This window comes from Brevibacillus laterosporus (assembly GCF_030489605.1).
In the GTDB taxonomy this organism is placed as follows: Bacteria; Bacillota; Bacilli; order Brevibacillales; family Brevibacillaceae; genus Brevibacillus_B; species Brevibacillus_B laterosporus_E.
In genome coordinates, this window is the sequence record NZ_JAUKFY010000006.1 from 1 (window position 1) to 57,671 (window position 57,671).

The window sequence follows — 57,671 nt, forward strand, 5'->3', positions numbered from 1 at the left end:
ACGCTTTATCCTTTGGAGTAAAAGCATACTCGTCACTTCTCCATTGCAGGCAGTTCACAATGGAACGATGTTCGATCATGACCCCTTTTGGCTTTCCAGTTGTACCTGAGGTATAGATTACGTAAGCCAAGTCAGTTGGTTTGTTTATAGCTTTTAAATTCGTAGTCCCGTCAGATACATAATTCTTCTGCTCGTCTAAATCCAGCCTTATCATATTAGCTGAAGTGCTATAGCTCAAATGGGACTGTGTCAGCAAAAGAATAGCACCGCTATCCTGTAAGACATATTCAATCCGGTCAATAGGATAAGCTGGATCGATCGGAACATAGGCTGCCCCAGCTTTCAAAATTCCCAATACACCAATAATCATTTCGACGGAACGCTCTGCCATGATCGCTACTAGCTGATTAGGAACGACTCCTTTATTACGTAGTGTACGGGCTAATTGATTGGCTCTTTCATTTAGCTCTTGATAGGTTACATTCTGCTTGTTCCAGATAAGTGCTGCTTGATCCGGAGTTTTTCTTACCTGTTCTTCAAAAAGCTGATGAATCGTTGTATCCCGCTGATTTCTTTCTGTGTTATTAAACTCTCGTAAAAGCCGGTTTTTCTCTTCATTCGTCAGCATTTCAATAGCAGCTAATTTTACATCAGGATTATCTATGATAGCTTTCATGATCTGTAGAAAATTAGTCAGTAATCGTTCAATCGTTTCAGACCGGTACAATTTCGTGCAATATTCCACACTAATCAGGATTTGGTCACTTTCTTCAGAAGCAATTAAGGTTAGATCGAATTTAGAGTGCTTCGATTTATTGTCTCCTTCATAGCCAACAAATCGTAGATCGTCTAATTCTATTGCCTTTTCGCCTCTGTTTTGGAGAGTAAACATGGTATCAAACATTGGATTTCTACTTACATCACGTTGTATTTTCAGTTTTTCCACCAGCTCTTCAAACGGATAATCCTGATTCTCGTAGGCTCGCAATGCATTTTGTTTTACTTCTAATAAAAACTCCCTAAAGGATTTTGATAGAACTGGTTTGTTTCGCATGGCCAATGTATTGACAAACATACCAACAGTGTTCTGCAAATCAACATGCGATCGACCTGTAACCGGAGTACCCACAATCATATCCTCTTGACCGGAATATTTGGAAAGGAGCACATTATATGCCGCTAACAAGACCATGTAGAGAGTGGTACCTGTATCGGTAGCTATGTTAACTAAACCTGCCATGAGCTCTTTGCCTGTTTCCATTGTGATTAAATCGCCTTCAAAGCTTTGTGTATTAGGCCTTGGAAAATCTGTCGGTAGATTTAACACAGGGATTTCATCTGCAAATGTTTGAACCCAATACTCTTCCTGTTTTTTATACATAGCAGTCTGAGACTGTTCATGCTGCCATACAGAAAAGTCCTTGTATTGGATAGCAAGCTCTGGTAATGCACTTCCCTGATACAATTCCACCAATTCATTGATTATGATCCCAGATGACACTCCATCAGAAATGATGTGATGCGTATCTATCAGTAACAAATAACGGTCCAATCGGGTTTGAACAAGCAAAACGCGAAGCAACGGTGCCATATTTAACTGGAATGGTTTAATAAACTCGTCAATGATCTCTTCCAGTTCTTCGTCAACTGCTAGCTGATGGTCAATAGCAAAATCAACTGCTGGATGAATTTTCTGTACAGGGGAACCATTTACTAACTCGAAGGAGGTGCGCAGGCTCTCATGACGGTTGAGTAAACCTTTAAACGCCGTTTCTAGTTTTGCTAAGTCGAGTTTTCCTTCCAGCAATATGATAGAAGGCATGTTATAGCTGATATCTACCCCATCAAACTGATTAAGAATAAACATTCTTCGTTGTGCTGCTGAGACCGGATAGTAATCTTGCTTTGTAGCAGGTCGGATCGAAATGATCTGCTTCGTGCGCTCCCTTTCCAAGTATTGAGCTATTTCTTCAATCGTTGGTTTTTCAAATAGCACACGTAAAGGAATATCGAGTTGATACTCTTTATGCATGTGAGAAATAACCATCATAGCACGTAAGGAATGACCGCCTAATGCGAAGAAATCGTCCTTACTTCCAACTCGATCAATACCTAAAACTTGTTGCCAGACAGTAGCAAGTTGTACTTCCAATTGTGTTCGAGGAGCCACATATTCTGTGTTAGCAAGCAAAGAATTGTCTGGATCTGGTAACGATCGCTTGTCAATTTTTCCATTTGCGGTTAATGGCATCGCCTCAAGTGAAATAAACGCAGTAGGAATCATCGCGATCGGTAGCTGAGTTGTTAAATGGGCACGTATTTCTGCTGTGCTTACCTCTCTATCCGTAACCATATATGCGCAGAGGAATTTTTCCTTTGCTTGATCTTCCTTTGCTATAACTACTACTTCTCTGAGGCCATCAAGCTTCCGCATTTGTGACTCAATCTCACCAAGCTCGATCCTAACTCCCCTGATCTTTACTTGATGATCCATTCGGCCAAGGAACTCTATATTTCCATCAGGTAACCACTTTGCTACATCTCCTGATCGATATAACTTTTCTCCAGGTACAAACGGATTCTCTACAAATTTCTCAGCAGTAAGCTCTGGTCGATTCAGATATTCTCGGGCAATCCCCGCTCCGCCAATGCATAATTCTCCCACTACTCCGATTGGTACCAGCTCTCCATGTTGATCCATGATATACATCGTAGTGTTAGGAAGCGGTTTACCAATTGGTGCGGTTCCAATTGAAGGCAGAAGTTCAAACGGTTGTTCATAATAACTGGAATCGATGCAAGCCTCTGTAACGCCATAGCTGTTAATGATTCGAATGGAGTTTCCAAATTTACCAAGTAGCGATCTGTAATCCTCCAATGAGCAGCTATCTGCTCCAATTATTAGGAGTTTCATATGACTAATATCAAGCTTATGTTCGTAAATATATTCCATCAAAGGTACAACGAGTGCTGGTGTTGATTCAAAAATGGTTATTTGGTATCTGCTTAACATGTCATACAGGGAAGCTGGATCAAGTTTTACCTCATTTGGGCAAATCACTAGTTGTCCGCCATGAAGTAAAGCTCTAGCAAAATCGCCAGCCGATACGTCGAAAGAGAAGCTGGCCATCTGAAGCAACCGAACAGGGAATGTCTCTAGGTGATACTTCTCTCTCCATGCAAATGCTATGTTGATATAACTCTGATGCTCAATTACAACTCCTTTTGGTTTTCCCGTTGTCCCTGAAGTATAAATAATGTAAGCCATATGATGTTTTTCAGTGACATTCAGTAAATTAGCACCATCGCCTTGGTAATTGTCAGCTTGGTCCAAATACAAGATCTCATGTGAAAATGCAAGCTGCTCTGCTAGATTTTGCAGGGTAAGCAATAGGACCGCACCGCTATCCTTGAGCATAAATTCCTTACGATCTTGAGGATAATCGATATCTATCGGCACATAGGCTCCACCTGCTTTTAATACGGCTAACATACCAACGACCATATGCATCGATCGATCTACCATAATGCCTACAGTTCGCTCAGGCTTAACTCCCTTCTGTCGCAATACGTGTGCCAGTTGGTTCGCTTTCGTATTTAACTCCTGATAGGTTAGCTGTTCATTTTCACAAATAACAGCAAGATTGTTAGGAGTTTTCTCAACCTGTTCCTCAAATAACTGGTGGAACATTTTATTCATTGGATAAGACACTTTCGTTGCATTGAAGTCATAAACGATTTGATTTTTTTCAGCCTCTGACAATATGCTGATTTCCGAAAGCTTTTTATCTGGATTTGTAACGATAGACTGTAAAATTTGCGTATAATGGATCGCCCAACGCTCGATGGTATCTTTTCTGAATAATTTGGTGGAATAGCTAAATTGAAGTTGAATGTTATCCTGCATTTCAAAGGCATCCAATGAGATATCAAATTTAGCTATTTCTCCTTTCATTTTATAAGGGATAAAGTGGAGGCCATCGAGATCAAATCCAGTTGAATCCGTTTTACCCAAGCTAAACATAGTATCAAACAATGGATTTCTGCTTAAATCACGTCGGATTTGCAGCTGATCTACAAGGCTTTCAAAGGGGTAATCTTGATTTTGGAAAGCCTTTAGTGCATTTTCTTTCACTTGGGCTACAAATTCACGGAATGTTAGCTCGCTGAATGGTTTGTTTTTCAGGGCTAATGTGTTGACAAACATACCAACAATATTTTCGACATCTGCGTGTGATCTACCAGCAATCGGCGTACCAATGACAATCTCTTCCTGACCCGTGTATTTGGACAAAAGCACATTGTAAGCTGCCAACAAAAGCATATATAAGGTTGCTCCAGTCGCATTAGACAGATTCTGCAATTCAGTCATTAGCTGTTTTCCAGTGCCAAAAAGGATATGATCACCTTCAAAGCTTTGCACAGAAGGTCTCTGGAAATCAGTTTCAAGATTTAGAATTGGCAATTCGCCTGCGAATGTATCGAGCCAAAACGCTTCTTGCTTTTGAATTACTTCAGTTTGGAACAGCTCATTTTGCCACACAGCGAAGTCTTTATACTGAATGTTAGAGTCAGGCAGATTTAACCCATTATACAACTGGGCGAATTCCTTGATGATAATCTGCATAGATACGCCGTCAGAAATGATATGATGCATATCCATTAAAAAGAGATGGCGTTTTTCTGATAGGCTAACAAGACTTGTTCTGATTAATGGAGCTATTTCCAAATCAAATGGTTGAATAAATTCATCCACGATTTGTTCGACTTGATCCTCCGACGCCTCTTGATGAACAACCGCAAAATCCACATGGTCATGGATAATCTGAACAGGATCGCCATTGATTGTTTTAAAGGATGTCCGCAGTGCCTCATGTCGGTCGATCAAAGTTCTCATTGCATAGTCAAAGCGCTTGTAATCCAAGCTACCCTCAATGAACATCACACCTGGAACGTTATAGCTGATACCGGAGCCTTCAAATTGATGAAGGATATACATCCGTTTTTGTGCAGAGGAAACAGGATAAAAATCGGCTTTGGCAGCTTTCGGAATGGCTACGTACTCTCCCTTTTCCGCGCCAGCAATATAGGCGGCTAGTGCATAAATTGTCGGCGATTCAAAAAGAATTTTTAAAGGTAATTCAGCATGAAACACCTTATGCACGGAGGAAATTACGGTCATTGCTTTTAGGGAATGTCCTCCCAATTCAAAGAAATTGTCCCTAACACCAATCTTGGAGACACCTAATACATTTTTCCAAATCTCAACTAATTTTTCCTCGATCTGATTGCTTGGAGCTACATAGTCTACACCTGTACTTAGGTCACCATCTGGTATCGGTAATGCTCTACGATCCACCTTTCCATTTCCTGTAAGCGGCATTTTCTCCAGATGGACATAGAAAGTAGGAACCATGTAGGATGGCAGCTCTTGAGCTAGCTGTTCACGCAATTGTGGTATAACAGCAGCATTCTCTGAAACGTAATATGCACATAATGCTTTTTGACCAACCTTGTCCTCTACTACAGTTATGACAGACTCCCCTACCCTATCTTGTCTAGCAAGAACAGATTCAATCTCGCCAGTTTCAATTCGGAATCCTCTAATTTTTACCTGTTGATCAATTCGTCCTAAATATTCAATTGTTCCATTAGGCAACCATCTAGCCAAATCGCCTGTCCGATACATTCGCTCTCCTGGAACAAATGGATTAGCCACGAATTTTTCGGCTGTTAACTCAGGCTTGTTCATGTATCCCCTAGCAACGCCTTCTCCACCTACACATAGCTCTCCTGGAACTCCGATTGGTTGCAGGTGATTATATTTATCAAGGATATAGGCAGTCGAGTTGCTAATTGGTTTACCAATCGGTATGTTATCGAGAAATTCCTCATCAATTCTAAAGCAGGTTGAGAAGGTGGTGTTCTCCGTTGGCCCATAGCCATTCCAAATTACAAGATGAGGATTGATTTGTTTGACCTTGTTAATGTGTTTAGGCGATAGGACATCTCCACCGACAATTAAATCAGTAAGACTGGCAAACATATTCTCATTGTCTTGTGATAATTGATTAAATAACGGCGATGTAAGCCACATCGTTGTAATTTGATTAGCAAGCAGGAAGTCAGCTAATAGCTCCGAATCCAACAAGATATCCTTATGAACAAGGTATAAGCGCCCACCATTCAGCAATGCTCCAAAAATTTCGAAAGTCATAGCATCAAATCCGATAGCACCTGTTTGAATCATTCGATCTTCTGGTTTCACCTGAACATAATTCGTATTGATTACAAGGCGAATTACATTTTTATGTTCGACCATTACACCTTTAGGCTTACCTGTCGAACCAGACGTGTACATGATATAAGCTAAATCGCTTGGACGAGTAACATTCAGAAGATTGGTCACATCCCCTTGATACATGCTCTCATCGTCTAGTAAAATCAAGTCCACTTCTTCCTGAAGCTGGAAAGCAAGATGAGGCAGGGTAAGAACAATGTTAACTTGGCAATCTTTCATCATGTAAGAAATTCGTTCGGATGGATACTCAGGATCAATGCCGAGATAAGCCCCTCCCGCTTTAAGGATTCCCAATATTCCTACAATCATTTCATGTGAGCGATCAGCTAAAAGGCCGACAACGTGATTTGACGCGACACCCTTTTGGCGAAGTATACGTGCAACTTGATTTGCTTTATTATTTAACTCTCGATACGTTAATGTATGCCCTTCTGATACAACAGCTATATGATCTGGTTGTTTTTCTGCTTGCTCCTCGAACCATTGATGAATGGCCAGCATTCTTGGGTAGTCTGTTGATGTTTCGTTAAACGCAACAAGAATTTGTTGCTTTTCTTGTTCAGATAATAAACTGACCTCTAACAAGGCTAATTCTGGTTGTTTTGTAATAGTATCGAGGATTTGTAGGAAATGACCTGCCATTCTTTCGATGCTTTCCTTTTTGAACAAACTTGTACTAAATACGAGCGAGAACTGTATGCCAGATGACTCTTCGTTTGCTTCTAATGTTAAATCGAATTTCGAATAGCCCCTTTGTGTAACATGAGGTGTTATTTGTAGATCTTCTAATACAAACGATTTTTTCTCCATATTTTGCAAAATAAACATAATATCAAATAAAGGATTTCGACCTAAGTCTCTTTGTATTTCTAATTTTTCGACGAGGGATTCAAATGGATAATCCTGATTTTCATAAGCTTCCAACGTATTTTGTTTTACTTCCGCTAAAAATGCTTTGAAAGACTTCTGAGCACTTGGATTGTTTTTCAACGCCAATGTATTTACGAACATACCCATTACTTTTTCCGTATCAGGATGGACTCTACCAGCAATAGGCGATCCGATCACGATTTCTTCTTGACCAGAGTACTTCGATAATAAGACATTAAATGCAGCCAATAGTACCATATACAATGTTGTTGAAGTTTCATTCGCAAGCTTGTATAAATCCTCCATAACTTGCTTTCCGGTATGAAAAATAACTTGGTCCCCATCAAATCTTTGTACAGTAGGTCTAGAATAATCGGTTGGTAAATTGAGAACAGGGATTTCACCTGCAAATGTGTTTGTCCAGTAGAATTCCTGTTTTATGATGGCATCCGATGCGAAAAATTCATTTTGCCAGACAGCGAAGTCCTTATAGTGAATCCGAAGTTCTGGCAAACTCTCCCCACGATATAGCGCCGCAAATTCCTCAAATAAGATCCCTGCTGATACTCCATCTGAGATAATATGGTGCATATCCATTAAGAAAAGATGTTTTTCTTCCTCTAATTTGATAAGCCCGATCCGTAATAAAGGAGCTGCTTCAAGATCAAACATTTGAATGAATTCATCTACAAACTGATCCACTTGATCTACCGAGGCTTCCCTATAGAAAATAGAAAGTTCAACTGACTGATGTACACGTTGCATCGGTTCACCGTTTACAGAATGGAAAGAGGTTCGCAATGTCTCATGTCGGTTTATTAATTGCTGTAGTGTCTCTTCAAAGCGTGAATAGTCTAGCTTTCCATCCATGTAAAGCGCATTTGGCATGTTGTAAATGGTTCCTGCTCCATCAAACTGACGTAGGATATACATCCGTTTTTGAGCAGATGAAACCGGGTAATACGCTTTAGGCGAAACAGCTTGAATAGGAACATACTTACTTTTCGCAGCCTTATCAATAAATGCAGCTAATTGGGCAATTGTAGATTTTTCAAATAGCACCTTTAAAGGCAATTCTACGCCACATTCCTTATGCACAAGAGACATCACTGTCATAGCTCTTAATGAATGACCGCCTAGATCAAAAAAGCTATCATTTACACCAATTCGCGAAATTCCCAGCACATTCTGCCAAATCTCAACTAATCTGGATTCAGTTGCATTTCGAGCAGCTACATAAATTGTCCCTAGTATTGGATCACCCTTTGGCTTGGGTAATCCCCTACGATCAATTTTTCCATTTGGTGTTGTAGGGAAAGCCTCTAGCTGCACAAAATAGGTTGGATTCATGTAATCAGGCAATGCCTTTGCTAAATGCGCTCTCAGATCAGCTAATGTGATCTCCTCTTCAGCTGTAAAGTAGGCTATTAATAACTGCTCTTCATTTGAATCCTCTGAAACGACAACAACTGCCTCATTGATCCGATTAAATGTCAGAATGGCATTTTCAATCTCGCCAATCTCAATTCGATAGCCCCTAATTTTAACCTGTTCATCCATCCTGCCAATATATTCAATCGTGCCATTTGGTAACCATTTAGCATAATCACCCGTTTTATACATGTGTTCACCTGGCACGAAGGGATTAGGCACAAATTTTTCTTCTGTAAGGTCTGGGCGCTGTATATAACCTCTTGCTAACCCTCGGCCACCGATGCACAATTCACCGATTACTCCAACAGGCTGTAACAGATGATTGCTATCAAGGATATACACCGCTACATTGGCGATAGGGCGGCCGATTGTAATTGTTTCCCCTGCCTCAATGGAACGCATGATTGTTGTGGCAACACTATTCTCTGTTGGACCGTATTCATTATTAATTTCAATTGCAGGATTTATTTGCTTCACTTTTTGTACGAGCTGAGGAGTTATTTTTTCTCCCCCTAGCGTCACGTTACCCAACGACTCTAAATCTTCGGCTGTTGAGCAATCCAGAATGGCATGTAACAAACTAGGGACGCCATGGTAATGCGTTATATTTTCACCTGCAATTAAATTTCTAAGCGCAAAGGGGTCTTTCGCATCATCCTCTCCAGGCAAAACGGAAATCGCTCCTCCCATCATTGGAGAGAACAGACTAGCGACGAATCCGTCAAAGGCAAACGAGAAAATCTGCAAAATCTTGTCATTAGGGCTAAAACCGTATTCCTCTTTTCGATACAGCAAGCAATTGATAATAGACTGGTGTTCTATCATGACTCCTTTTGGTTTGCCTGTCGTACCGGATGTATAAATGATATAAGCCAGATCGGATGCTTGATTTACGTTGCATAGATTTTCGCCACTTCCTACATAAATTTGCTCATCCTCAAGGTCTATCCATTCGATATCAGTTGTGAGTTGTTTACTCAGATGCGATTGGATCAAAAGCATGGTAACCCCGCTATCTTCAAGCAAATATTGAATACGATCTTGTGGATAAGCTGGATCAATAGGCAAATAAGCCGCACCTGATTTTAACACCCCATAAATCGCGATAATCATTTCAAAGGATCGTTCTGCCATTATCCCCACTATTTGCCCTGGCTGTACTCCCTTATTTCGCAAGAACATTGCCAGTTGGTTAGCTCTCTCATTTAACTGGCGATACGTCAATGTTTGTCCTGCATAACGAAGTGCGATATGGTCTGGTGTTCTTTCCACCTGTTCTTCAAAGAAGCTCTGAATTGTTCCTGTAGGATATGGCACGTGATTATCATTAAAATCAATAAGCACCTGTTGTTGTTCTTCTAATGTAAGCATATTGATTTCAGATAAAGTGACCTCTGGATTCTCGGTTACTGCTCGAATAATTTGTACGAAATGAGACGCCATACGTTCAATGGTTTCCCTTTTAAAGAGCTTCGTGCAGTATTCGAGACAGAATACGATCTCCATACTCTCTTCTGTTGCTTCTAAAGTGAGATCGAATTTTGCTTGTGTAACCCCTGTAATATATGGATCGAAAGTTAAATGATCGATCTCAAAGGTCTTTTTGTCCGTATTTTGTAAAATGAAAAGAGTGTCAAATAATGGGTTTCGACTCATTTCACGATGTACATCCAATTTTTCGGCTAGAACCTCAAATGGGTAGTCCTGATTTTCATAGGCCTGTAAGGTATTTCGTTTTACTTCCTCGATAAATTCTCTAAACGTCTTTGTTCCAACCGGATTATTTCGTAAAGCCAACGTATTAACAAACATTCCTACTATTTGATCTACATCTGCATGAGTTCTGCCAGCAATAGGTGAACCAACAATAATATCTTCTTGCCCAGAATACTTAGAGAGGAAGATATTATAGGCTGCTAATAAGACCATGTACAGAGTTGCCCCTGCCTCATTTGCAACCCGATATAAATCCTGCATCAGGTTCGTTCCTGTACCAAAAATAAATCGATCCCCCTCAAAGCTCTTACTAAGCGGACGCGGAAAATCAGTCGACAAATTCAAAAGAGGGATTTCTCCTGCAAAAGTAGTAAGCCAATACGTCTCCTGCTTATTTAATACACCTGTTTCAAACCAATCATTCTGCCATGCAGCAAAATCTTTATACTGCAAGCGAAGCTCAGCCAATTCCTTTCCTTCGTATAGGTGAACAAATTCCTTGATAAAAATTCCTAATGAAACACCGTCTGCTATAATATGATGCATATCTACTAAGAAAAGATGCCGTTCTTCTGTTAATTTGACCACTCCAACGCGTAATAGCGGTGCAAGTGAAAGGTCGAACGGTTGAATAAAGTTTGTAATCAGGGTATCTAGTTGATCTTCAGTTGACGACGAATAAGAAATGGAAAAGTCGATCTCTTCATGTATACGTTGAACAATTTCGCCATTAATGGAGTGGAAGGAAGTTCGCAACGATTCATGACGTTGAACCAGTGCCTTCATTGCTAGCTCAAGACGTTGTACATCCAGCTTCCCATCAATATACATAACACCTGGCATATTATAGCCAAGATCAGCTCCGGCTAACTGACGAAGGATATACATTCTCTTTTGAGCTGAAGATACAGGATAATATTCTTGCAGCGGAGCCGGTTGAATATTCACATAGTCTCTTTTCTCAGCTTGGGAAATGTATTTGGCCAATGTAGCAATTGTCGGATTTTCAAAAATGGTTTTAAACGGTACTTCTATCTGAAATACCTTGTTTAATTTGGAGATCATGCTCATTGCTTTTAACGAATGTCCGCCTAATGCAAAAAAGTTATCTTCCACCCCGAATTTGTTAGCAGAAAGAACTTCACTCCATATGTCGCTTATTTGCATTTCCAAATGATTTCTCGGAGCCACGTATTCTGAGCCTGTAACAATGGTTCCCGCAGGCTTTGGAAGAGCTTTGCGGTCTACCTTGCCATTCGGTGTAAGTGGAATTTTATCCATGCGAACAAAATAAGAAGGGATCATATAAATAGGTAACATGCTCCCCACATGCTCCCGCAAATCAGATACTGTAATTTCTTGTTCAGAAATAAAGTAAGCATATAGCAAGTGAGACTCATCTTCCTGCGCAGCAATAACAACTGCCTCTTTGATGAATGGATGCTGTAATAATTGCTTTTCAATTTCACCTAATTCAATGCGGTAGCCGGAAATTTTTACCTGCTGATCTGCTCTTCCTACATATTCTATATTTCCATTTGAGAAATATCTCGCCAAATCACCTGTACGATACATACTCGTGCCTGGGTTAAATGGATTTGAGACAAATTTTTCATCTGTTAAGCTAGGCTGGTTTAAATATCCTTTAGATACACCTTCACCACTAATACATAACTCTCCAACAATGCCAGGCGGGACTAACTGACCTCTTTCGTCAAGAATGTATGCCTGTGTATTAGCAATCGGTCTACCTATAAACGGCCGGTTTGCAAATTCCTCACAATTATCTGCATGCAATATATGTGTGATGCACCCAATGGTCGTCTCTGTAGGACCATAGTGATTCATGATCTGTGCTGAAGGATATTGATCAAGGTATGTCATCACATCAGTCACTCGAATCGGCTCTCCCCCCATTACAATTAAACGTAGGGAATCGCAATAATTTGTCTTCATGAATGACTCACTTTTAACTACTACACTGAATAGAGAAGGAGTCAATTTAACATAAGTGATCTGATTTTCACTGATATACGATAGTAAACGCTCCGCATTGATATATTCATCTTTTGTCAATAAATGCAATTCACTGCCTGACAAAATAGCAGAGAAAATTCCTGTATAGCCTAGGTCAAATGCGTAGGAAGATACGAGCACTGTTTTATCTTCCCATGTTACATTAGCCTGACGTGTAAATGCGAAAACATAGTTTATTGCATTACGATGAGCAATTTGCACTCCTTTTGGCATTCCGGTCGTACCGGATGTGTATATGACATAAGCCAAATCCTCTGAACTCACCTTTGTTGCAGCAGGTATTTGCAGCTCGTGGTAAAGCATTGCTTTATCCAGCGCAAGCGTGCTTACTGATGCTGGAAGAGCATTTGACAAATCGTTCAACGTTACAACAACGTCTACCTTGCTGTCTTCAAGCATATAAGTAATTCTCTCCATTGGGGCATCCGGATCAATCGGCAGGTAAGCTCCACCTGCCCTCCAAATCCCCATGATCCCAACCATCATTTCTAACGATGGAGGAGTCATAATTCCTACGATCTTATTGGCATGTACCCCTTTTGCCTGTAATAGAGCTGCAACATGGTTAGCTTTTTCATGTAGTTCCTGATAAGTCAATTTATCTTTTCCGAGCACGACTGCATTTTGTACAGGGTATTCCTTTACGCATGCTTCAAACAAATCATACATCGTCATATCACGTGGAGGATCTACTTTTATCCCAGATGTTCTTGTCAGGAGATCAGCTTGCTCTTCTTTTGTTAATAAAGGAATTTCGGCTAGCTTTATCCCTATATTTTCAGTAAAGACACCCATGATCATTGTGAAATGTTTGATGAACTGCTCAATGGTCTCACGTTTAAATAGCGCTGTGCTGTATTGTAATTTACAATGAATTTCTCCGTCCGCCTCGGAAGCAAAGAGTGTCATATCTACCTTTGAAACAGAGTGGACAAAGTCATATGGTGTTATTCTTAATTGATCTAGCTCCAATGCGGTTTGATCCATGTTTTGTAGCACAAGCATCGTATCAAATAACGGATTTCGACTAAAATCACGGGGTACATCTAATTTATCTACCAAGGCTTCAAATGGATAATCTTGATGCTCGAATGCTCCTAATGTCATTTGCTTCACTTCAACAATGAACTCGTCTACTGTCTTACCCGCCTCAGGATAGGTTCGCATCGCTAGCGTATTAATGAAGCTTCCCATAATTCGTTCAACATCAGCATGTCTTCGTCCAGCTATGGGTGAACCAATAAGGATTTCCTCCTGGCCCGCATACTTGGATAAAAGAACACTATAAGCTGATAACAACACCATGTACAGGGTAGCTCCTGATTTTGCTGCTATTTCATAGAGCCCTGAAGTCAACTGTTTTGAAATGACAAAGTCAACCCCATCCCCTTCAAAGCTTTGAGTAGCTGGTCTGGGTGAATCCGTAGGCAGCTGAAGTACCGGTATTTCACCTTTTAATGTGTTGATCCAGTAGTTTTCTTGCTTTTCAAATATCTCGGATCGGAACAGCTCGTTTTGCCATACTGTAAAATCCTTATACTGGATACGCAGCTCAGGTAAGCTCTCACCATCATAGAGCTTCATAAACTCCTCGATAAATACAGAAATAGATACTCCATCTGATATGATATGGTGGATATCTAACAGGAAGAGATGCTTTTGTTCTTCTAATGTAAGCAAGCTGACTCGAAGCAATGGTGCCATAGATAAATCAAATGGTTGTATAAAATCGCTAATAATCTGCTCTATTTGATCTTCCTTAGCATGCATTCGCATGATTTCTACTTGCACAGATGAATGTACCTTTTGTGTTGGTTCACCTTCTATCGTATGGAAGGAAGTACGTAGTGCTTCATGTCGTGTAATTATGCTTTTCATTGCATATTCAAAGCGTTGTATATCTAAATTCCCTTCCATGATGAGAGCACCTGGCATGTTATAGCTAACGCTGTCCTTATTAAGCTGATGAAGAATATACATTCTCTTTTGAGCAGAGGAGACTGGATAATACTCCTGCAATACTGCTGGTTCAATTGCCGAGTACATTCCGCTTTCTGTGTTAGCTATATAATGAGAAAGGGCAGCAATGGTAGGTGTGTCAAATAATACCTTTAAGGGTAAATCAACATTGAATGCTTTCGAGATTTGAGAAATAACCGTCATTGCCTTCAGAGAATGTCCACCTAATTCAAAAAAGTTATCTAAAACACTAACTTTATCTATGTTTAAAATACCCTTCCAGATCGTTACCAATTGGTCTTCGATAAGAGTGCGCGGTGCTACAAATTCAACTCCTGTACGAATGAAGCCATCAGGTTTTGGCAATTTTTTTCTCTCAACTTTACCATTGGCTGTTAAAGGAATTTCTTCCAGTCTGATAAAGTAAGAGGGAATCATATAAGGTGGCAAAGTACTTCCTATATGTTCGCGCAGTTCAGATACAGGCAGTTCAGCATCAGAGACAATGTAAGCATAGAGAACATTTTGCGCTGATTCATCTTTTTCGACAATGACGACAGCTTCTTTGATCATTTCATGTTGTACTAATTTTGCTTCAATTTCTCCCATCTCTATGCGATGACCCCGTATTTTTACCTGATGATCCGTTCTTCCCATATATTCCATATTGCCATCTGGCAACCATCTCGCAAGGTCCCCGGTTCGATACATTCTCTCCTGGGGTTTAAAGGGATTTTCTATAAATTTTTCTGCAGTCAATTCAGGACGATTTAAATAGCCTCTAGCAACACCATCGCCAGCAATGTACATTTCTCCAATCGAACCAATTGGGACTGGCTGTAAGGCTGTGTCTAATAAGTAGATCTCTACATTGTCGGCTGGTGCTCCGATTGGTACAGAATCTTGAGAGGTATGATTCGGATCAAATGTATAGAGCATGCAACCTACTACTGTTTCCGTAGGACCATATTCATTCATGATTTGTACAGTTCCACCAAAGTTACGGACTATTTTGCCAGCAAGCTGTGTTTGTAAATTCTCGCCACCCACTATAAATCTCCTGATGTTACTGTTCGTACCATCGAATTCCTCTATTAGTTTTAGATGTGTAGGGGTTAATTTTATGATTCCAACTTTATTATCTCTGAGTATGTCTTGAATAACCTGTACCTTATCTTCTCCTCCATAAATATAGATCGTATTGCCGGAAACTAGTGGAGTAAAGATAGATGTGACGGTCAAATCAAACGAAATGGACGAGTAAAGCGGAAAATGAATAATCTCATTTTGTACATACACTTTTTTAGCCCACCAAATATAATTGACAAGCCCTTGATGAGTGATCATTGCTCCCTTTGGATTTCCAGTCGATCCTGAGGTATAGATGATATAGGCCAAATCGTCCACACTGCTTTTATTAATCAGATTAACAGTACTCCCCTGATATAGGTCTTGATCGTCTAGATAGAGGCTCTCTATCTTATGGCCATCAATTTTATTGGAAAACTTTTGCTGGGTTAGCAAAAGAGTGCTTTGACTATCCTCTAGCAAATACCGAATTCGATCTTCTGGATAATCTGGATCAATCGGCAAATAAGCAGCTCCAGATTTTAAAATAGCGAGTATCCCGACAACTAATTCCAAGGAGTGCTCTGCCATGATGGAAACAACGCTACTACCAGTAACCCCACTCTCTCTTAGAACATGCGCGAGTTGATTGGAAGATTCGTTTAATTCCTGATAAGTCAGCTGTTTTTCTCGACATACGGCTGCTACTTGATGCGGCGTTTTAACAACCTGCTCCTCAAATAGCTCATAGATTGTTTTTGTTTTTGGATAGTCAGAGGCTGTGTTATTATACTCTACTACTAGCTGTTGTTTTTCCTGCTCTGTCAGAATTGATATATCCTTGAGGAGTATATCAGGGGTGTTAATGACCTGTGCCACAATGCTTTGAAGATGATCTTGCATTCTAGTAATAAAAGCTGAATCATAAACATTCGCATTATAGCTGAATTTAATCATCATCTCGTTCCAAGGTGCTACCGCTACAACTACATTTAAGTCATAGGTGGTTTGCTCTTCTCCATTTTCAATACGGATACGAAATCCCAAGGCTTCCTCCAAAGAATCCATGTTGTTGTCTGGGTAATTTTCGAACGTAACAAGATGGTCGATTAGCTCTTGTTTTACCAATGACTGACTTTGTATCTCATATAAAGGGGCATAGTCATACTTCGTAGATTGGATTGCATTTTCGCGTGCATTTTTTATCACTTCCTGAAAAGACAGCAAGGGGTTGACGTGTAAGCGAGTCGGAATAGTATTGATGAACAGACCTACCATATGTTCAATGCCTTGTATTCCTGGAGGCCTGCCTGAAACAACTGAACCAAATACAACATCTTCCGTATTTTTATATTTACTGACCAAAATGCTCCAAATGGCATGGAATACATTGCTTAACGTTGCCTGATTACGGTTTGCGATCTGTTGGAGATTTTTGGTTGTTTCCTGATTTAATGTAAAAAGTGCCTCCTTCAGATCATAGCTTTCCTTGCCAGTCTGCGGCTTGTTTTTAGGAAATTCCGTATGCAGTTCATAACCCTCCAAATGCTTATTCCAATATTTCAATGCCTCTTCTTTATTTTGCTTCTCTAGCCATTTTATATATTCACTGTATGGCTTAGACACTTCTCGTGGAATTGATTTATTTGCCTTCAAGGTAGCATAATAGCTAAGAAGCTTATGAATAAGAATCCCTAATCCCCAACCATCTATGATGATATGATGAAAAGCCCAAAAAAATTGATAGATGTTATCACCGGTTTTAAAAATGGAGGCCCTCATAAGCACGTCCTTCGTTACATGAAAGCCTTGTTCTTTTCCTCTGTTTTTATAAGTTTCAATATATTCTTTTTGCTCATCATCTGCAAAACGCGTGATATCCTCAAAATATACCTGCATTTTTCTCTCTTTAAACACAACCTGTCTAGCACGTTGTAAATTTTGATACACAAATGCTGTCCGGAGAACCTCATAGTTTTCGATTAGCTTATTCATGCTTTGTTGAAACAATGGAAGATCGAATTCACCCTGAATCGTGGCAGTCATCTGGAGATAGTAGGCACTTGTTTGCTCATCCAAAATAGAATGAAATAGCATGCCCTCTTGGAGCGGAGTTAACGGATACACTTTTGCAATATTATCTTGTTTTTTCATTTTGGCACCTCAGCTATGTGATATGAAAAAAGAAAAAGGTTGTTCCTCCAGCGAAACCATAGCCCGTGATCCTCTATTGGAGGAACAATCGCATGAATCATGTGTTTAAATAAGCTCAAGTATGTTTTCTAAATCTTCAAACGAAAGATCATCATCACCCAAATCGCTTGGGGTTAATTCTCCTCCTTCCTTGGACATGCAATGCTCAATGATTATTAGCAAATACTTTTTGTAGGTTTCTGCTAATGTCGCAATTGTCTCTTCTTTGTATTGGAGCTGATTGTAGCCGATACTAATTTGTAACTTTCGTCCTTCAACAACAGATGAAATATCTAATAAAAATGGTCTTTCGGATTCCGGACTAAACAAATTTCCTGTATTGGCTTGCGAAAGTGCAAATACACCTTCTTTTACATCAGAATCAAATTGGCCTAAATAATTAAAGCTGACCTCTGGTTGTAAACCAAACGATAGGGAAGGTCGCAATTCCTTAATCGTGAGATAACGCAGGATGTCATATCCGATCCCTTTATTTGGTACATGCCGCAGGTTTTCCTTTACACGCTTAATGTGAAGGGAAATGTCCTCTGACTCGTCCAGGTCTAATACAACTGGATATTGGGAGGTAAACCAGCCTACTGTTCTAGAAATATTCATATCATTTCCAATATCCTCGCGTCCGTGGCCCTCTAGGTTAAGAATCATCTGATTGGTATCAGCCCAGTCCTTAAAGGCTAATCCTACTGCTGTCAGTAAAATATCATTAACCTCAGTGTGATACGCGTGATTTACATTCCTTAATAGATTCTCTGTTTGTTCGCTCGTAAGCTCAGTTTTTAGAAGCTGGGTGTTCTTTTGAGTATTTTCTACTTCGTTAAAGTCTCTTGGGAGCATCGTCATCTTTGCTGTTTTCTCTAGCTTCTCCCAGTACTCCATTTCTTTGACAATTGCTTCACTATTCGCATATTTTTGCATTTGAATCGCCCAGTCTTTCACTGAATCTGTTTTATCTGGCAATGTAATTTCCTGATGCAAAAGTGCCTGCGAATAGGCGGTAGAGAAGTCTTCGAACAAAATTCTCCAGGATACACCGTCAATCACCAAATGATGGATAACAATTAGCAAATAATCTCCTGTGCTTGTATGAAAAATTGCTGCTTTCACCAATGGACCTTCTGCAAGATCAATGCTGCTTTGAATCTCGTTGGATAACTCCAAGATTTTACTGTCTACATTGATCTCTTCTGCCAAGTCAAACCTGTAAAGATCAAATAAACGATCCTCAATGCCCCGATTCCATTGAATAATTTTGTTATTCTTGCGTTTATAAACCATACGTAAGGCATCGTGATGTTCTACCATTTTTTGGAATGCGAGTGTTACTGCCTCTTGATCAAAGCCGTTTTCCCTGTGAAGCATAACAGCTTGATTCCATTGATGCATATCCGTAAATTGATTTGTAAAGAACCAACTCTGGATCGGCGTCAGCTCTATTTCTCCTTCTACTACACCCTGATCGCTTTTTTTACGATTAGGTGTTACATAAGAAATGACATGCTCGATGGCTGGATTTTGGAACAAATCTTTCATTTCTAATTTCCAACCAGCAGTAGTCAGACGAGTCAGCACTTGAATGGCCTTAATTGAGTCTCCGCCTAATTCAAAGAAATTGTCTCGAATTCCAATTTTCTCAATACCTAAAACGTCTTGCCAAATCTCTGTTACCAATTGCTCTAATTCGTTTCGGGGAGCGTCGTATGCTTTTCCTGTATCAGAATTTTCATTTGGTTTTGGCAATGCTCTGCGGTCAATCTTATCGTTTGGTGTCAGCGGTATTTTATCAAGCTGTATAAAATAGGATGGAATCATATAACTGGGCAAATCATCCGCTAGGTATCCTCTGATCTCGGCTACTGACACTGCTTCGTCAGAAACTAAATAGGCACATAAATAAGATTGTCCTTGCTCATCCTCAAGCGCCAATACTGCTGCTTCTTTGATCTGATGATGCAATAACAGAAGACTTTCGATCTCACCGATCTCTACTCGATGGCCACGTATCTTCACCTGATGATCGATTCTGCCAAGATACTCGATGGTGCCATCGGGAAGCCATCGTGCTAAATCCCCTGTTTTGTACATTTTTTGACTTGGGTTAAAAGGGTTCATAACAAATTTCTCAGCAGTTAGTTCTGGTCGGTTCCAATATCCTCTGGCTAGACCTACACCTGCTACACACATTTCTCCTGCTATACCAATGCCCTGTAGTTGATGGCGCTGATTTAGAATATAGACTTGCGCATTTTGAACAGGGGCACCTATCGGAACAGACTGGGTAATGCTTGATCCCTCAGATGCTTTCCAGTACGTAGCACAAATAGATGTTTCAGTAGGGCCATACGCATTGATATAAGTTGCCTTGGATTTCCATTTATTTACAAGACTAAACGATGTGGCAGAACCTGCCGTGATCAGTATTCGTAATGTAGAAAGATGTTCTGGATTAAGATGGATAGCATACGTTGGAGGTAAGGTAAGAACTGAAATCCTTTGTTGGTTCAGATATTCCTCGAATTTAACAAAATCGTTAATAGTATCTCTTGAAATGATAACGAGCCTTGCCCCGGTTAATAAAGCCATGAACATTTCCCAAACAGAGGCATCAAATGACTGGCTGGCAAACTGACCGATATGATCTTTTGGATTTACGCCCAAGTTATCTTCAAAGAACGTTTTTAAGTTTGTTATTCCAGTGTGCTCTAACATAACCCCTTTAGGTTTTCCTGTTGTACCAGAGGTATAAATCACATAGGCTAGATCGGTTGGTTGACTGATAGAAACTAGGTTTGTTGAAGCAATGGTAGCTGGAAGCTGTGAGGTTACATTGATAAATTCTGCATCTGAATCCACACAGTTCATCAAATGAGGCTGCGCAAGCACCCATCTAGTCCGGCTATCTTCTATCATGTACCGTATCCGATCCTTTGGATAATCTGGGTCTATTGGTAAGAAGGCCGCGCCTGATTTTAAAATCGCTAAGGTACCTATCGCCATGTCTAGAGATCGTTCAACCATGATTCCCACTAATTGATTGGGTTGTACGCCCCTTTCTCGGAGTAGCCTTGCAAGCTGATTCGCTTTAGCGTTTAATTCCTGATACGTTAATTGGGTCTGTTCATAAACAACAGCTATTTCAAGCGGATGCTTTTCTGCTTGTTCTTCAAACAATTGATGAATCGTTTGATCAGATGCGAACTCGGTTGAATTGTTATTAAATTGAACTAACAAAAGTTGTTTTTCCTCTTCAGATAGCATGTCAATTTCAGACAAGATAATCTCTGTGTTAGCAATAATTGTCCGTATAATTTGAAGAAAATGGCCTGCCATTCTCTCAACGGTCTTTTGATTAAATAGCTTTGTGCTATATTCAATGCGGAATACAATCTCGTCTGGTCCTTCCGTCATATGAAACGCCATATCAAATTTTGATACTCCAAGGGTATCCCCTTGTTCATATGGGCGCATCACAAGTTGATCAAAGACTCTTGTTTCCACATCGCCATTTTGAAGAATAAACATCGTATCAAAAAGTGGATTTCTGCTTGGGTCTCTTTCCAATTCCAATTTCTCTACGAGCTCATCAAATGGATAATCCTGATTTTCATAGGCCTCAAGGGCATTCTGTCTTACTTCTTTAAGAAAATCTTTAAAGGTTTTATTCCCTACCGGCTTATTTCTCATCGCCAGTGTATTAACAAACATCCCAACCACATTTTCTGCATCGGCATGTGATCGACCGGCAACAGGGGTGCCAACAATAACATCCTCCTGCTGAGAATACTTGGAGAGTAGAACATTATACGCTGCTAACAAAACCATATAACGCGTTGTACCTGCACCAGCCGCTACCTTTTGCAGACCATCAAATATCTCTTTTCCAATTCTCATTATGAACTGATCGCCATCGAAGCTTTTTACCGCTGGTCTGGTATAATCTGTTGGTAAATTTACTACAGGTATCTCGCCGGCAAACATCTTCAACCAATATTCTTCTTGTTTTTTTATAGCGTCCGTTAAGAAAAATTCATTTTGCCAAAGGGAGAAGTCTTTATATGTTATGGGTAGTGGAGGAAGCTGTTTGCCCTCATAAATGTCAGCAACCTCTCTCAGAATAATTCCAATCGACGTACCATCTGAAGCGATATGGTGAACATCGAACAGAAACAAATGTCGTTTTTCTTCTAGCTTGACTAGACGGCTTCTACATAGCGGAGGGACAGCAAGATCGAATGGTCTTACAAACGATCGGAAATTTCTGATTATTTTCTTTTGTTGAACTTGCATGTACTCGATGTCAAACTCGACGTGCTCCTCGATGCTCTGAACGATTTGATCTTTCACCACCCGATAACTAGTTCTCAGGCTCTCATGCCGGTTCATTACTTCTTGCAATGCCCGTTTGAAGCGATCCTTATCTAAAGCTCCTTCAATTATCATCATTCCGGGCATATTGTAGCTAATGCCTGCCCCCTCAAGCTGATGAAGAACGTACATCCGTTTCTGAGCTGACGACACAGTGTAGTAATCTTGATGAGAAACAGTTGGAATAGGTGTGTAAAGCTGTTTTTCAGATAAAGAGATATACTCTGAAAGAGCTTCAATTATTTGAGCCTCAAAAAAGATTTGTAAAGATAGCTCCATTTGAAACGCTTTATGGACCTGTGTGATCACCGACATTGCTTTCAGTGAGTCACCGCCCAATTCAAAAAAATTATCTTTAATCCCTATCTTTTCAATCCCTAGAACAGTTTGCCAGATTTCTACTAGTGATTGATCTGTCTTGTTTCGCGGGGCATCATATGATCTTCCTGTATCCTGATTTTTATCAGGCTCGGGTAAAGCCTTACGATCAATCTTATCGTTTGGAGTTAACGGCATTTTATCTAGTTGCACAAAATATGACGGGATCATATAGTTTGGTAATTTATTTGCTACATACTGCCTTACCTCCGTAACGGAGACATTTTCCTTTGAAACGATATAGGCACATAAATAGGATTGTCCTTGATGATCATCAAGCGCTAGAACAACTGCCTCTTGGATCGCAGGATGCTGTAATAAAAGACTCTCGATTTCACCTAGCTCCACTCGATGTCCACGTATCTTCACCTGATGATCGATTCTACCAAGATACTCGATGGTACCATCGGGAAGCCATCTTGCTAAATCTCCGGTTTTATACATTTTTTTACCGGGTATAAATGGGTTATCCACAAATTTTTCAGCAGTTAGTTCTGGTCGATTCCAATATCCTCTCGCAAGCCCTACCCCACCGACGCACATCTCGCCTACCTCACCAATGCCCTGAAGCTGTAGAGATTGATCTACAATATAAACTTGAGTGTTTTGAATAGGAATACCAATCGGAACTGATGCTCCTTCACTCTCTGCTTTTGCCTTCCAATATGTCGCGCAAATAGAGGTTTCAGTCGGACCGTATCCATTGATGTAGTTCACCTTATCCTTCCATTTATCCACTAAGCCAAATGAGGTAGCAGAGCCTGCAGTGATAAGAGTACGTAGGGTTGGTAGACGTTTTGGCTCCAGATGAACGGCATAGGTTGGTGGTAAAGTAAGTACGGTAACCCCTTTGCGAGTAACATAATCCTCGAATCTCATAAAATCGGAAATTTTTTCTTTTGAAATGATCGCTAGTCTAGCACCTGCTGTTAGAGCCATGAACATTTCCCAAACAGAAGCATCAAATGAATGGCTAGCAAATTGGCCAATGCAATCCTGTTCATTGATGCCTAAGCTATTTTCAAAAAATGCTTGAAGGTTGGCTATACCAGTATGCTCTAGCATAACTCCTTTTGGTTTCCCTGTTGTGCCTGACGTATAAATCACATAGGCTAAATCAGTTGATTGGCTGTTAGAAGGAAGGTTAGTGCTAGCTAAACCATCTAAAATAGGTTCCGAGACATTAATATACTCAGCATCACATGCAACCTTGTTCATCAGATGGGGTTGGGCAATCACCAATTTTGTCTGACTATCCTCTATCATGTAACGAATACGATCTTCTGGATACTCAGGGTCAATAGGCAAGAAAGCTGCTCCTGATTTTAAAATCGCTAACGTGCCTATCACCATATCGAAAGACCGTTCAACCATAATGCCAACTAGTTGATTAGACCGAACGCCTTTTTGGCATAACAATCTTGCAAGCCGATTTGCTTTTTCATTTACTTCTTGATAGGTCAACTGATCCTGATCGAAAATAACGGCTACTTTTGTGGATCGCCTTTCTACCTGGTGTTCAAATAGTTGCTGGATCGTATGCTCCGAAGAAAAATCAGCTTGAGTATCATTAAATTGCTTGATCACTTGCTGTTTCTCGTCTTCTGTTAACATATTGATTGCGGACAGGCTAATCTCTGAATTCTGCACTACTGTACGGATGATTTGAAGCCAATGACCTGCCATTCTTTCAATTGTTTCTTTCTTATATAGACTCGTGGAATACTCGAGGCAGCACTTCCATTCATTTTTACCTTCACTGACCTCTAGAGAGACATCAAATTTAGCGTTCTTTCCTTTTGGCACATATGGGGTACATTTTAGTTCGTCTAATTCAAAAATGTTATGCTCCGTGTTTTGCAGAATAAACATGGTATCAAACAATGGATTTCGGCTTACATCCCTCGGGAGCTTCATTTTTTCTACCAGAAGCTCAAACGGATAATCAGCATTTTCAAAAGCAAGCAAAGCATTATTTTTTACATCCGCAAGGAACTCGGAGAATGTTTTGCTGCCTGCAGGTTTATTTCTCATCACCAATGTATTGACAAACATGCCCAACAGATTTTTCGTATCTGCATGCGATCTACCCGCTATTGGCGTTCCTATCATAATCTCTTCTTGATCTGAATATTTCGAAAGCAAAACATTGTAAGTCGCTAGCAAGACCATGTAGAGAGTTGTTTGCGTCTCTTGAGCAATTCGGTACAAGCCATCTACAAGCTCCTTTTCCATTTCAAAAGAGTAGCGATCACCTTCAAAGCTTTGAATCGTAGGTCTCGGATAATCAGTCGGTAAATTCAAAGGTGTTACTTCTCCTGAAAATGCAGTCAACCAGTAATCTTCTTGCTTTTTAAAAGCTTCCGTTTGGAAGAAATCCTTTTCCCAAACAGCATAATCCTTATATTGGATTCGTTGCTCAGGAAGTGTTTCATCTTGATATAATTTGGTTAATTCATTTATAAAGATATTTGCAGATACACCATCTGAAATAATATGATGCATATCCACAAGTAAATAATGGCGCTGTTCCGTCACCTTCACTAGACCTACTCGAATTAACGGAGCGGATTCAAGAGTGAACGGCTGAATAAATCCCTCAATCAAAAGATCAATCTGCTCTTCTTTTGACTCCAAAAACATTACTTTCAAATTGACAGTTGGATTTATTCGTTGGACAGATTCGCCATTTACGGTATGAAAAGAAGTCCGCAGAATTTCATGACGATCTACTAATCTCTCAACTGCCCATTCAAGACGTTTATATTGTAGAGGCCCCTCTATCATCATGACGGTTGGAATATTGTACCCCGTACCTTCCTTTGAGAGCTGGTGTAAAATAATCATGCGCTTTTGTGCAGATGATACTGGATAAGATTCCCTGACTGAAACTGGTGATATAGAAATATACTTCTCGTCTCCCTCTTTACCGCCAGCTTCCAAATATCTAGCAAAAGCTTGGATCGTTGGAGCTTTAAACAATATTCGTAACGGAAGATCAATCCCACACTCTTTCTGGATGAGTGAGATAAGACTCATTGCCTTTAAAGAATGGCCACCGAGTGAAAAGAAATGATCATGGATGCCAATCCTGGGAACACCTAGTACGCCCTGCCAAATAAGAGCAAGCTTTTGTTCTAATTCAGTGGATGGAGCTACATAGGCTACACCTGCCCCAATCGTTCCCTCAGCTTTTGGCAAGGATCTTCTATCAATCTTTCCGTTAGGAGTTAGAGGAATTTTATCTACTGACACAAAGAATGAAGGAATCATATAGTCGGGAAGAGTTTTCCCCATGTAGTTGCGCAGATCCGTATCACTTACTTCTTTGCTTAAAACAATATACGCGACTACATGCTTTGTCTGTTTTTCATCCATTTGATCCATGACAACCGCTTCTTTAATATCCTTATGATTAAGCAGGTGTGACTCGATTTCGCCAAGCTCGATCCGATGGCCGCGTATTTTTACTTGCTGATCGATTCGGCCTAAATATTCAATAGTACCGTCTGGCAGCCAACGTGCTAAATCTCCCGTTCGATACATCCTTTCATTTGGTTTAAAAGGATTCGCACTAAATTTTTCAGCTGTCAGCTCCGAATTATGAATATATCCTCGGCCTACATTGGCACCTGATATAAATAATTCCCCTGCAATACCGTGCGGCTGAGGTTTTTTATCTTTATCTAAAATATAAATGCCAGTGTTTGAGATTGGTTTACCAATCGACGGGATTTCAGGAATTTCATGGCTAGGATCAATCGTAAAGGTTGTTACAACATGGGTTTCTGAAGGCCCATAATGATTATGCAAATATACCTGATTGTTACGTAAATATCGCTTCAGCTCATTAGTCACCACTAATTGCTCACCGGCTGTTATAATATGCTTCACACAAGCCGGAAAAATCTTAGAAAAGCTTTTATCGTTAAAAATGAATTTTAAAAAGGCGCCAGGCAGAGATAAAATACTTATTTTTTCCCGTTCAATGAAGGTGAACATCTTCTCTACATTACGTCTTGTATCTTCCGTAATGAGATACAGCTCTCCCCCGCTTAATAAGGCAGAGAATATTTCCTGATAGCATACATCAAAACTGCAGGTCGTATATTGTAATACCTTCTCCCTGTACGCAATATTGGTTTTTGCAAAGCTAAATTGCATTAAGTTAACCATATTCTTATGTTCTAGCATTACCCCTTTTGGTTTACCTGTCGTCCCAGATGTGTAGATTATATAAAACAGATCATGCGAGGAATTCAGGTTTTCAACATCATCCATGCTTTCTGACCAAATGCTACTATGCTGGATATCCACTATTTCTATTGAAGAAGGGTTTTTATGCATGAGATGTTGCTGTGTCAGAAGGATTTGCACGCCGCTGTGTTCCAGCATATAGCTAATTCTTTCGGCTGGATAGGCAGGATCAATCGGTACAAATGCTCCTCCCGCCTTTAGAATTCCTAGTATGCCTATAATCATTTCGATCGATCGATCCATCATAAGTCCGACAAGCCGATCCGGCCCAATTCCCTTGTTTCTCAAAAATCTAGCTATTTGGTTTGATTTGGCATCTAGCTGTCTATATGTGAGGTGTTTATTTTCCAAAACAACAGCAATTTGATCAGGTGTTTTCTGTGCTTGTTCTGCAAACAACTCATGAATGGTCTTATCTGGATACGGAGTCTCTGTGTCATTTAACTCAACAACTACATGCTGGTATTCCTCCTGCGTGAGCATCGTAATATCCTTTACAGCCACATTTGGATTATTTGCCACGCATGCAACTATTTGTTTCAAATGACTTTCAACTTTTTTCATAAACGCCGCAGTGAAAACGAAAGCATTATAATCTAAGCGAACTTGGAGTTCTTCTTTTGGCTGAACCATAATGGTTAAATCATAATTGGTTGGCTCAAACATCTCGACCGAAACAACCGAAAAGCCAATCTTTTGCATGATACTGTTCTTTTTCAATTCTTCCATTAATGGATAATTTTCAATAACAACAATGTGATCAAACAGGTTTTGTTTTAATTCAGATTGATTTTGAATCTCATAGAGAGGAACATGTTCATACTGCTGGAAGCTTAGCGTTCTTTGATGAACATCTTTTATTACTTCACTAAAAGCTTGCTCTGCACTTGTTTGAACGCGCAAAGGAAGAGTATTTATGAATAAACCAACCATTCTCTCGATTCCTTGTAAATTAGTTGGACGACCCGACACAACTGAGCCGAAAATTACATCGTTCGATGAATTATACCTTTGAAGAGCTAGTCCCCAAATGGTCTGAAAAACAACAGGCAGGGTCACCTGATTATTTTTAGCGATTTGCTGTAGCTGCTGCGTTAGCGTCCGATCAAATGAAAAATGATATTGCTTTGGCAAAAACTCTGTCTTTTCTCCAAAAGAACCATTTTTCGGCAATACAGCTTGATGCTCATAATCTTTTACATATTCCGCCCAATACTGAAGCGATGTCTCTTGATCTTGTTTCTCCAACCATGCAATAAAGGTGCTGTATGCTTGTACTGGTTGAAGTGACAAAGGCTTATTTTCGACGAAAGAATAATATATCTGGATGAGTTCATCAAAGATAATACTGAAGCACCAGCCATCCATAATAATATGATGAAAGCTCCAAATGACCTGATACTCATTTTCCTGCATTTGCAGGATGATCACCCTCATGAGAGGATCTTTGGTTATATGAAACGTAGCTTCTTGATCTTTTCTTTTTATTTGATCCGCTTGTTCCATTTTTGTCCGCTCATCAAAGGAACTCAAATTATGAAATTGAATCGGTATGGCACGTTCCTTCAAAACGACTTGGACTGGCTTCTTCATTTTCTCATGCAAAAATGTTGTTCGAAATACGTCATATCTAGTTACCAGCATTTGCAAACTCTTTGCAAACAAGTCAACATCCATTTTTCCTTGAATGTGGATCGTCATCTGTACCAAATGAGAGTTATTATCTCCGTTTAGTAGGGAATGAAACAACATCCCTTCTTGCATAGGAGACAGTACATACATGTCCTGAACCAGTTCTCTCCTGAAAGTACTCACCCAAGCATTCCTCATTTCTATTTTTTACTTTTATCGAAAAAATAACAGTATAAAGGTGTAAGTATCCCTAGCTCCATTAGTCATTTATCCTTAGGGATTACTTCAAGGATTCTTCTAGTAAACCAAAAATATCATCCACATCTTCCGGTTCAAGACCTTTTATACTAAAATCACTTGGGGTGCGTTCTGTTTCCTCCTTCCCCATACAGTGTTTAATCAATCGCAGAAGGTGATATTTGTATCTATCGCCAAGCTGTTTAATCGACTCTTCCTTATATTGTTGGTCACTATATGAAAAGGATAGATTCAGCCTGCCTTTCTCAATCACCCCAGTGATATGTAAAACCATATTGCTTTCCATTTCCGGACTGATATTGTTTTTCCCATCCGCACCAAGAGAATTTCCCTGACTGTATGGCGAACGGGTAAAACCTTGACCCACCAGATCAGAATCGAATTGTCCTAGATAATTGAAAGTAATCTGAGGTTGAAGAGAGAAGGAAAGAGCAGTTTTTATTTCCTTTGCTGTTTTATATTTTAAAATTTCATAGCCTATCCCTTTGTTCGGAATCTTCCGCAAATTCTCTTTAACCATCTTTATGTGATAAGACAAATCGTCTGATTTATTCATTTTTAATAGAACAGGATATTGACAAGTAAACCAACCCACTGTTCGTGCTATATTAGCTTGCTCGATAATGTCCTCTCGTCCGTGTCCCTCTACATTTATGAGGATTTGATCTGCCTTAGCCCATTTTAGAAGAGCAAGACTTAACGCAGATAGTAAAATATCATTTATTTCTGTTTGATAGGCATGATTCACGTTTTTTAATAAATGATCCGTATCTTCCACTGACAGTTCCATTTTCATATGCTGGATACTATTTTGTTTGACTAAGGAATTCTCAAAATCTTTGAGGAGAATGGTAGGTTTTGCAATAGATTCGAGCTCTTGCCAATAAGGAATTTCATTGCAAAGCTCCTTACTATTAGCATATTTCTCAATACCCAATGACCAATCCTTGAATGAATCCGTTTTTTCGGGTAAAGCTATCTCTTTTGACTCCAATACTTGTGCATAGGCCGTATTAATATCTTCAAATAATATTCGCCACGAAATACCATCTACTACCAAATGATGAATAGCAATAAATAAGTGGTCACCCTTTTGAGTATGAAATAATCCGAGCTTAACTAATGGACCTTTATTTAGATTTATTTGGCTCTGTAAACGATAGGATTCCTCATAGATAGCTTGCTGCACATCTTGATTAGATCGTAGGTCGAATGTAAAAAAGTCGTATTGTGAATCTGTTTTCCCTCGATTAATCTGATTAATCCTTCCATTTACTTGCCTATATACCATCCGAAGAGCATCATGATGATCCAGAATTTTGTCAAATACCTTTCGAATGAGCATTTCATCAATTCCATTCGGGTGAGAAAGCATATATGATTGGTTATAATGATGCATGTTAGTAAATTGTTGATCAAAGAACCATTGCTGAATAGGAGTTAATCCTACCTCTCCCTCGACAATGCCTTGCTCACTCTTTTTAGTTGTTTGCTTTAAAAGGGGAACAATTTCCTTAATGGTTGGATGCTTGAGTAAATCCTTTGTTTCCAGCTTTAGCTGATAGGCATACAATCGAGCAGCTACTTGGATCGCTTTAATAGAATCACCTCCAAGAGCATAAAAGTTATCATGAATACCAACTCGATCATTGCCTAATACACTCTGCCAAATCTTTGCAAGGATGGCTTCGATTTCAGTAGTCGGTGCTTCAAATTCTGTTGTTTCAAGTAGATAGGTATGTGGTTCAGGCAAGGCTTTTCGATCGATTTTATCATTAGGAGTTAGCGGCATCTTATCCAAGCGTACAAAATAGGAAGGAATCATATACACGGGTAGCTCTTTTGCAACATGCTCTCTTAGCTCAGCAGTTGAGACTTGCTCTGTTTCGACAAAATAAGCGCATAAATATGCTTGTTCCAGCTCATCTTTCTTAGCAATGACAGCGGCTTCTTTTATCTTGTGATACCGTAATAAAACAGTTTCCACCTCTCCCAATTCCACTCGGTGTCCCCTAATTTTTACTTGATGATCCATACGTCCTATATACTCAATGGTCCCGTCTGAACGCCGTTTCGCCAAATCCCCTGTTTTGTACAATTTTTCACCAGATAGAAATGGATGAGTAATAAATTTCTCAGTAGTTAATTCTGGACGATTCCAATAGCCTCTTGCTAGCCCCATCCCACTGATACATAGTTCACCAATTTCTCCAAATGGCACTTCTTCTAGATTTTGATTTAGAATATAAATCTGTGTATTTTGAATAGGTGAACCAATGGGAACTGACTGCTGATCTGCGTCTTCTGTTTTTGCGATCCAGGTGGAGGCGCAAATACTCGATTCGGTTGGACCATATGCATTCATGTAGGTTACTTTATCTTTCCATTTATTTATTAGGGGAAAAGAGGTGGCTGAACCTGCTGTGATGAGTTTACGCAAATATAAAATGCGCTCTGGATTCAAATGAATAAGATACGTAGGTGGCAATGTGATAATCGAAATTTTATGCTGGTTCATAAATGTTTCAAAGCTTACAAAATCGTTTATCGTATCCTTAGAAATCATATATAAGCTGGCACCTGTCAGCAATGCCATAAAGAACTCTGATACAGACGCATCAAAGGAGATGCTGGCAAATTGCCCAACTCGGTCGTTAGGTGTGATTTCAAGTATTTTTCGGAAATAATCAATTAGGTTTACAATACCTTTATGCTCCAGCATGGTTCCCTTTGGACTACCTGTTGTACCAGATGTATAAATCACATAAGCTAAATCCGTACTCTTGCAGTCCAAATTAAGATTTAATTCAGCTTGCATCATAATTGCTGGATCTTCAAAAGTAATAACTTGACCTTGAAAATCAGCTTCACGGATAAGATCAACAAGAGAATGCTGGGTTAAAACTATTTTGGTTCCACTATCTTTTAGCATGTATTGAATTCTCTCTTGCGGATATTCAATGTCGATCGGGACATACGCTCCCCCAGCTTTTAAAATTGCTAAAATACTAATAACCATTTCTATTGATCGATCCATGAAAATACCAACAATTTGATCAGTCTGAACGCCTTTTTCAACCAATAATCGTGCGAGCTGATTTGCTTTGGAGTTAAGCTCTTGATAGGTAAGCTTTTCTTGTTTTAGGATAATGGCAGGATTGTCTGGGGTTTTTTCAGCTTGAATTTCAAAAAGCTGATGAATTGTCTTTTCAAATAGATAGGGTGTTGTGAGCGAATGACTGTGCATCATCACAGTTTAACCTCCCGTTATAAATACTTCTTTTTTATACATCCGTGCCGATGATATGTAGCATCTAACACCCCCTTCTATTCATAGTTTTTACCCTGTTGGACCTTACTTTTTATAAAAGCAGAACAAAAGGAATTTGGATCGTAATTATCGTAAACAAGGAGTTTTTCATAGAGGAAAAAGAGTCTTTGGTCTTGGAGGTTATAAAAGGTCTCACTATCTTATACAAAGAGAACATATTGTATTATCAAGCTACAACCTTATTTATACTATAGCGGGCAGATCAACATCAAACATCAATTTTTTGTAATTTTGTCCTAAATTTTCATATAAATCTTTAGGACTACAGCCATAACATACAAATTAGCTTTATTTTACAAATGTTTATCTTGGATTAAATTTACAATAAGTTACATAAAATTACAATATCAAAAATTAAATTCATTCTTATAATATAAAAGATTTATTATCTTTATATTTTGAGTTAGATTACAGGTTCCATGATTACTGACTAAAAAACCAGACCTTCTATTGAAAGTCTGGTTTTTTATGACAGATATAAGCTTTGATTCGAATATTACTTTTTTAACAATCAGAAACCTTTACCAATTGCTTACCAGTGTTCTCTCCAGTAAATAACCCAAGGAAAGCTTCAGGTACATTCTCCAAACCTTCTATAATATTTTCGGAAAACTTAATTTTTCCTTCCTTGATCCACTGGGCCATCTGTGTCATTCCCTCATGATAACGCTCTGTGTATTGAGTAACCAAAAAGCCTTTCATAGTAGCTGTTTTCTTGAGAAGCTGCACCTGAACTCTAGGTCCGATATCCTGTTTCTCTGAGTTGTAGAGAGATATCTGACCGCAGAGAGGAATTCGCGCTCCCTGATTAATCAAGCTCAGAACCGCATCTGATATCGGACCACCCACATTATCAAAATAAACGTCTACCCCGTTTGGGCAAGCTTTTTCTAATGCTAGTTGCATATTTGGTGTTGTTTTATAGTTAATCGCTGCATCAAATCCGAGCTCTTCTGTTACATACTTAACTTTTTCATCAGAGCCAGCAATCCCTACAACACGTGCCCCCTTGATTTTTGCTATTTGCCCGACAAGCATTCCCACCGCTCCTGCAGCTCCTGAAACAACAACGGTTTCCCCTGCCTGTGGTTGGCCTATGTCCAATAGACCAAAATAAGCGGTCATTCCTGGCATTCCAAGGACACCCAATGCGGTTGTAATTGGTGCAAGATTTGGATCGATTTTTTGTACTTGTCCAGCATCAGCCACGGAGTAATTTTGCCATCCTAATAGACCAAGAACAACATCCCCGACTTGAAATTCTGGGGATTTCGTTTCTACCACTTCTCCAATAACTCCACCTGTTATCACTTCATTTAGCTGAAATGGGGGGATATAAGATTTTTGATCATTCATTCGCCCCCTCATATAAGGATCAACAGATAGGTATAGAGTACGTATTAATAGCTGATTGTCATTTACTTCGGGAATCGAGGATTTGATGAAGGTGAAATTATCTCTTGTTGGAACACCAACTGGCCGACTAGAAAGTAAAATCTGATTATTAACTACTTCATTCATTGAAATAACCTCCCTGCTTTTTAGTAAACGTTATCTTTGCAATCTTATATTATCATACAAAATGAATTAATTAAACTTTTTTCGTATATTTCGTTTAATTAAATAGCAGTTAGATGTTTAATTCTCTAACTTTGCGTTATAATGTAGTTTGATGTTTTAGATTGGGAGGCATTGAAGTGACAAACACTCGCGGCAGATCACGTAAAAATGAGCAAGAGACGAAAAAGGAATTGATTATTCGTTTACTTCCCTTTCTTAAAAAGCAAGGGATCAGCTCTTTGAAAATGGAAGATATAGCAAAATATATGGATATAAGCAAAGCAACGATGTATAAATATTTTTCTTCCCGAACAGAAATCTTAGAAGACACAGTAGAAGTGTACGTTGACTATATCCTTGAGAACCTTCATGAGTTATCTGATAATGAATCCGCTTCTTTCGTACGTCGCTTCCAAAAGGTTTTTGAAAACTCGGTGGTATTAGCTATTTTTTTATCAGATTTATTATTACAGGAACTAAAAAGCATGTATCCTCATTTGTACCTGCGAATTGTTGACGCGCAAAAAGCTCGTAACGATCATATCAAAGCATTTTATGAAGCAGGTCATAGAGAAGGTGTATTCCTTTCCGTTAATCCTTCTTTATTAATTGCTCAGGACGAGCTACTCCTGCCGAGCTTACTTAGTCCTGTTTTTTTGATCCAAAATCATATGACTTTAGAACAAGCCTTATTTGATTACTATCAGATGAAAAAGCATCAACTGCTCAAACCTGAGGTTATTCCTGACGTAGATGACTCATTCATTCCAATGCAGGTAGGGCAATGCATTCAAAAAATAACATGGACAGAGTAGCTCTGGTAAGCGTTTGAGCTACATTGCAGATCAGACTAACTGTGCTCAACTGTGCCTATTGCATATAGGATATTCGTTGGTCTTTCCAAAAAGTAGTCAAATCCTACCTCTGCATAAACAAAAAACCAGTCAAATAACACAATGTAACGTGTTGGACTGGTTTTTTGTATGTTTACCTTTTGTTTATGTGAATTGGATAACCCAGTTAGCAAGATTTCACTTCTTTTCAGACTATTAAATCCTGTTTTTGAATGTTTCGGGAGTTGAATATCAAGACTCAGGTGCACTGATGAACATCATAATTTTCTCTTCAGGGCGGCAATTAGCTAAGTAATTATCGAGCATTCCCAGATGTTTTTTATATTCCCTTTCTACAGAATCAGCTCCTACCATAATCCTAGCCTGATTGGGACTGATTTTTTGGAGAACTCGATATCGTATAATATTTCGGCTGAAGAGGGGGCAACAGCTCGATAAATCTTTCGAAAGGCATCTCGCAGGCTTCATATTTTTCAAGCAGTTCTAGCATTGACATACCCTTCTTCTCTACCTGCTGTTCGTAGGCAGCATCATTTAGCAAAGCCTCTATTTCACGTTTATGTGGAGGACAAACCGTGTAAGATGCAAGCTCACGTAGCTGTGCATGAGTCACGGTTGCTTGCAGATCTATATTTTGACTCAGCAAATCATAAAGTCGTATTGGCCGATCCAGCGGAAGATGAGCTGTAGTACGTCCATCTCCCCTCAAAATCAAGTAATCGTTTCCGTCCAAGCCAAAGCGTCTTAGAATTCGTTCGACATGCTCCTTCCTATTTTTCGGCAGTACTCCGATGTGATCACCCTCCTGATAGCTAAGACCATCTGGCAGCGTGATTTCTATTTGCCAGATGCTTCGCCCGCAATTAGCACTCTCAAGTTCACAGTTTTCTTTTATATAGGCAAAGACAGCATTGTGCTTGAGAGCGAGCGGTACATCTGACAACTCATTCATAAATTGAATCGTAAGGGTTCCGTGATCTTTTTCCTCAAGGTTTTCCTGTAGAATAAAAGTCTCCATGACGTCAGACCACATTCGCTTCTGCCAGTCTTCCAGCTGTTTTTCGAAGTCTTTGCTAGTGTCAGCTTCGCCACGCAACGAAAGCCTTTTCGCTCCTTTTAAAGTAAGCTGCTCATCAATAAATCTTGGGACGTCTTGATACGTATTTGCCCAATTGCGGTCGCCACATCCGAAAACTGCATACGCAACTCCTTGAAGGGCACCTGCCTCTATTCCTTCCAGCCATTCCACGAATTTGCGGGCATTATTGGGAGGCTTTCCATTATAAGAAGCAGTAACGATCAGTACGACTCCCTCCTTCGGTAATTTTCCTAGCCAATCATCAAGCGGTGCCACATCACTTCTGATACCGAGCGAACCCGCAAAATTGGAAAGCTCTCGTGCGGTCCGCTCGGCTGTACCTAAATTTGATCCATAAAGTATTAATAAAGGCGCATGGCTGATCCTAGCCATGGATGATTTAATCTGATCCCATCGCCTGTCTGCCTCAGGTGTGATTACAGCCCCTACTTCTGGCTCTTGGACAGCTTGGTCTAGCTTTTGTTTCTTTCGCTGTTTGACACTTATGTAAAATTCTTCTGGTTTTATCGTTAATGTTTGTTGAATGCTTAATTGATAGTTCGTATGATCAATTAATTCAAAGTTCTGGAGAATCATACCTAGAACCAAAGTGGCTTCATGCAGTGCAAATTGCATCCCAATGCAAGCTCGTTGACCATTTCCAAAAGGTTTATAGGCATGATGGGGGACTTTTTCAGGGTCCTCAAATCGCTCGGGGCGGAATTCATCAGCATCATCTCCCCATGCATCTTTATCCCGATGAAGCTGAGGCAAGAGTAATGCAACAACTTCGCCTTTTTTTATTGCATACTTTCCTCCAATGATCGTGTCTTCTCGAGCGGTAAGTTCAAATCCCGGGGCTGTCGGCCATAAGCGTAAGGATTCCTGTAAAATCATACGAACATATGCAAGCTGTAGAACCTGCTGATACGAAGGAGATACACCGGTTAATACCCTATCCACTTCCTGATACGCTTTTTCTCGCACCTCTGGGTTTTTCAGCAAAAAATAGAAAGCAAACGATAATAAGCCGCTTGTTGTTTCATGTCCTGCTATTAAAAACGTGATGATTTGATACCGGATATTTTCGTCATCCAGCCTCTCTCCAGTTTGCGGGTCCTTCCCGTTAAGCATGCGGGAGAGCAAATCGGTTTCACCTTGATCACCATTTGCCTTTCGTTCCTCGATGATTTTGTCTACTAATGAAAACATCGTTTCAATATCCTGGGTAAACTGACGTCTGGTTCCCACCATCAGCATATTTTGAATTTTCAATCTTACGCTCTGATGCATCGCTTCTTGAAGTGCGCGAACCATACTGTTGATAAAAGGGCTGTGTGTTTCTCTATAAAAACTATTAAAGCGATAATTAAAGCCGCATAACCCTATCGTATCCAATGTAAGTCGAGTCATATCGCCAGGCACATCAATACTTTCATTAGGATTAAGACGCGCCCATTTTTGAATCAGTTGCAAGGCAATGTCTACCATCATCGAATGGTATCCTTTCATTGCTTGTTGGCTAAAAGCAGGAAGAAGGATATTATGGGCCTTTTGCCAATTAGGCTCCTTCATCCTGCTGGTAAATAAACCATCTCCAGCAAAGGCACGGACATTTTCTAAATCACCTGTAATATTTTTGAAGAAACGCGACTCGTCACAAACCTCAGCCACTAGCTTATGCCCAGAAATGACTAAGCTTGAATTTCCAGGAAGGGTTAATCGGTATATTGGACCGAACTCTTCTGCAAGTTTACAGAGTGAAAGTATCGGTGTATCTTTGTCTATCAAGGGGTAATTGCCAAGCGGACCATACGTTTTGGGTTGCGGAATATATCCTGCTTCTCTCATCACAAACATCCTTTCAGATTTATTCATGCGAAAGTTTTGTTGCCCTGCTACGTATCATCAAATCTGCTTATGATTTTTCTTGTTTAAAACCATGATAAAGTGTGTCTAAAAGAAGCGACGCGGCCGATCTTTTCGCAATATGACCTTCTTGAACCTGCTGCCACGTCATAAAAAGAAGCGAATTCAAAACATTCAAAATCCATTCGCTGTTCATATCTGCACGGAGGTAACCCTTGCGTTGCAATACCTGAATAGAGTGTCGAACAGGCTCCTTTACCTTCTCCTCAGCTTCAATCATTTCTTGACTGTAATACAGCGTTGACTCATGAGCAAGAAAATAAATCTTATCCCCTAGCGGAATTAACGCCTCAATCAATTGTGAAATATAGGATTCGATTTTTTCCTCGTCTAACGGAATTTGGTTTATCGTCTCTCTGACCACCTGGGAAGATCTTAATCCTAGTTGCAGTATTAATTGATCCCTATTTTCGATGTATCTGTGCAGAGTGGCAATGCCGATACCGGCGTATTCGGCAATTTCAATCAAAGATGCAGTTGGCTTTTCGACTAGTAATTCTGTAGCCGCATCCAAAATGGCATTAAGCCTAGCCTCCTTTGTCGCTGATCTGGCATTTTTCATCTTGTAGGCCCTTCTTTCTCCTTGATCAGTTCATTTTTTGATAGATAAAACTATCACTTGATAGAATAATACACCAATTATTATATAAATTCAACTTTTCTGATAAAATATTAATTTCACTACTTGACCTTTTTCTATAGGCTAAGCACAATCTTCCTGGTTGCATTGTGTTACAGATTTTTCTTCCAGCCGTCAGTTTCCTGATATTTTTCCCGATATAACCATGAACATCGGAGTGATTTCTCTCTAAAATGATGAAATTACCGGCATGCGAACATTTGTTCTGTTTTGTGATTTTCTAACTACTGCTTCTTGGAAACGAAATAAACTAATTTCGTGTAAAGCTTATATTCATGGGCTTTTTGTGTTATCAGCAGGTGCTTTAAGACAAGCAAAGTGTGATCATGCTGGTTATTTTTCATCTCTTTTACGATCGAACAAAAGAACATATGTAGCCCGGTTGATTGTAAATAAAAGGATATAAATCCGTTTATATACACGAAAACCTTTAAAATAATCGGTTGAATTCAGGAAAAATGCCGTTTTCCCCGATACAAGAACATTCGTTCTGTTTATTTTATTCTCAGCTTTATGTAACCATAAATGCCTATTCTGCTTTCACGTATAAAATTTTTTGGCTATCCCGGTAAGTAAATCTTCGTCCCAGGACCATACAAAACATAAAAAAGGCCGCTATTTAGCGACCTCTTCCTTCCGCTGCCTTATTCTTCTGCTTCTACATAACGTTTTAATGCAGTCAATTTATTTTCCCAGAATCGTTCATAGTATCCGAGCCACTTCTTCAATTCAAGTAATGGATCTGCTTTAAGTCGATACCTTGTTTCACGTCCCACTTTTCTTTCCGTGAGTAACCCAGCCTCTGTTAAAATGCGCAAATGCTTAGAAACCGCTGTTCGAGTCATCGGGAAATGGCTACTGATTGCGGTAACAGACAGCTCCTGATCACCTAACAATTCCAGTAGCTGCCGCCGTGTTGGGTCAGCAATGGCTTGAAACACATCATACTTGTGAGCAGGTGCACTCATATTACTTCTCGACGTGAGTACGTAATGTATTCAGTAAGCCTACCCAGCCATTTTCCATTCTGTCTCGCACGACGATATGGGTTTCGCCAAACTCGGTGACTGTATTTGGATCCCAGCCGCTGTGAATCAGCGTAAACTCTGTTGTTCCGTCCTCTAAAGTAGTTAGTTCAAACGTAACCGTCCAATCTTTTCCCCATGTAAAGGAAAGACGTTTAGGCGGATCAAGCTCCATTACCTTACAAGGAGACATACCAAAAGGACCAGCATTCAACTGGAACTCATATCCTTCGATTGGCTTAAAATCATTAGGCATAAACCATGCAGCAATTCCTTCTGATGTCGCAACAGCTTCCCATACCCTCTCAATTGGTGCATTGCACACGATCGTTTGGCGAATCTCAGGAATCTTGTCAGATTGATTCGTTCCCATTCATTTACCTCCATCAATTTGTTACTTATCTGTTATTTGTCGACACGAAATTATAAAGCTGACGCATCTCCATTTTTGCTCATACAACAAAATCTTCCACATCATGAATTATTTTGTTCGATTCGTGCCAAACTATCCCCGGTGCCATTCTCAAGGAGATAAATCAATAACCTGCTAATTCGAAACCATTTGGTTTCACTTTGTGATTATATGACACCATTTGGTTTCATGTCAAACCATCTTAACTAACAAATAATTCCTTTTTCCTCTTCGTCTTTGTCTATGTGAATACGTATTCCTCAACAACTCTTCCATTACGTCCCTTCGTTGTTCTAGCTTTAGATAATGAGTTAAGAATTGCTTCCTCTGTCGCATCACTTGCAGCGGTGAACAATTGATTCATTACAGGATGATCTTCACGTAGCTGCATTCGTTTTTCCGCCAAGTGTTTACTATGATGCGCAATCTTATGCGCGGTTGAAAAAGCAATCACAATATCTCCGCTCCCATGACCATAATAGCTACCTGTTCTCCCAAGTCCGATAGCGCAACGCTTGGCCAAACGCAGCAATTGCCGCTCATTGACAGGGGCATCGGTAGCAAGGACAATCATGATAGAGCCATCAGACGTATGTTCAATAGCAGTCGAGAGACGCTCTTCATTTACGAGCTGTTGTTTATATTTGTCTCTTTGAAATTCTTCCTTTTTTCCAAAATTGCTTAGCACAAGTACACCAATTGAATATTCCTTTCCATCTACCTGGATGAGGCGGGAAGAACTGCCTATCCCGCCTTTATACCCAAAGCAAACCATACCTTTTCCAGCGCCAACAGCTCCCTCATCGGCTTGATTCTCCGTCGCATTCATAATCGCTGTTCTAGCATCTTCTGGTTGAACAACACATCTGCGGATCGCATTGAGATAACCGTCATTACATTCACCAACTACCACATTGATCGTACCTGTTGTATCACCAATCTCAGGATTTTGTGCTAGCATTTCCTGTAAGGCACCTTGTGTAACAGCCGGCACCGAGAACGTATTCGTCAGCATGATTGGGGACTCAAGCACTCCTAATTCATTTATCTGGACAAGACCTGTTGTTTTGCCAAATCCGTTGATTACATAACTAGCTGCTGTCACTTTTTCCTGAAATAAATTGCCTCCATGAGGCAAAATGGCGGTAAAACCGGTACATGCATAGTCTTGCGTGCCGTCATTTAGCGGTCGATCTATGGTTACATGACCGACTTTTACACCTCTAACATCTGTAATGCAATTTTTCCTTCCTGTTGGCAACGTTCCAATCACGATTCCTAGCTCACGTACTTTTTTTCTTGCAGGTTGGCTCATGTATGTACATCTCCTCAAGCATTCATCTATCTCTTATTTTTCATACAGCTTTCGGTATCAAAATCAACCTCTCCCACAGTAACAATCCCTTAGCAGCATCTCCTACAAACATTACACTCCGCTCTCTATTCAACATACAGATTAAACATATTCACTTCATATCCTCGCAATTTTAAATAAGTAAATAGCTGTGAGCGATGATGAAACATATGGGTAACGCTCTCCGTAAACCAGTGGGCCTGAGTAGCTGAGTGCTCATGATAAAAGGGAGTTGTTTTCTTGGTGAAAAACTCATCTTCTGACATAGCTAACAGATAAGAGATGCACTTCTGGTATCCTTGTTCCATGGCGTGTGCCAGAGACTCGGCCGTATCCAATCTATTGTATTTTTGTTCAAGCTGTCTTATTGCATCCTCTTTTTTCTCCTGCATAATAAAAAGGTCTACCTCAGGAATTGCTACTAGATGACAGGCTAATTCGTGTAGAGTACGCATGTTCGGAGCAGGTCGACAGCCCCAATCCTCTTCGCGAACCTTCTGAAGAAGTAATATTGTACTTTTCATAGCTACTTTCATCTGATGAAATAACTCATCGCGTAACTTCATAGTATTAGACATGTTTGCACCTCTCACTCTATTAGATTTTCTCTTTTGATTCTAACAGCTAATAGCGACAAACTCTGTCATGATTTAACGCATGAAAATAATTTCATTTACTGATAATGCACTGCCATTTTTTTTATCTTTTCCCTCACATTTAAAATAAGCTCTTGCGGCTCCTTCACCATAGCCTCCATACCTAGATTCCAAACAAGCTCAGCATAAAAGGGAATTTCAGTATGAGGAATCCTTGTGTCTATCCAGCCTGTCCCATCGCTGCGCTCTTCAACCACCCGGACTAAATCTAATATCGATTTCGCTTTCCGTGTACCATCTCTTGTCAGCTCAACGACAAAAGGAACGAGACTTTTCCCGTTTTGTTCACTGTTTATCATCCAATCCATGATGGAGTAATAATGAGGTTTATCCTTTCCCGATTTATTCTGTATGGGGGCTCTTTTTTCACAATCCGCTTGGGATTGAGCCTGCTTGAAGGTAGCTGCATCTGAATCGCTTATTTCTGCTTGCTTAATCCGATCTGCCCGAAACAGTCGATACGCCTGTCGCTGAAAACAATAAGCTGGGCAATACCAAAATCCATTGTAGCTATATAAACCGATTGGTTGAATTCTTCTCTTACCTACCCCCTTTTTGCCATCGTATTGAATCGTCAGAATGGATTGATCAATGGCTGCTTCGAGCAGAACTTCTAAATGATGAGAAGATTGAGCGTACGTAGGATTCCAGAACACAACTCTGTCCCGCATCTGATCAATTCGTTTTTTCACATCCTCTGGTAGATAGTGATAAAACTTTTTTAATGCTGCTTTCGTTTCTGTTTGAAAGGGGAGGGAATCAAAAAATTGCAACGATTGATATGCAAAAAACATAGCAGTTGCTTCTGTTTCTTTAAAGAAAATAGGAGGCAGCATGCGATCCTGTAATAAATAATAGCCACCCCCTGCTCCCACCTCAGAATAGATAGGAACTCCCATTACACTTAGTTCATTTAGGTCACGTAAAATGGTGCGATACGAAACCTTGAATTCCTCTGCCAATTTTCGTGCAGTGAATTTTCTTTTCGCATTAATCGTCATCATAATTTCAATCAAGCGTTGCGTTTTTGCCATATTGAGCCCCCGTATTATCATCTCTATTTCTTTTACTAGAATATAATAAACTTTCAAAACAAAAAACCAAAAAGACTGTGTAGCAACAAACAATAAAAAACAGCGTTGAACCTCCTCTTTAACCAAGCTCGGTTCACGCTGTTTTCTATAATATACCATTTTTTAACCGGTTCCCTCTAACGATAGAACGGTATTGTTTTCATCTAATTTTCCCTAAAGCTCCTTTCGCCAGTATTGGCATTTTCACTACTGACATCACTGTTAGCTGATTACATCCGTTTATTTACAACCATATGCAAGGCTTTTGGAGACAAAGTTATCGAAGTGTTTACCTCTAGCTTGTCCTGATTAACTGCTGTTAGCTTGTAGCGTTGAATGATGGCAGCCAAAATCAACACGGCCTCTGCCATCGCAAATCTTTGCCCAATGCACATTCGCGATCCACCGCCAAAGGGAAAGTAAACAAACGTCGGTAATTTTTTTTCTAGCCCATCTGCCCAGCGTTCTGGCAGAAATCCCAATGGGTCTTCAAAATAACGGGGATCACGGTGCATTACATACTGGCTAACTAACACAATCGAATCTTTTGGAATCATATATTCGCCTATCTGAATGTCTTCTGCAGCCTGACGAAGCAAGATATAAGCTGGAGAAAGAAGCCGTAGGGTCTCATTTACCACCATTGTAGTATATTTTAGATTTGGTATATCTTGAATATTGGGTAAACGACCATCAAGCACCTCACTGATTTCAGCCACCATTTTCTCTGTAGCATCAGGATTTTCAGACAGAAGATAAAAAGCAAACGACAGCGCTGCGCTTGTTGTCTCATGTCCTGCAACAATCAAGGTCATCACTTCGTCGCGAATTTGACGATCATCAAGTCCTTCTCCATTTTCATCCCGCATGGAAAGAAGCATTCCTAACAAGTCATCTCCATATATACCTGATGATCTTCGTGAAGAAATTAACTGCTGAATCATGTCATCCATCTCTTTTGCACAGCGCTTATAGTTCCCGTACCCCGGAAGCGGCATAGGGAACATGACAGCCTTAGCGTAATACCTTAAAATCGTCTGCAAGGCTTGAATCAGTTTTTCTTCGTCAATGGTGTTGTTATGTCCAAACAAACTTTTCATTACGACATCTAGTGCTAAATTGAGCATGTCGATCTTGATTTCGCGTGTTTCGCCTTCTTGCCAGTTCCCGATGTAACGATTCGTTACTTCAATGATCGTTTTTCCATAGCTTTCTATCCGCTTTTGGTGGAATTCCGGCGCCATCATTCGCCGGTTGCGCAGCCAATGCTCCCCGTTAGCGGTAAATAAACCTTCCCCTAATATATTTTTGATCAGCTTTGCTTGTAGTCGATCATTTTTTATAAAACTCGATTGTTTTTTGATAAACACTTCTTCTATAAGCTCCGGCTTATTTAACTGATAAATGCGTTCATTGAGCAACGGATAATACACGACGTCTCCATACTTGTCTGCGTTTTCCTTAATGAAATCCAGGATATTGTGCAGAGTACGGAACACGTTGTAAAGAGGTTTATTTGGTCCAGGCGGAAGTGTAACAGTCATAATGTCCTCCTCAAATGGAAATCGTTTGCTGCTCAAAATTTCCTTGTTCCAATGCCTTGTTCAGAAGACTATAATCCACTTTTGCATTATGTCTCTTATCAACCGGAATCTGATTCATATAGATAATGGCATCGATGTTTGCCCATTCTAGCATTTCAGCCAATTCTGCAGTCATATACCTCTTACTCCTTCTTTCCACAATTAATACACGGCGACCGCGATATTGTGTTAAAGCAGTTCGTCCGATCGACTCATCAAACGATAGCACGCTTTCCACAGCAAAAGGGAACAAAACTCCTCTTTCATCTTTAATTCGTGCAGCTACTCGCCCCAAAAGCCAGAGCCTTCCCGATTGGTCAAAATACCCAGCATCCCCGGTTCGATGCCAGACTGTTCCATCCACGCGGAATTTCGTCTCCTCATCTCCTCTTCCATGCAAATACCCGGAAAGCACATGTGGACCTGTGACGACAATCTCCCCCGCCTCCTCAGGAGTCAGGCAGATGTTTTCAAATTCTGCGCTAGATAAAGACCCCATCGGTTTGCCCCACTGATGACGAACAATCCGCACCTGAATCTCTGGAACAGGAGTTCCTACTAAAAGACCTTTTCCTGATTTGATTGCGGTAAGGTCATTCGTATGGATATCGTTCCATTCTACTTCTGCAATGGGCTCGGCCTCGGTGGACCCATATACGGCCATTATGCTGGCATTAGGAGCAATCCGTTGTAATCTGGACATGAGTCGAGGGAATACTGGTCCACCGCCACTGAAGATATAGGTAAGCTCAGTTAGAACGATGTCATGTTTTTCGCAGTATCCCAACAGTTGTTCAAAGAACGCTGGTGAAGCTACGATTCTCTGTGCATGTTGTTTTTTGAGCTGAGCAATGACGGGACCCGGTTCAATCGCTCCCGGCCGGCGCAGATCACCATTTGGAATAATGCTCCTCATCCCAGCTCCGAGATTGCACAGTGCAAAAATAGGCAGTGTTGTCATGTCGATTGCTCCAGCTTGCATGTCAAGACTGCGCCGGAGTACCTCGTATTGATCAATTAAAAATCCATGAGTCCGCACGGTCGCCTTGGGCTCCCCGGTGCTGCCGCTGGTAAAGGTGATGAGCGCGGGTGTGTCATGTGAGCATAAGTGGCATTGACTGTACTCAGTAGCATTGGTTTGTGTAGTTAAAGAAATGGCTCCAGGCAATCTCCTCCCAATCACAAACTTATGCGGAATTTTTCGAATAGCTGGGGACAACAGCCTCAATAGCTGAGCTTTTGGGCTTGCAATCAGCGCTTTAGGTGGGTTTAACGTGCAGCATCGTTCAATATGATTTTTACCAGCAGATGGATCAAGAAACATCGCAATCAACCCAAGTCTGAAGATTGCTACTAAGGTGATATACAACTCAATCGACATTGGATAAAAGAGTAGAACCGTATCACCTGCCACTAACCCTTGTTTCTTGAAAATACCTGCGACTTGAGCAGATCGTTTGTCCAGATCGGCAAAAGTTAGTTGACGGGTCTCTTTGTCTGGCATATCCTGTATCGCAATCGCATTTGGGCTATTTTGAATATGAGGTTTCACAATTTCAAAGATATTCATGCTTCCCTCTCCAATTTTTTAGCAAATAAGGTGTAATCACGAAGAATGTAGCCTTCATTCGCATTAAACCTTGTGGATCTATTTTCTTGGATCATTAACGCATTAATCGCGCGTTGGTAACCTAGCTTCTGAGCCAAATCATAGACTGCCTTCACGAGAAAGGAGCCTATTTTATACCCTTGGTAGTCTGGATCAACAGCCAGCGTCTTTAAGATTACCTGATCGACTGCTTTTCCCATTTGGGCTTGCATCACATCTGGTAAGGTGAACATAAATCCGACCAGTCGATCACCATGCTCGGCTAGCAAAACCAGTTCCGGGTTAATATATGGAACAATCTTTTTATATTGTTTTAAGAACTCATTTTCACTGATATCGGTGTACAAAAAATTTTGACGAAAAGCTCGGATCGAGAGTTCATAGATTCGTTTTAGCTCCTCATCGATTTTTGTCAACTCCAACTGCCGGATGCGAATGCCAAACTCATTCATATGCTGTGTCAGTTGCTTGTACCGTTTTTGCTCATATTCCTGCCCCTCTTCTCCCAAATCTCTATGATCGAGATCAACAACACGCGATAAATAGTGAGATAGCGGTTCGAAGCCATCCTGCGTAAAATGATCTGCCCATTCCAAGGGTGTATTTGGCTCAAGGAAGAAGGGAAGATCTCCTTTTGTTTTCGTAACCAATCGGTGTGTTCCCCACGTATTCCCATCCATTGGCCCTATCGCGATTGTACATCCCTTTGCAGCCAATTCTGTTGAACACAGTTGCAGGAGCTCATTTGCTGCAGGAGCATTTCGAACTGCATAGTGTCCAATTACACCGACCTGATGATCTTGATATTCTGGTACGTTTGACCACCATAGCGAACAGCGTGCGGCTACGCCTTCCTTGTCTAGTATCATCCAGTGAGCATCAGCATTCGATTCGTCCAGAGAATCGATCCGATTTGCAGAAGGCCCCGGTAGTGAGCAAAACTCTTCCTTTAACTCGGTATTTGTAACCTGCACTGCTTTTAACATGTCGAATATTCCCCCTACTCCTTTAGCTGTTCATTAAAAAAGCAGAATTCCCAAAATAGAACCAACCGCTGCGCATATTGGCTGGATTAACACGGCTGCCTTCGACCTTTTAAAGACAAAGAGATAGTAAATACCGCTCGCCATAAGCATGCTTACTGCCGCCCAAATCGAATGGACAACCACTTCGCTGCTCAGGCCTGAACGAAGCACTAAAGCCGTCAATGTCAGCCCCCAGTTTTTCAAAATGTTTAAAAAAAGGTAAATTAACAGATGTCTTTTTTGAGATGACTGAAAGATTTCCGTCAGACTAAAACAAATGGATTGGGCCAATAGACCGATTAGAAATGCGAAGAAAAACACTTCACTTTGTGTTTGCTGGTACAAAAATAACCATACAAAACTCATTGTATACGTGGCGATGAATAGGCCTATTTTTTTGCTGGAAAAAAGCTCAGTTGAACTCTTTAAAATAATGGGCGATGATACAGAATGCAGCAGCAATACCAATAGAAAGTCTGCTCCACCAATAGCCCAGCTCACATAAGAAATGACTGATATTCCCATCAAGGCCTGTGGACACACTACCTTAGTTCTCCTGCATGCTTCAAGCAAGATAAACAGTAGGAGTGCCAGCGAGAGCGCCAAGAGCAAATGAGCATTGTCTTTTGCGATGAGAAACTTGAGCATCATAAAGCTCACGATCGGCACAACCAAATTATCCTTCCCGCCCCAGGAAACGGACTCAGCTAGGGTGGCTAACAGCGAAACTGTGATGGAAATCATTAAATTAGCCATCCCGTCCATCGGAAAAAATAAAAATAAGGTGATGTGAGTCGATAAAAAGGCAACTAAAAAGAAGGCAAAAGATCCTTCTATACTCTTCACACCCTCGGGCACCACGTACCTCACCTGACCGTAGCGAACGCCGACAAGAGCAGCGATCGCATCAGCTAACGTGAGAATGATGAGCGAAATACTGTACAGAACCCTTTCTTCTTGTTCCGTAAAAAGGAGAAGAATGGCAATACTCATCACAAAGTACATCTCACCAAATGAATAACGCGAAACATCAGATAAGATTTTTCCAGGTCCATTCTTTAGCCGAGTAACTCGGAAAAGAAATAGAACAATTGCGACAAACCCTAATACAACCATTACAGGCCAATCCTGACCAAAAAGCCATGGAGCAATCAATGCGAATGTACCAGAGCTCATATGAAAAAGCTTACGAACCCATTCTGGATCAGGCTGGTACCTGACTTGGTAAAAACGCAAACCCGCAATCAACAATCCTATAGCGGCAAGCATCAGCACAATACCGAACCATGGATGTAAGGGAATAATACCACTCATATGATTTCCTCCAGTACAAACGCACTGTAAAAGAAAGCCTTATCCTGCTTAAAAAGTTCCTGACTCAAGCCGGTGAGCGGACGAAGCGACTCCTCCAGGCTCGCAGGACGACTTCGGGGAACCAGCATGTTCCAGTAAGCCAATCGTCCTTTTTTCCTCCCCGCTTGTACCAAGACCTGTAGTAAGTTTTCATATTGGTCTTCGGACATATATTCAAAAATGTCACTAAGATTGTACTTATCAAATGCGTTTTTGCCTGCATGCTGTAAATACTCTTCAACTGATAAGCAATGCCATTCAATTCGATGCAGGTTGTTTCGTATAGCATCAAAATTTTCAGGTCTTAATGCATAAGGTAATGCATTGCTATGTCGCCCTAGTAAAATCCATTGAAGATAAGGATTTTGCATAGGATCAAGCTCAGTTAGGGCATATTGGGCTCTTTGTAGAATCCTTGCTGCCACACTGCCCTCTACATAGCGGAAAAAACGGGTATCACGCCCCAGCCTTCCCATGACAAAACGGGAGAAAAAGAACTGGAACATCAATCTCCAACGTAGCGTATTCCACTCTTTTTGATAAAACGCGCGGCGATCCTTTGTCGTACGATTTTGAAGAAGCCTTTCCACTCGAGAGCGGGAGTGTACAAGAGGTAAGATCGAATTGCGAAACATTGAAAAATACTGCTCAAATTTGCCAATGCTTCCGATCCCGGATTCTATAGCAGTTGATTGGGAATCCCAATAGTTTTTTACCAGCGGTGTGAGCTGCTTGCGGCATTTTTGGTATAGTTCATTTCGCCGGTTACTTGGGATTGAGCCCATAAGTTCTAACAGTTCAGTATGTGTCAAAGCAGAATAGGCTGCCACGCGCAATTCCAAGCAGGCAAGCTGTGTATGGCTCAAATCTAGTGCAACAACACGCTCTGGCGACTTGCTTAGCATCGCTAGTGCATTGTCCCCAGAAGAGGCGATAGCCAAACAGTTGTCTCCAGGCTGAATATCTAGTGCCTCGAGGAGGATGTCAGCATCCTCCCAGCACTGGGCATAACGGATTAAGGAAAAGTCAACTTCGCTAGCTAGCTTGGGACGCGCATCCATTGTTACTTCCTGAGCGAGATTTCCAATATTACTAGGCACTGATCGATCCCTCCTCCGGGGTAATCTTACGAATAACCCCTGTACTACCGTCAAATTCAACCCAATCTCCTGTTTTCAACCATCGAGTCAAACCGGTTACAGAAACGATTCCTGGAATGCCAATCTCACGACAAACAATTGATACATGGGACAAAAGACTTCCTCGTTCGACCAACAATCCGGCTGCTGAGGAGAAAAGCACGATCCAGCCTGGATCCGTGCGCTCAGCTACAAGGATTTCTCCTGGAAGCAATGTCACATCACGGGGATCCGTAACCACACGAACCGGACCGCGCACGATACCTGCCGCACAACCGATTCCTTTCATCACATCCCCTGTCAGTGGTTCTTTAGGGCTTTTCGCTTTAAACGTATTTCCTTTATAAATGACGCCATACGTTTCAAAGCGATCCTCAGGAACATCCATTTCATGATATTTTTCAAATTCAGCTTTTCGCAGTGCTACTAAGCCCTTTAGGTTACTGCATGTCGCAGTTCCGTCTGCCATGCCTAGCAATTCTCCCACTTCCAAATAGAATACATCGCGAGGATCGTCAAGCAGATCGAGTGCATAAAAGCGACGCCCCATTTCCAGAAAGATGGAACGGCAACGACCGAAGACCCGTGTTCGTTCGAATCGCAGGTTTTCCCGATCCCGAACGCGCAATCGCGCATTTTTAAGTACCCAGCGAAACAGGACTCGGCGAAACAGGTTGAAGCCGATAGATTGAAAGGCTTGCTCCTCTGCCATTCGTCGGATTTCTTCCTCGCTAGGTCCCATTTCAGTTGGGGCAGGACGGGATGCAAGATGCCCAATAGAGCGCAACAACGGAAGCGGGTTGTCAAACAGATTAACGCTCTCTAGCTTGAGTTCGTCCAAACAACGATCTCCGAATTTGTCCAAATAAGCCTCGTACTCTTCTTTAAATTCCGGGAATCGATTCATTTCTTTCATGATCTCTGCTAGAGAGCCATTGCAGAGGATGTCGATGAAGATGGCGTCTTGGTTCGTTAGCTTCATAAGCTTTTTCATACGCATTGCTGGTTCTGCACTAATAATGCCACCTTCTGCTGCGAGCAGTGAATTCTGTAGAGTAGAATCCTGATCATTGCACCATTTAGTGGTCAGCTTTCGCAATAAACCGTAGAAGATCATGGCTCCAAAATCATTGATCAATGGGGCATCCCAACGAGTTAAAAGCTGACCCTGCAGCTTCAGATAGTAGTTGGCAAGCTCGACTGTACTGTATTGATGCAGGTCTGGGCGGGTAATACCAAGCGCATTGTTTAAGCGTTGATAAAAAACGTCGATCGTCTTCGGCAAACGTCTGAAATTGCCAATCAGCTTAACAATTGTCTTACCAAGACGCATTGCGTCCTTGAGTTTGTCTTGCATGCTCACCTGTTGCTGAACATTATCCGTCAGTTGCTGGGGAAGAGCTTCCTTAACACCCATCATCTGTTCCATAAAACCTCGATTCATTTGATAACCGGGAAGTAGTGCCAGACAGCGATACCAGTTCAGCAGGTTGTAATACACTCGTCCATTTACAAGGCCAATCATGCAACGAAACACAGAATCCCGATTTACGATTTCCTCAGAGGAAACCCCCATTATTCGGCAGAATGACTTGTATACCTCAGCATAGGCGTGACGGGCAAATGAAAATGTCAGGGGGGTGGTGATACCGCCATAGCTTTCTGAAATATTGCTGTTGTCCCATAGATTAAACTCATCATCAGGGTCAATCATATCCGCTAAGTTGGTGATTGGACGCGATTGCAAAAGATATAGTTTTCCATCCTGAATGGCCCACTCAATATCCTGAGGCCGTCCGAAATAACGTTCGCAACGGCGGGCTAGCTCCGCAACAGATTGCACTTGTTCATCTGTAAGGGCCGGTTGATTTGCCTTCTCAACCGCTATCTCTACACTCTCAACTCCCTCATCGCTTTCCATTGAGAAACGATGCGCAATCAGCTTTGTCGCTATTTCACGCTCCACAATCTCCCCATTACGATTCACTTTATACGTGTCTGCATCGCATTCCCCCGATACTAGCGCTGTTCCAAGCCCATACAAGGCCCCCACGATGGCAATCTTTCTTTGTCCCGTCAAGGAATCTGCACTGAATGCAACCCCGGCTGTTTCTGAGTCAACCATTCGTTGGATAAGAACTGCTGGTGGCTGAGGCAGCAAACTAAGTCCCTTTTCTTTTCGATAGGTCAAAATCCGTTGACTAAAGCCAGATCGCCAGACCTGAAGCACCTTAGCTGGCACATCCTCTGGTTTGACAAACAAATAGCTTTCTAGCTGTCCAGCAAAGGAATGTTCGGCCCCATCCTCATCTAATGCAGAAGAACGGACAGCCACCAATTCATTGTTTGCGCACAGTATCTCAACTTCTTTTTTTAGCATCGCTTCCACATTCGGATCTATAGTAATGTCCCTTAAAACCCGCGTGACTGCTTCTTCTGATTGAAGGACTGCTCCTTTTAGCTCCTCCATAAAACACTTTGGTACACTTTCCATGAAAGAGTCTGGTGTAAGAACAAACCACTCAGGAATCACCATACCTGCCTGTCCCAGCAAAGCGAGGGCACGAGCTTTACCGCCCATCTTTTGCAGCTCTGTCTCCTCCGCACGGTTCATTTGTAGAACATACGTCATGCTATAACCTCCTTTTCACCTAAAATAAAAGTGGTACAAGTCCTAAACTAAGATACAGTAAGATAATGAGTAGACCCGAAACTTTTTCTATAGCCTGAGCTACTTTCGTTGTCATAGATGTAAAAAACTTCAACGCCATCCAAACCGCGATCAGCACATTTAATACAGCGCACCACATCACGATTTGGCCAGCACCCACCTGTACAGAAGCCATCCAAACCGCGAAAGATGTTACAAACACAACTGCCACCCATATCCAGGTTGCTCTTTTGTAGCCCCACAAAAAGCTGTAGGTCTCGACACCGTATTCCTCATCCTCTGGGATTCGAATCTTGCGCCCGATCTCCAGAATGATTCCGTTTCCGTAGCTGGCTAGTAAAAGCCAAGGAAGCCCAGAAGGTATCGTATCTGAAGCTGTCACCCAGTCGCATGCCACGATATACATCACAATCATCGGCATCATTACCATATGGGACAGCAGGTAGATAATTGGGTGAGCTTTTAACCATTCCTTGACAAAGAATTCCTTGCTCATTAATGCTAGATAGCCCCATGCAAGCACTAACCAAAAAATAAGCTTTGGAGACAACCAATATGCCATACCAAGCTGAAGAAGTCCTATGAAAACACCAAGCACTCCGAGATGCTTCAGGGTTACAACCCCACGCGGAACAGCCCGATACGAACGAAATCGGGAGTCTTCCTCAAAGTCCTTAAATTCATCAGCAATTCGCAAAAGCAAAAAGAACAAAAAAGTTGACAAGAAACCAATTACAAGCGACTTGAGATTGGGTGAAGACCCGTTTCTCAGGATAGAAGAGTAGAGCATCGTAGATATGCTGAATACAGCGACCACGATTCCATTTTGAATAATGGGAAATCTCTCTCGCTGATATATCCACCAGCGTTTCGACCAAGAAAGCTGTTGATAGCTCACATTAGACATATTGCTTCACCATCCCTTGAGCTGTTCCATCAGTGCCACGAGAAAGCTTATGATGGGCTCTAGTAAAATCGTCAGCGGCCAATGAAGCGATGATTGACAGTTCCCCTGCTAAAACCAGACTGGCACATACCTCAGCAAGCGCGTGCACATGACCAGCACCTGAAAGTCCCATAATTTCAAGGCATGCCTTTTGACTCGGTAGCCCTGTACCTCCACCCACCGTACCAACAATAACATTCGGTAACGTTATCGATGCATACAGGTCTCCATTTTCTGTCAGTTCGAATCGTGTAACACCAACAGACGATTCAGATACACAAGCAACGTCTTGTCCTGTTGCTAAATACAAGGCCGCCAAGCCATTAGCCACGTGACCTTGGGAGCCTATCATGCCCTGCAGAACTCCACCTACAAACGCCATTCTCCAGTACTTTTCCATTTTTTCAGGAGTAGTGTGGAAGCGTTGGTGAACCAATTTTGCAGGTAACACCACCTCAGCACAAACCTTTTTCCCTCTCACGGTCATGAAAGATTTTGCAGAAGCCTTCTTGTCTCCCGAAAAGTTAGCTTCAACAAAGCTATGCTTGAACTGAACTGGTGAATGTTGCCGAATATAGTTGCAAATTTCTTGTGTTGCGATAGTTACCATGTTTTGTCCAGAAGCATCTCCGGTTGAAAATTCGAAAATGAGATACACGTAGTTGCCCTCGATCATATGATCCATTCTGATAAGCTGCCCAAAGTTTGTTGTGCTCTCAGCAACCTCGCGGAAGGTATCAAATTCAAAAACCGCCCAGTTAGCAAATCGACTCGCCTCTACTACGCTCTCAAAAATAAAGCCAGGGGTCCGCCCAATTGCTTCTTTCAAAATCACTGTTCTGCATCCACCCGCTTGGCTAATGACCTGCGCACCGCGATTATAAGAAGCTACAAGAGCCGCCTCGGTAGTAGCTAAAGGAATATAGTAATCACCTTGGGCATAAAGACCATTGATCCGTAAAGGACCAGCCAAGCCTACCGGGATACTGATTGTGCCGATCAGATTCTCAATGTTTTTTTGATACGATTCAAGTTGATCTACCGTTTGATCTCCTAGTAATTGTTCTTTGGCATCAGGTCCAACCGACAGTAATTCCCATCTAGACTCGATAGCCTTGGGCGAAACTCTTGATCCTCCGGGTACACGCTTTGGAAGGGGGCTGTCGTTGGTAGTTAAATGCTCCTGATATTGATTGTCATTAACACTACGCAGCATGTGATTATCTACTTTTTTACTAGTTGAACACTTCATCGTTTTATCTCCTTTGCAATATGGCACTGGTATAGTTCCAGAATCAATTAAACGAGCCTCTCCCAAGCTTTTTTACGAATGGAGAGTCTCTGGATGAATCAGCTGCTTAAAATTTTCAATATTAGCAAAATTCCTGTCATAAGAAACCAGTGCCAAGTACAATTTATACTACTATCCAAATGAATAGCCTTGCTTTTTGTCTGTCTTTGCCTATCTGATTCAATGTGATTTTTTATCTTGGCCAAAAAAACTAGTTTTTTACGATTCATACTTCTTATCCTAAGTGGGTTAAGGGTTCAGTTACTTCCTTAAAATCCCAATTGAGAAATTTCTATTAATTCGGGCGGCAACAATACAATATTATAAACCTAGTAAGCAATTCTGACTCACAAAAAACGACTGCTGAATCTGCTAGAAATAAGTGGATTAAGCAATAACAAATATCATTTAACATACAACGATGAATTATTATAAAAAATTTAAACAAGCCGTAATTGCTAGAAAAGCTACTATTCCTCCTCTCTATTGGGAATCTATCCTGAACACTTAAAATTACCCTTGCTGAATATTAGCACAATATGTCAAAAAATACAACTTTTTGCAATCTTCTTTCCTGAATATAGTAAACCCAAAATCTTGTTAACAAGACATGCAATCCTAACCTTTTTCATAGAACAAGATAACTTCTCAGCAACATATTGATACTGGGGTTCTCTGTTGTTTCTGGAAAAACGTTACACCTTAAATGTAAATCAAGTTTCTTTTTACATAATATATATTTTTTTACAATTTATTGACACTTAGTAACATTCTTTTTCACTTTCTTCACTTTCATATGAAATTCGACTACAAATAACAAGCAATAGGGCCTTTCTATGCCTATCTCACCAACAACTCGATAGTTATCTTTGTAGCACTACTGCCATTATTCGACTTTAAACCTTGCATTTGTAATCATGGACAATGGTCTAAGCGCTCCCTGTAATGAAAGGAATAAATGATTGATCTAGAAAAATTGTTAGAAAGGATAGTGATTTAACTAAAATATTTTGTCAAGCATATGAATTTGATCATTGTATGAACAAGACGAAAGAACTACTTTATATAAAAAAACAGGTTATCTTTTGCTAGATAACCCGTCAGCTTGAAGAGACTCCTATGTGGAGCAAATTATGCATCTTAAAAAATGTAATTGGTAGAAAATCTGTCTATCACTTCGATTTCATTAACAAATAAATAAAATAAGGAGCCCCTAAGGCAGATACAACAATTCCGACTGGTAATTCAGATGGAGCCAAGATATTTCGTCCAATCGTATCTGCAGAGAGCAAAAGAAGTGCTCCAAGCAGGGCAGCCGTAGGAATTAAGATTTGGTGCTTCGGACCTACCATTTTTTTAGCAAGATGAGGAGCGACCAAGCCGAGGAACGAAATCCCTCCTCCAACCGCCACGCAGGCACCTGCTAACGCAACAGCAGTTGCTAGTAACAATCTTCGCTCCCTCTCCACAGCCGTCCCTAAACTCACAGCGATGTCATCGCCTAGATGCAACACGTTTAAATAGCGTGCTTTATACATGGTATACGGAATAAGAAAAACAATCCACGGAAGTGTAGCCAGTACATATGTCCAATTCGTACTCCAAATGCTTCCGGACAACCAAACTATAGCCTTCATAAAATCTGTATCGTTCATTTTAAGCTGGAACACAATTAAGAATGCACCCAACATCGCATTCAAAGCAATCCCGACCAAAATCAGCCGTGTCGGAGTCACACCATTTTTCCATGCTAACAAATAAATGAGAAAGGCAGATAGCGAAGCGCCTAGTAATGCTACTACTGGCAAAATAAAAATAGACATGGTACCAATGGCTGACATCGAGCCACTAAATAGATAAATATAGATGACGACAAACAAGCCTGCTCCAGAATTAATTCCGATAATTCCTGGTTCAGCTAATTCATTTTGCGAGACACTCTGCAAAATAGCTCCAGAAACAGCAAGACCAGTTCCAATTAATAAAGCAATAACCATCCGTGGTAGCCGGAACTCGAATAATATCAAATTATGCTCCGCTGTTCCAAATCCAAACAAGGTGATTATGACATCCAAGGGTGCAATGCCAATAACTCCTATATGCAGGCTGACAAAAAATACTACGATAATCAACGATGTAATCAATCCAAGGACGACCCAGGGGCTTTTTCTTCCTTTTTGCAGTGCTTGCATTACAAGCCCCTCCCTTCACGTCTGGCCAAATACAGAAAGAACGGCGCTCCTAGAATTGCAGTCACAGCACCTACTGGCGTTTCAAAAGGGGCATTTACTAAACGAGCTCCAATATCAGATACTATGAGCAACAGTGCTCCTAGTAAAGCGGAGCAAGGAATAATAAAGCGATAATCTACTCCTACTAAAGAACGGGTTATATGTGGAATTACCAGCCCGATAAATCCAATAAAACCAGCTACCGCTACAGATGCTCCTGTCAGTAGCAGCACCACCAAGGTGCAAATCACTTTAATGATAAAATTGCGTTGTCCTAAGCCTTTAGAAACATCTTCACCTAGACTAAGAATCGTAATGGATCGTGCTAATAGTAAAGCAACCGGGAACCCTATCGCACCCACAATACATAACAATTCGACACTGATCCAGGGCGTATTTGCCACCCCTCCTGCAAACCAAAAGCTTATATCCTTAGCTACATGAAAATGAATGGCGATGGCAGAAGAGAGCGAAGTAAGTAATGCGCCTACCGCAGCTCCAGCCAGTGCTAATTTTACAGGAGTCAGCCCCCCTTTAGACAACGATCCAACAGCAAATACGAGACCAGCACCTAATCCTGCTCCCAAAAAAGAAAAGGCCATCATACTCATGTTTGACAGACCTGGAAAAAATGCAAAGGCAAGCGCAATTGCAAACCCTGCTCCATTCGTTACCCCCATAATGGACGGGTCCCCTAGGGGATTTCGAGTCATACCTTGCATAATGGCTCCCGATACGGCCAAAAAAGCCCCCACTAAACCTGCGGCTATTGACCTAGGCAAGCGCAGTTCTTGAATAATCTGATGGGAGGTTAGGTCAGGATTAAAAGAGACAATGCTTGACCAAACCGTCAAAAAATCAATATCTGCTGCTCCTAAAGAAATAGAAGCCACCATTACAAAAACAAGTGCTATGAACAAACCAATAATCAAGATAAGAGCAATTGCGGGTCTCGATTTTTGCTTAATCTGCTTCATTGCCCCATCCTGCTCATTGTGATTCGTGGATACCATTACTCTATCATTCCTTTGTCAAATTCATCCTGTTATCAATTGATTTCTATAAATGATCTGTCTGAAAAAAGGTGCATCTTCCTCCTTGTCGTATGTATCATGGATTCCTTATAAAAACAGAAACAAGCCTCTTTTTCAGTGCAATATCCTTGAAAAAGCTCCTCTTTTTAAATAAATGATTATCATTCTCAAATGATAGTATCATATCTTCCGCTACTTTTACATAGAAAAAATGAGGTCTGATCGAAGACTACAAGCGATTCAGTAATTCCCATACAAGCCGAAAAACCACATAAGAATCCACAACTATGGGTTCTTTCTACAGAAAAAAGCATCCCATTTTATCCATTTTATGCGGATATCGTGGAATGCTTTTTTCGTGACACGTAAAAATGACTTTTATTGTACTAAT

Annotated in this window: 22 protein-coding genes and 1 pseudogene (1 of these 23 running past the window's edge); 1 reads left to right on the forward strand and 22 read right to left on the reverse strand. The window is 40.7% G+C overall.

Annotated elements, in window-relative coordinates; genetic code table 11:
- The 4 genes from QZ995_RS08750 to QZ995_RS08765 form a co-directional block, all read right to left on the reverse strand.
- On the reverse strand, nt 1–17,539 hold a 17,539-nt coding region (locus QZ995_RS08750), incomplete at its 3' end, for a non-ribosomal peptide synthase/polyketide synthase (RefSeq protein WP_301805634.1).
- A gap of 105 nt (nt 17,540–17,644) precedes the next feature.
- On the reverse strand, nt 17,645–28,411 hold the full coding sequence (locus QZ995_RS08755) for a non-ribosomal peptide synthetase (RefSeq protein WP_301805638.1): 10,767 nt from the start codon (nt 28,409–28,411) through the stop codon (nt 17,645–17,647).
- A 97-nt stretch (nt 28,412–28,508) separates the two neighbouring features.
- Complete coding sequence (locus QZ995_RS08760; RefSeq protein ID WP_301805954.1) at nt 28,509–31,736, reverse strand: amino acid adenylation domain-containing protein; 3,228 nt, start codon at nt 31,734–31,736, stop codon at nt 28,509–28,511.
- Between the two features lie 585 nt (nt 31,737–32,321).
- Nucleotides 32,322–33,338, reverse strand: coding sequence for an NADP-dependent oxidoreductase (locus QZ995_RS08765; RefSeq protein ID WP_301805641.1), 1,017 nt, complete (start codon nt 33,336–33,338; stop codon nt 32,322–32,324).
- Nucleotides 33,339–33,514: 176 nt separating this feature from the next.
- Here QZ995_RS08765 and QZ995_RS08770 point away from each other — a divergent pair, with 176 nt between their 5' ends.
- Nucleotides 33,515–34,192, forward strand: coding sequence for a TetR/AcrR family transcriptional regulator (locus QZ995_RS08770; protein WP_301805642.1), 678 nt, complete (start codon nt 33,515–33,517; stop codon nt 34,190–34,192).
- Between the two features lie 270 nt (nt 34,193–34,462).
- Here QZ995_RS08770 and QZ995_RS08775 read toward each other — a convergent pair.
- The 18 genes and pseudogenes from QZ995_RS08775 to QZ995_RS08860 all read right to left on the reverse strand — a co-directional run.
- Nucleotides 34,463–37,160, reverse strand: a pseudogene (locus QZ995_RS08775) (cytochrome P450).
- Nucleotides 37,161–37,227: 67 nt separating this feature from the next.
- On the reverse strand, nt 37,228–37,800 hold the full coding sequence (locus QZ995_RS08780; RefSeq protein ID WP_301805644.1) for a TetR/AcrR family transcriptional regulator: 573 nt from the start codon (nt 37,798–37,800) through the stop codon (nt 37,228–37,230).
- Nucleotides 37,801–38,522: 722 nt separating this feature from the next.
- The gene (locus tag QZ995_RS08785; protein ID WP_301805647.1) at nt 38,523–38,846 is read right to left on the reverse strand and encodes an ArsR/SmtB family transcription factor; all 324 of its coding nucleotides are present in this window, start codon (nt 38,844–38,846) and stop codon (nt 38,523–38,525) included.
- Between the two features lies 1 nt (nt 38,847).
- Complete coding sequence (locus QZ995_RS08790; RefSeq protein ID WP_301805651.1) at nt 38,848–39,276, reverse strand: SRPBCC family protein; 429 nt, start codon at nt 39,274–39,276, stop codon at nt 38,848–38,850.
- Nucleotides 39,277–39,556: 280 nt separating this feature from the next.
- Nucleotides 39,557–40,630, reverse strand: a complete 1,074-nt coding sequence (locus QZ995_RS08795; RefSeq protein ID WP_301805654.1) for a P1 family peptidase — start codon at nt 40,628–40,630, stop codon at nt 39,557–39,559.
- 125 nt (nt 40,631–40,755) lie between these two features.
- Nucleotides 40,756–41,247, reverse strand: coding sequence for a DinB family protein (locus tag QZ995_RS08800; protein WP_301805657.1), 492 nt, complete (start codon nt 41,245–41,247; stop codon nt 40,756–40,758).
- 95 nt (nt 41,248–41,342) lie between these two features.
- Nucleotides 41,343–42,359, reverse strand: coding sequence for a helix-turn-helix transcriptional regulator (locus QZ995_RS08805; protein WP_301805660.1), 1,017 nt, complete (start codon nt 42,357–42,359; stop codon nt 41,343–41,345).
- Between the two features lie 269 nt (nt 42,360–42,628).
- Nucleotides 42,629–43,942, reverse strand: coding sequence for a cytochrome P450 (locus QZ995_RS08810; RefSeq protein WP_301805662.1), 1,314 nt, complete (start codon nt 43,940–43,942; stop codon nt 42,629–42,631).
- 10 nt (nt 43,943–43,952) lie between these two features.
- Nucleotides 43,953–45,551: an AMP-binding protein gene (locus QZ995_RS08815; protein ID WP_301805664.1), complete on the reverse strand. Its 1,599-nt coding sequence runs from the start codon at nt 45,549–45,551 to the stop codon at nt 43,953–43,955.
- A complete protein-coding gene (locus tag QZ995_RS08820) occupies nt 45,548–46,576 on the reverse strand; it encodes a GNAT family N-acetyltransferase (protein WP_301805668.1) in 1,029 nt (342 codons plus the stop codon). Before QZ995_RS08820 ends, QZ995_RS08815 begins: the two co-directional genes overlap by 4 nt.
- 33 nt (nt 46,577–46,609) lie before the next feature.
- Nucleotides 46,610–47,929, reverse strand: coding sequence for a diacylglycerol/polyprenol kinase family protein (locus QZ995_RS08825; protein WP_301805669.1), 1,320 nt, complete (start codon nt 47,927–47,929; stop codon nt 46,610–46,612).
- Nucleotides 47,926–49,068, reverse strand: a complete 1,143-nt coding sequence (locus QZ995_RS08830; RefSeq protein WP_301805673.1) for a DUF3419 family protein — start codon at nt 49,066–49,068, stop codon at nt 47,926–47,928. The genes QZ995_RS08825 and QZ995_RS08830 overlap by 4 nt, the downstream gene beginning before the upstream one ends.
- Entirely contained in the window at nt 49,061–51,739 is a 2,679-nt protein-coding gene (locus tag QZ995_RS08835) for a PEP/pyruvate-binding domain-containing protein (RefSeq protein WP_301805675.1), read from the reverse strand. The genes QZ995_RS08830 and QZ995_RS08835 overlap by 8 nt, the downstream gene beginning before the upstream one ends.
- A gap of 19 nt (nt 51,740–51,758) precedes the next feature.
- Nucleotides 51,759–52,685, reverse strand: coding sequence for a UbiA family prenyltransferase (locus tag QZ995_RS08840; protein WP_301805678.1), 927 nt, complete (start codon nt 52,683–52,685; stop codon nt 51,759–51,761).
- Nucleotides 52,678–53,976, reverse strand: a complete 1,299-nt coding sequence (locus QZ995_RS08845) for a hydroxymethylglutaryl-CoA reductase (protein ID WP_301805682.1) — start codon at nt 53,974–53,976, stop codon at nt 52,678–52,680. The genes QZ995_RS08840 and QZ995_RS08845 overlap by 8 nt, the downstream gene beginning before the upstream one ends.
- Before the next feature lie 1,211 nt (nt 53,977–55,187).
- Nucleotides 55,188–56,198, reverse strand: a complete 1,011-nt coding sequence (locus QZ995_RS08850) for a FecCD family ABC transporter permease (protein WP_437124727.1) — start codon at nt 56,196–56,198, stop codon at nt 55,188–55,190.
- A gap of 8 nt (nt 56,199–56,206) precedes the next feature.
- Complete coding sequence (locus tag QZ995_RS08855) at nt 56,207–57,259, reverse strand: FecCD family ABC transporter permease (RefSeq protein WP_301805689.1); 1,053 nt, start codon at nt 57,257–57,259, stop codon at nt 56,207–56,209.
- A gap of 399 nt (nt 57,260–57,658) precedes the next feature.
- Nucleotides 57,659–57,671, reverse strand: partial view of an ABC transporter ATP-binding protein gene (locus tag QZ995_RS08860; RefSeq protein WP_301805692.1) — the final stretch only. It continues 1,712 nt past the right edge of the window; the window shows 13 of its 1,725 coding nt (coding positions 1,713–1,725); its start codon lies beyond the right edge, outside the window — the gene reads right to left on this strand; the stop codon is at nt 57,659–57,661.

Bases quoted from the DNA above. Each gene is read 5' to 3' on its own strand.
- QZ995_RS08760 (WP_301805954.1), bottom strand. From the start codon at position 31,736: ATGATGCACAGTCATTCGCTCACAACACCCTATCTATTTGAAAAGACA.
- QZ995_RS08765 (WP_301805641.1), bottom strand. From the start codon at position 33,338: ATGAATGAAGTAGTTAATAATCAGATTTTACTTTCTAGTCGGCCAGTT.
- QZ995_RS08780 (WP_301805644.1), bottom strand. From the start codon at position 37,800: ATGAAAAATGCCAGATCAGCGACAAAGGAGGCTAGGCTTAATGCCATT.
- QZ995_RS08785 (WP_301805647.1), bottom strand. From the start codon at position 38,846: ATGAGTGCACCTGCTCACAAGTATGATGTGTTTCAAGCCATTGCTGAC.
- QZ995_RS08790 (WP_301805651.1), bottom strand. From the start codon at position 39,276: ATGGGAACGAATCAATCTGACAAGATTCCTGAGATTCGCCAAACGATC.
- QZ995_RS08795 (WP_301805654.1), bottom strand. From the start codon at position 40,630: ATGAGCCAACCTGCAAGAAAAAAAGTACGTGAGCTAGGAATCGTGATT.
- QZ995_RS08800 (WP_301805657.1), bottom strand. From the start codon at position 41,247: ATGTCTAATACTATGAAGTTACGCGATGAGTTATTTCATCAGATGAAA.
- QZ995_RS08805 (WP_301805660.1), bottom strand. From the start codon at position 42,359: ATGGCAAAAACGCAACGCTTGATTGAAATTATGATGACGATTAATGCG.
- QZ995_RS08810 (WP_301805662.1), bottom strand. From the start codon at position 43,942: ATGACTGTTACACTTCCGCCTGGACCAAATAAACCTCTTTACAACGTG.
- QZ995_RS08815 (WP_301805664.1), bottom strand. From the start codon at position 45,551: ATGAATATCTTTGAAATTGTGAAACCTCATATTCAAAATAGCCCAAAT.
- QZ995_RS08820 (WP_301805668.1), bottom strand. From the start codon at position 46,576: ATGTTAAAAGCAGTGCAGGTTACAAATACCGAGTTAAAGGAAGAGTTT.
- QZ995_RS08825 (WP_301805669.1), bottom strand. From the start codon at position 47,929: ATGAGTGGTATTATTCCCTTACATCCATGGTTCGGTATTGTGCTGATG.
- QZ995_RS08835 (WP_301805675.1), bottom strand. From the start codon at position 51,739: ATGACGTATGTTCTACAAATGAACCGTGCGGAGGAGACAGAGCTGCAA.
- QZ995_RS08840 (WP_301805678.1), bottom strand. From the start codon at position 52,685: ATGTCTAATGTGAGCTATCAACAGCTTTCTTGGTCGAAACGCTGGTGG.
- QZ995_RS08845 (WP_301805682.1), bottom strand. From the start codon at position 53,976: ATGAAGTGTTCAACTAGTAAAAAAGTAGATAATCACATGCTGCGTAGT.
- QZ995_RS08855 (WP_301805689.1), bottom strand. From the start codon at position 57,259: ATGGTATCCACGAATCACAATGAGCAGGATGGGGCAATGAAGCAGATT.